At 60.4% G+C, this 57671-nt stretch carries 47 protein-coding genes and 5 pseudogenes (2 of these 52 running past the window's edge); 28 read left to right on the forward strand and 24 right to left on the reverse strand.

Annotated elements, in window-relative coordinates; translation table 11 throughout:
- From sctR to EOA78_RS00565, 8 genes are all read right to left on the reverse strand, one after another.
- Window positions 1-535 carry the 5' portion of a type III secretion system export apparatus subunit SctR gene (gene sctR, locus EOA78_RS00530; protein ID WP_095486053.1) on the reverse strand. Its footprint begins 131 nt before the window's first position, so only the first 535 of its 666 coding nucleotides appear in the window; it begins with the start codon at window positions 533-535; its stop codon lies beyond the left edge, outside the window.
- Window positions 528-1556, reverse strand: coding sequence for a type III secretion system cytoplasmic ring protein SctQ (sctQ, locus tag EOA78_RS00535; RefSeq protein WP_127313437.1), 1029 nt, complete (start codon window positions 1554-1556; stop codon window positions 528-530). Before sctQ ends, sctR begins: the two co-directional genes overlap by 8 nt.
- Window positions 1557-1645: 89 nt before the next feature.
- On the reverse strand, window positions 1646-2158 hold the full coding sequence (locus tag EOA78_RS00540) for a hypothetical protein (protein ID WP_091595843.1): 513 nt from the start codon (window positions 2156-2158) through the stop codon (window positions 1646-1648).
- On the reverse strand, window positions 2134-3492 hold the full coding sequence (gene sctN / locus EOA78_RS00545; RefSeq protein ID WP_127313438.1) for a type III secretion system ATPase SctN: 1359 nt from the start codon (window positions 3490-3492) through the stop codon (window positions 2134-2136). The genes EOA78_RS00540 and sctN overlap by 25 nt, the downstream gene beginning before the upstream one ends.
- The gene (sctL, locus tag EOA78_RS00550; protein ID WP_095521256.1) at window positions 3489-4112 is read right to left on the reverse strand and encodes a type III secretion system stator protein SctL; all 624 of its coding nucleotides are present in this window, start codon (window positions 4110-4112) and stop codon (window positions 3489-3491) included. The genes sctN and sctL overlap by 4 nt, the downstream gene beginning before the upstream one ends.
- Window positions 4109-4804 (reverse strand): nodulation protein NolU, encoded by a 696-nt coding sequence (locus EOA78_RS00555; RefSeq protein ID WP_281034022.1) that lies wholly within the window; start codon window positions 4802-4804, stop codon window positions 4109-4111. Before EOA78_RS00555 ends, sctL begins: the two co-directional genes overlap by 4 nt.
- Window positions 4749-5612: a type III secretion inner membrane ring lipoprotein SctJ gene (gene sctJ, locus EOA78_RS00560; RefSeq protein WP_127212342.1), complete on the reverse strand. Its 864-nt coding sequence runs from the start codon at window positions 5610-5612 to the stop codon at window positions 4749-4751. Before sctJ ends, EOA78_RS00555 begins: the two co-directional genes overlap by 56 nt.
- A gap of 9 nt (window positions 5613-5621) precedes the next feature.
- Window positions 5622-6131, reverse strand: a complete 510-nt coding sequence (locus tag EOA78_RS00565; RefSeq protein ID WP_095521281.1) for a nodulation protein NolB — start codon at window positions 6129-6131, stop codon at window positions 5622-5624.
- Window positions 6132-6317: 186 nt separating this feature from the next.
- Between EOA78_RS00565 and EOA78_RS00570 the strand changes: the two genes are divergently transcribed.
- From EOA78_RS00570 to EOA78_RS00630, 11 genes are all read left to right on the forward strand, one after another.
- Window positions 6318-7016 (forward strand): secretin N-terminal domain-containing protein, encoded by a 699-nt coding sequence (locus EOA78_RS00570; RefSeq protein WP_091595837.1) that lies wholly within the window; start codon window positions 6318-6320, stop codon window positions 7014-7016.
- A gap of 427 nt (window positions 7017-7443) precedes the next feature.
- Window positions 7444-9255 (forward strand): HrpF/NolX family T3SS translocon protein, encoded by a 1812-nt coding sequence (locus EOA78_RS00575; RefSeq protein ID WP_236370748.1) that lies wholly within the window; start codon window positions 7444-7446, stop codon window positions 9253-9255.
- 1056 nt (window positions 9256-10311) lie between these two features.
- Window positions 10312-10656, forward strand: a complete 345-nt coding sequence (locus EOA78_RS00585) for a helix-turn-helix domain-containing protein (RefSeq protein WP_091595831.1) — start codon at window positions 10312-10314, stop codon at window positions 10654-10656.
- 37 nt (window positions 10657-10693) lie between these two features.
- Window positions 10694-12031 carry a serine hydroxymethyltransferase gene (gene glyA / locus EOA78_RS00590; RefSeq protein ID WP_127313439.1) on the forward strand — a complete coding sequence of 446 codons (1338 nt, stop codon included), beginning with the start codon at window positions 10694-10696 and terminating at the stop codon, window positions 12029-12031.
- Between the two features lie 57 nt (window positions 12032-12088).
- On the forward strand, window positions 12089-13264 hold the full coding sequence (gene metK / locus EOA78_RS00595; RefSeq protein ID WP_063169265.1) for a methionine adenosyltransferase: 1176 nt from the start codon (window positions 12089-12091) through the stop codon (window positions 13262-13264).
- 19 nt (window positions 13265-13283) lie between these two features.
- Window positions 13284-14378 carry an adenosine kinase gene (locus EOA78_RS00600; RefSeq protein ID WP_245316490.1) on the forward strand — a complete coding sequence of 365 codons (1095 nt, stop codon included), beginning with the start codon at window positions 13284-13286 and terminating at the stop codon, window positions 14376-14378.
- Window positions 14379-14443: 65 nt separating this feature from the next.
- On the forward strand, window positions 14444-15478 hold the full coding sequence (gene tdh / locus EOA78_RS00605) for an L-threonine 3-dehydrogenase (protein WP_127313440.1): 1035 nt from the start codon (window positions 14444-14446) through the stop codon (window positions 15476-15478).
- 1627 nt (window positions 15479-17105) lie between these two features.
- Window positions 17106-17792, forward strand: coding sequence for a response regulator transcription factor (locus tag EOA78_RS00615; protein ID WP_029354874.1), 687 nt, complete (start codon window positions 17106-17108; stop codon window positions 17790-17792).
- A 71-nt stretch (window positions 17793-17863) separates the two neighbouring features.
- Window positions 17864-19285 (forward strand): type II and III secretion system protein family protein, encoded by a 1422-nt coding sequence (locus EOA78_RS00620; protein ID WP_051695798.1) that lies wholly within the window; start codon window positions 17864-17866, stop codon window positions 19283-19285.
- A 12-nt stretch (window positions 19286-19297) separates the two neighbouring features.
- Entirely contained in the window at window positions 19298-19858 is a 561-nt protein-coding gene (locus EOA78_RS00625; RefSeq protein WP_236473720.1) for a CpaD family pilus assembly lipoprotein, read from the forward strand.
- An 84-nt stretch (window positions 19859-19942) separates the two neighbouring features.
- Window positions 19943-21814 (forward strand): acyltransferase family protein, encoded by a 1872-nt coding sequence (locus EOA78_RS00630; protein ID WP_127313441.1) that lies wholly within the window; start codon window positions 19943-19945, stop codon window positions 21812-21814.
- A gap of 489 nt (window positions 21815-22303) precedes the next feature.
- Here the strand turns inward: EOA78_RS00630 and EOA78_RS00635 are convergent, their stop codons facing one another.
- Window positions 22304-23443, reverse strand: coding sequence for a porin (locus EOA78_RS00635; protein ID WP_091595823.1), 1140 nt, complete (start codon window positions 23441-23443; stop codon window positions 22304-22306).
- Window positions 23444-24125: 682 nt separating this feature from the next.
- Here EOA78_RS00635 and EOA78_RS00640 point away from each other — a divergent pair.
- On the forward strand, window positions 24126-24482 hold the full coding sequence (locus tag EOA78_RS00640) for a hypothetical protein (protein WP_091595902.1): 357 nt from the start codon (window positions 24126-24128) through the stop codon (window positions 24480-24482).
- A gap of 495 nt (window positions 24483-24977) precedes the next feature.
- A pseudogene (gene hemN, locus EOA78_RS00645) lies at window positions 24978-26305 on the forward strand (oxygen-independent coproporphyrinogen III oxidase).
- Between the two features lie 230 nt (window positions 26306-26535).
- On the opposite strand, the gene EOA78_RS00650 reads toward hemN, so the two are convergent.
- The 10 genes from EOA78_RS00650 to EOA78_RS00695 form a co-directional block, all read right to left on the reverse strand.
- Window positions 26536-28179 (reverse strand): MFS transporter, encoded by a 1644-nt coding sequence (locus EOA78_RS00650; protein WP_029354881.1) that lies wholly within the window; start codon window positions 28177-28179, stop codon window positions 26536-26538.
- A 173-nt stretch (window positions 28180-28352) separates the two neighbouring features.
- Window positions 28353-29336: a beta-ketoacyl-ACP synthase III gene (locus EOA78_RS00655; RefSeq protein WP_091595821.1), complete on the reverse strand. Its 984-nt coding sequence runs from the start codon at window positions 29334-29336 to the stop codon at window positions 28353-28355.
- A complete protein-coding gene (locus EOA78_RS00660) occupies window positions 29333-30598 on the reverse strand; it encodes an adenosylmethionine--8-amino-7-oxononanoate transaminase (protein ID WP_091595819.1) in 1266 nt (421 codons plus the stop codon). The genes EOA78_RS00655 and EOA78_RS00660 overlap by 4 nt, the downstream gene beginning before the upstream one ends.
- On the reverse strand, window positions 30598-31233 hold the full coding sequence (gene bioD, locus EOA78_RS00665) for a dethiobiotin synthase (RefSeq protein WP_029354884.1): 636 nt from the start codon (window positions 31231-31233) through the stop codon (window positions 30598-30600). Before bioD ends, EOA78_RS00660 begins: the two co-directional genes overlap by 1 nt.
- On the reverse strand, window positions 31230-32369 hold the full coding sequence (locus EOA78_RS00670; RefSeq protein ID WP_091595817.1) for an 8-amino-7-oxononanoate synthase: 1140 nt from the start codon (window positions 32367-32369) through the stop codon (window positions 31230-31232). The genes bioD and EOA78_RS00670 overlap by 4 nt, the downstream gene beginning before the upstream one ends.
- Window positions 32366-33334 carry a biotin synthase BioB gene (gene bioB / locus EOA78_RS00675; protein ID WP_236370746.1) on the reverse strand — a complete coding sequence of 323 codons (969 nt, stop codon included), beginning with the start codon at window positions 33332-33334 and terminating at the stop codon, window positions 32366-32368. The genes EOA78_RS00670 and bioB overlap by 4 nt, the downstream gene beginning before the upstream one ends.
- Before the next feature lie 207 nt (window positions 33335-33541).
- Window positions 33542-34420, reverse strand: coding sequence for a carboxylating nicotinate-nucleotide diphosphorylase (gene nadC, locus EOA78_RS00680; protein ID WP_091595900.1), 879 nt, complete (start codon window positions 34418-34420; stop codon window positions 33542-33544).
- Window positions 34421-34424: 4 nt separating this feature from the next.
- A complete protein-coding gene (locus EOA78_RS00685) occupies window positions 34425-35966 on the reverse strand; it encodes an L-aspartate oxidase (protein WP_029354892.1) in 1542 nt (513 codons plus the stop codon).
- Complete coding sequence (nadA, locus tag EOA78_RS00690) at window positions 35963-36937, reverse strand: quinolinate synthase NadA (RefSeq protein ID WP_029354894.1); 975 nt, start codon at window positions 36935-36937, stop codon at window positions 35963-35965. Before nadA ends, EOA78_RS00685 begins: the two co-directional genes overlap by 4 nt.
- A 62-nt stretch (window positions 36938-36999) precedes the next feature.
- Window positions 37000-37962, reverse strand: coding sequence for a hypothetical protein (locus EOA78_RS00695; protein WP_091595813.1), 963 nt, complete (start codon window positions 37960-37962; stop codon window positions 37000-37002).
- A gap of 172 nt (window positions 37963-38134) precedes the next feature.
- Here EOA78_RS00695 and panB point away from each other — a divergent pair.
- The 4 genes and pseudogenes from panB (at window position 38135) to EOA78_RS00715 (ending at window position 41414) form a co-directional block, all read left to right on the forward strand.
- Window positions 38135-38970 (forward strand): annotated as a pseudogene (panB, locus tag EOA78_RS00700) (3-methyl-2-oxobutanoate hydroxymethyltransferase).
- Window positions 38967-39870, forward strand: a pseudogene (gene panC / locus EOA78_RS00705) (pantoate--beta-alanine ligase). The pseudogenes panB and panC overlap by 4 nt, the downstream one beginning before the upstream one ends.
- Window positions 39871-39990: 120 nt before the next feature.
- On the forward strand, window positions 39991-40689 hold the full coding sequence (locus tag EOA78_RS00710; RefSeq protein WP_348628457.1) for a LuxR family transcriptional regulator: 699 nt from the start codon (window positions 39991-39993) through the stop codon (window positions 40687-40689).
- A gap of 92 nt (window positions 40690-40781) precedes the next feature.
- Window positions 40782-41414, forward strand: coding sequence for an acyl-homoserine-lactone synthase (locus EOA78_RS00715; RefSeq protein WP_095486082.1), 633 nt, complete (start codon window positions 40782-40784; stop codon window positions 41412-41414).
- A gap of 364 nt (window positions 41415-41778) precedes the next feature.
- On the opposite strand, the gene EOA78_RS36730 is transcribed toward EOA78_RS00715, so the two are convergent.
- Window positions 41779-42027 carry a DUF6074 family protein gene (locus EOA78_RS36730; protein WP_029354901.1) on the reverse strand — a complete coding sequence of 83 codons (249 nt, stop codon included), beginning with the start codon at window positions 42025-42027 and terminating at the stop codon, window positions 41779-41781.
- 534 nt (window positions 42028-42561) lie between these two features.
- Here EOA78_RS36730 and EOA78_RS00725 point away from each other — a divergent pair.
- Complete coding sequence (locus EOA78_RS00725; RefSeq protein ID WP_029354903.1) at window positions 42562-43266, forward strand: Crp/Fnr family transcriptional regulator; 705 nt, start codon at window positions 42562-42564, stop codon at window positions 43264-43266.
- A gap of 487 nt (window positions 43267-43753) precedes the next feature.
- On the opposite strand, the gene EOA78_RS00735 is transcribed toward EOA78_RS00725, so the two are convergent.
- Window positions 43754-44143, reverse strand: coding sequence for a hypothetical protein (locus EOA78_RS00735; RefSeq protein WP_029354905.1), 390 nt, complete (start codon window positions 44141-44143; stop codon window positions 43754-43756).
- A 710-nt stretch (window positions 44144-44853) separates the two neighbouring features.
- On the opposite strand from EOA78_RS00735, the pseudogene EOA78_RS36735 reads away from it, so the two are divergent.
- The 4 genes and pseudogenes from EOA78_RS36735 to EOA78_RS00750 all read left to right on the forward strand — a co-directional run.
- Window positions 44854-45825: pseudogene (locus EOA78_RS36735) on the forward strand (cation:dicarboxylase symporter family transporter); the annotation flags it as partial.
- A gap of 877 nt (window positions 45826-46702) precedes the next feature.
- Window positions 46703-46960, forward strand: coding sequence for a thioredoxin domain-containing protein (locus EOA78_RS36740; RefSeq protein ID WP_236370634.1), 258 nt, complete (start codon window positions 46703-46705; stop codon window positions 46958-46960).
- A gap of 82 nt (window positions 46961-47042) precedes the next feature.
- Complete coding sequence (locus EOA78_RS36745; RefSeq protein WP_051695369.1) at window positions 47043-47237, forward strand: hypothetical protein; 195 nt, start codon at window positions 47043-47045, stop codon at window positions 47235-47237.
- 476 nt (window positions 47238-47713) lie between these two features.
- The gene (locus EOA78_RS00750) at window positions 47714-48715 is read left to right on the forward strand and encodes a zincin-like metallopeptidase domain-containing protein (protein ID WP_051695374.1); all 1002 of its coding nucleotides are present in this window, start codon (window positions 47714-47716) and stop codon (window positions 48713-48715) included.
- A gap of 149 nt (window positions 48716-48864) precedes the next feature.
- On the opposite strand, the gene groL is transcribed toward EOA78_RS00750, so the two are convergent.
- From groL to EOA78_RS00765, 3 genes and pseudogenes are all read right to left on the reverse strand, one after another.
- Complete coding sequence (groL, locus tag EOA78_RS00755) at window positions 48865-50523, reverse strand: chaperonin GroEL (RefSeq protein ID WP_029354912.1); 1659 nt, start codon at window positions 50521-50523, stop codon at window positions 48865-48867.
- Window positions 50524-50588: 65 nt separating this feature from the next.
- Window positions 50589-50882: pseudogene (gene groES, locus EOA78_RS00760) on the reverse strand (co-chaperone GroES); the annotation flags it as partial.
- A gap of 288 nt (window positions 50883-51170) precedes the next feature.
- The gene (locus EOA78_RS00765) at window positions 51171-51518 is read right to left on the reverse strand and encodes a hypothetical protein (RefSeq protein WP_126038541.1); all 348 of its coding nucleotides are present in this window, start codon (window positions 51516-51518) and stop codon (window positions 51171-51173) included.
- A 784-nt stretch (window positions 51519-52302) separates the two neighbouring features.
- Between EOA78_RS00765 and EOA78_RS00770 the strand changes: the two genes are divergently transcribed.
- The 6 genes from EOA78_RS00770 to EOA78_RS00795 all read left to right on the forward strand — a co-directional run.
- The gene (locus EOA78_RS00770; protein ID WP_029354915.1) at window positions 52303-52626 is read left to right on the forward strand and encodes a DUF736 domain-containing protein; all 324 of its coding nucleotides are present in this window, start codon (window positions 52303-52305) and stop codon (window positions 52624-52626) included.
- Window positions 52627-52806: 180 nt separating this feature from the next.
- Complete coding sequence (locus EOA78_RS00775; RefSeq protein ID WP_029354917.1) at window positions 52807-53076, forward strand: helix-turn-helix domain-containing protein; 270 nt, start codon at window positions 52807-52809, stop codon at window positions 53074-53076.
- On the forward strand, window positions 53073-53621 hold the full coding sequence (locus tag EOA78_RS00780) for a S26 family signal peptidase (RefSeq protein ID WP_029354919.1): 549 nt from the start codon (window positions 53073-53075) through the stop codon (window positions 53619-53621). The genes EOA78_RS00775 and EOA78_RS00780 overlap by 4 nt, the downstream gene beginning before the upstream one ends.
- Entirely contained in the window at window positions 53609-54292 is a 684-nt protein-coding gene (locus EOA78_RS00785) for a lytic transglycosylase domain-containing protein (protein WP_024505647.1), read from the forward strand. The genes EOA78_RS00780 and EOA78_RS00785 overlap by 13 nt, the downstream gene beginning before the upstream one ends.
- 179 nt (window positions 54293-54471) lie before the next feature.
- On the forward strand, window positions 54472-56442 hold the full coding sequence (gene rlxS, locus EOA78_RS00790; protein ID WP_126038545.1) for a relaxase/mobilization nuclease RlxS: 1971 nt from the start codon (window positions 54472-54474) through the stop codon (window positions 56440-56442).
- Between the two features lie 356 nt (window positions 56443-56798).
- Window positions 56799-57671, forward strand: partial view of an ATP-binding protein gene (locus tag EOA78_RS00795; protein WP_127313442.1) — the 5' portion only. Its footprint extends 111 nt past the window's final position; 873 of the gene's 984 nt are visible here — the first part of the coding sequence; it begins with the start codon at window positions 56799-56801; the stop codon falls past the right edge of the window.

The following is a 57671-nucleotide window of genomic DNA, read 5'->3' on the forward strand; positions in this document are numbered from 1 at the left end:
CCATCAAGATAGTTGTCACTATCAGATCTATAACAATAAAAGGCAGATAAAGTAGAAATCCCATCTCAAATCCGCGCTTCAATTCTGATAGCAAGAAAGATGGCACAAGTATTGCAAAGTCATCAGGCGTGGCTGCAGCGTGCATTTCCTCTGGCCAGACCTTTTCTGTCGAAGATAGGAAAAATCGCCGCTGCTCTTCATTTGTGAATTTCTTGAGATGCTCGCGCAAGGGCTCACTTCCGGCTTTAGCGGCGCTTACCCAGTCGTCGAATGTCTGATAGTGGAGCTTGGGATCCGACATGCGGTCATAGGTCTGCTCAGCAACGGGCGCACTAACGAACATAGTGAGGATCATCGCCGCGGCGTACAGCACCACATTGGGTGGTATGGTCTGGGTCCCGAGCGCATTGCGGACGAGGAAAAGAACAATTGATACCTTTACAAAGGCCGTTGTCGTGGCAACTGCTAAAACCAGCAGACCGAGTCCGGCGGTAACCGCAAGAAGCGCCAGGATTGTCGGCTGAGCTTCACTCATTGCATGCAAACCCGCCACGGAGCCTGATGCCCAGCTCTTCTCCGATGCGGACAATGTCGCCACGCCCGATACGCTGACCATTGGCCACTATGTCGATCGGGCCGTCGATCGGCCATCCAAGTTCAAAAATATGCCCTTCGCCGGCACTTCTTAATTCCCCAAGAGAAATAGGCCAGCGGCCGCATTCAAAGACAAGCACGATCTCGACATCGTCGAGATCCTTAGTAAGCTCCAGTTGCGATCCGGGTTGTGTCATATGCGCATTCTCCAAAGGACACGGTCGCGGGCGGAAAGGCCCCCGCAAGATTAATTCATCGCCGTCAAGATCCGCCCCGGCGCACAACTGGCCGACAGCTAGGGTGATCTGGCCGCGGCCGAACGGCGCAATATCGGGCAACAATGCATCACCGACACATGCGCTTCGAAGAAGCGCCGCAGGAAGGCGAAGCGTGCCGACCTCTCCTGCAACAATGAGCGGGAGCTCTGGAGGCAGCCCGCCCAGCTGCCGCGGCAACTGGGCAAGCAGTTCGCCTAGCGCGCGAAACGCAGGCGGTACTAAGCCGTCAAGAGGCGTGAACAGGAATAGACGGCCCTTGCCCTTGACCGCGCCGAAAATGATGTCGAGTTCAAGATGAGGAGCCAGCATCGTGGCTTCGCATACGCGCACGAGTTGCACGTTCAGACGCGTCGTCTCCTCCAGTCGAGTGACAAGCGGCTCAAGAGCGAGTTCGAGAATAAGCGAAGCAGTTGGCTCGGAAGGGAAGGCCAAGCCGTTCTGCACTGTCGTGATGAACTCCTCTACGAGCGGGCGCGACAGCGACAAGATGACCGTTTCGGCTCCCACTCTCCAGACGCAGTCAAGCATCGGAATGGCAGCAGGTTCCTGCTGCCAGACAAGCCCTGCCGTTCGCACCGATAGCGGCACCTCGTTGATCCGGCTTTGAAACGGCGTACGGGGCGCTGCTGTATCATTGAGCCACGAGACAACCGTGCGGGACAGTTTCAGAACTGGTTCGAACATGGCGGGTGTGACCGCAGCGGCTATCAAAGACTGCACGGTCGTGTCATTCGGACGACCTCTTGCGACTGTCGGATCCGGTTGCGCGGCATTTAGGCAAGCGACCCCCTCGCATATTTCAGCAGTATCTCGTCGTCGGCCTCGATCTCGGCTGCGGCCTCCGAATGAGTCTCGACGGCGCGCCGCACGTCGTCCTCGATTTGTTGCCATTTGTCCCTTGCCGCCGAACATATGACCCATAGCTCCCTCGTCCTGGACGCCGCCATCTCAGCCTCCTCTTGAGCGATTTGGGCATCATCAAGCATCTGCCGTCTGGAAGTGATCTCAGCGGCAAGCTGTTCAGTGTGAAGGCGGTGACGGTCGAGCGCTGCGCTAGACAAGTTGTCGAGTGACATCAGATGCTGATAGAGCGCTGCTTCTGTTCTTGAACAATGTTGCTGTATCATTGCAAGCTCCCTAGCGGCATTTTGTACGGCTGAGGCGGCCACATCGCGCTGGGCTTCCTTCTTGGACAGCTCGCCAAGGGCACGACGCTCTTGCATTTCCTTCAGAAGCCGTAACCTCGAAGACTGAACCCAGTTCACGCGGTCAGACGCGACATCCATGCGACCGTCTCCTCGAAATCTGACGCGTCATCTTCGCTCTGGCGCAGAAACTCCCTCAGTTCGTCGATTGACGCGACGGCCCGGTCAGTCAGGGGATCTCCACCTGGCTTGTATTCGCCAACATTGATCAAGAACTCGGTCTCGGCATAGCGCGATAGGAGCTCGCGGAAAATGGATGCTGCCTTGCGATGTGTCCCCGAAACGACTGCATCCATGACGCGGCTGCGACTCTGCAGCACATCAATAGCGGGGAAATGCGATCGCGCCGCAATAGCGCGTGAGAGGATGACATGGCCATCGAGAATACCACGCGATTCCTCGGCGATTGGATCACCTGTGCCATCACCCTCTACAAGCACCGTATAGAAGGCCGTGATTGAGCCCCGCTCACCCATGCCGGCGCGCTCGAGCAGGCCTGGCAGCATGCCAAAAACGGAAGGAGGAAAGCCCCGTCGCGTCGGCGGCTCACCCGCAGCAAGGCCTATTTCGCGCATAGCGCGGCAGAAGCGCGTCAGCGAATCCAGCATGAGAGCAACGCGTAGGCCCTGATCGCGAAAATATTCCGCGAGCGCAGTCGCCATTGGAGCGCATTGCGCACGCTCCACCGCCGAGCGGTCGGAGGTTTCAACCACGACGACCGTACGGAGAAGGCCCTCTTCACCAAGATTCCTTTCGATGAATTCACGAACTTCCCGTCCACGTTCGCCTATGAGCGCCACTATGACGACGTCAGCGGCGGCACCCTTTACGATCTGTGACAACAGCGTCGACTTGCCACCACCTGGCTCGCCATAAATCCCGATCCGCTGGCCCTCGCCGCACGTCAGCAGACCATCGAGGACACGGACCCCAAGCGGGAATGGCCGCTCAATCATGCGCCTCGTCATCGGATTGGGAGCTCTGTCATGCAGTGGCCGAGTTTCGACGGTCTTGATTTCGCCTTTGCCGTCCAATGGGCGGCAACGACTGTCGATCACGCGACCGAGCAAATCGCCGCCGACGGGCACCTCACGCATTCGGCCAGTGGCCACGACCTCTGCGCGGCTGGATAGGCCCACCAAGTCCCCGATCGGTGTCAGCAATACACCATCACCCGACAGGCCGATCACCTCGGCCTCGAGCGACAGCCCGGTTCGCGGGTCCTCTAGGAGGCAAAGTTCCCCAATACGAGTGTCTGGCAAGACGGCATGAACCAGTGTGCCGATAGCCCGCGTGATCCGACCCCGCACCGCACGCGTGTCAATTCGCTTGGCCGCAGCCCTCAACGACGAGATTGCTGGAACGAGAGCTCGAGTGTCGGCGTCAGCGTTATGTTCTGGGACGGGCTTTCTCATAGCTCGCCTTTTTCACAGAGCGTCCCGAAACCAAGGCGCAGCGCGCGCATCTGGGCGTCAAGTCCCAGGTCGACATTGCCGTACTCGCTCCACAGCACGCACCGTTGCGGCGACAACGTCGGGTCGGGCTCGATCCGCACCCTTGGTCGACCATCCTGGCCGTCGCATCGAGCAAACTCTCGTGCAAGCATGTCGACTTGCATGGGAGAAACATGAAGGCAAACTTCGGCGCCGCTGTATTGACACTCTATGGCGTGACGAACAGCCCTCACCAATAGCTCGCCCGGATCGAAAGCGCCGATAAGATCGCTCAATATTTCCATCACGAGCTGCGGCAATTCCTGCTCCAGAGCCGCCTTTCGTCGCGCGATTTCGGAGATTGTCTCCGCAATCAGCCCTGCCATCTCCTCGGTGCCTGCATTCGAGCCCTCCATGTGGCCGCGCGCCCACGCCCGCTGGTAAACGGCGCGTGCCCAGTTTCGAACGCGCTGCCGATGCCGTTCTGCCGCGGCAAGCGCTTGCGCGGCGCTGTGCCAGGTCTCGAGCTCGCTCGCGGGTATCAGTGGTCCGACTGGACGCATCTGCGGCGCTATTGGCCCCTCGGAAAGTTCGGCTGTCATTTCACCGGGGTCTCTGTCTCAAAATGAGCTAGTACAAGTGAAAGCAATTGGCCGGCGGCGGTCCAATGCTCAGGTGCTGGAGTCTCCGCGGCAGTCCCCTCGGGCAACCGAAGAAGCACGCGGTTACGCTCGGTCGCTGAACTGTCCTGGAGCCAAGCCCCAAGACATGCATGTCCATCGTATTCGATTTGCTGAGCGAGTTTTTCTGGGTCCGCGATCAGTCTGTTCTCAACGGCATGCAGCAGGTGTCGGATTCCGAATGCGTGTGCATCCACGCCGATGCGTTTAACAAGGATGGCAAGCTCAGGCTGAGAGACAAACGCGACCAGCGAACGGGCATGCCAGATACTACCAGCAAGAAGGGCAGCTCGATATGGATCGTGCCCGCGTAGAAGGTCCGGCCTGCAGCCGATGTGGTTCAGATCCACGTCATAGTTGCCCAGCAATTCTGCCAGCCTTGGATGCAGTCTGGAACACTTCTGCAACTTCACTAACGTTTCTGCCGATAACGCTGGATCAAGACGCGCCGCTAGACGGGTCGGATGGGCCGAAGCCGCAAGCTCGCTCGCGCCCGGAAAACGCAATTGGTGCGGACCATCAGGTCGGGCGGTCTGTATAGGCATTTGCAATGAGATGTCACCCACGTCCAATTGCAGGCATTCTTTTGCGAATGGCCTCGACAGCAGAAGCATCCCGGCGCCCCTCGACCTTGGAAACGCCGGTTGATTGCTTGCGCCGACGCGTAACAACGCTGACCAAGAGATAACAGGCCACGGCGAATACGGCTGCGGCAAAACCTGTCACGGTCGCCAGAATTGGCGCAGGAAGAGGTATTGATGCTTGTGGCAAAACAGCAGTCGGATCGGGCCGTTGCTCGTGTGCGGACCGTTCTACCGGCACCAAAACCACTTCCACCTTATCGTAGGACAAGCCTTCGATGCTGTCGGCTACGAGCATCTTTATCTTTGGCAGCAGAGCCGCGACATTTGTTTTGGCGTCGTGCCTGATAAACACCGAGGCCGAGGATGGCGTGGCGCCGGCTCGCACAAGGTCGTTATGCGGCAGCACGACGTGAACACGTACAGAAAAAACGCCATCGATATCGCTGATCGTCCGCGACAACTCTTCGCTCAGGGCATACACGTAACGGGCACGCTCTTCGGTCGGCGAGGCAATCAGGCCTGATCCTTGGAATATCTCACCGAGGTTCTTGAAGGATTGGCGCGGCAACCCCTTGGCGTTCAGAAGGTTGATTGAGAAGGCGAGCAGCTTTTCGTCAACCTGGATCGTGCTGGTCCCATCCTTGGCGACCACCCGGATCGCGGCGACCCCGTTGTCTTCAAGAAGTGCGAGCATTTCATTTGCCTCACGCTCTTGCAATTGCGTGTAGAGGTCGGTTTTGCAAGCACTGAGGGCGACGAGAACTGGCAGCATGACAAGTCTAATCGACCGCCACCCTGACAGGCCACGCATGATTTCGCCCTTGGCCAAGCCAATCATGCGCCCGGTTCAGCCTTCCTTCAAAAGTTTATTCACGGATGATGTGATGCCGCTGACGCCTTTGGAGATAAGCGCCACCTGGGTGACGCCGTTGTAAACATCCCGAAGACCAGCCATCATCGTTTCGAAGTCTTGCCCTTGTTGAGGAATGCCCGAGATTCCGGTTCCCGCCTCACCTGCGACGGGAAGCTTCTGCGCCGGTCCCGGTAGAGCGCCCTTCGAAAGGGCTATGTCATGGTCGAGCGCGGGGAAGGAAACAGTGTTGTGTGGATATAGGGAGGAAATCGTCTGCAACACGCGATCGCCCATGCCGCTCGTCGGCGCAGCCGCGCGCTGAACATCCATCGCCGCAGCAACTGGCGCCGCACTCGCTGGCCCCGCGGCGGCATCGTTTTTCAGCGAGTCGGCTGCATGCCCTAAGGCGCGCTCAAACTGGGCCTGCTCGACAATCGACGGTGATCCGACCCTGGGGAGGCCAGCCGTTAGAGTGGCAGAGATCGACGTAACAGGCATCATCATGTAAGGACTCGGTTGCTCTCTCTGACCGGGCGAGCCCCGCCCATTCATCACCCGGTGTCGGCGCAACACTCCTAGGGGGGCAAGCTGACAACAAGCTGACTAACGGCGGCGTCATTTCGACATCTAAAATCTCTTCGGCAATTTAGTCACTTGTGATGATTTCAGCGTTTGGTTTATCAGTGCGACATGCCGAGAACGCTTATCCAACCCGTCACCCTGCATGTTTTGAGACTTCTCTGTGCCGGGTTTTTTCTGTCCACCGGGATTCACCCGGCGCACGCAGTCCCGCTGTCCCTTCCGGCGACACCCTATAGATACACGGTTCTGGATCAGGAACTCGCTGCAGCGTTGCAGGAATTCGGCAACAACCTGAATATCAGGGTCAACATCAGTCCTGCGGTGAAGGGGCGAATTCGCGGACGTATGCCTGATTTGCCACCGCGCGCGTTCCTCGACCGCTTGACGAACCTTTACGGTCTCCAATGGTACTATGACGGCCTTGTGCTCTATGTGTCTGCTGCACAAGAATCGCAAACTCGAATGCTTTTGATGACGTCGATTCGCTTCGATGCGTTCAAGGGGGCTCTCGACAAGCTTGATATCTCCGACGAGCGCTATGTAGTCAAACCCGTGCCAGGCAATGGCCTCGTCTTCGTTTCCGGTCCACCGCGCTTCGTCGCACTCGTGGAGCAGACCTTTAACGGCTTGGTGGCGGAGGCGCAGGCGCAGACTCACATAGCGGCCACGCCAAAGGAATCAGTGCTGATCTTGTTTCGCGGCTCCTCCACTACGGTCGTTCGCGACGGACGACCGGATGCTTCTTATTCTTCTGACATCCCACAACAGGATAGCGTTGGCGGGAAGCCTGAGCTGGGCAAGAAATGAACATTGAGGATTTGCCGCAGCTCTGAAGAACATGACTGCGGCTACCCCTTTGTGAACTCTTCGCAAACTCGTCAGTTTCTCGAAAGCTAATCCGCTCATGATGAGTCCCGGCAGCTCTCGCGGTGACTCCGGCCATTGTGTTGGACCGAACCTTGGAGCCGGCCCGGAACACAGCAATTGAAGGCAGGGCAGGCGCATTCGTGACCTGCCGACGCTTGGAATTGTCGAATTTTGTGAAACGCAAGGGATCTTCTGTCGGGGTCTCTTGTGGGGATTTCAACGTCACGTCTGAGGATGCACAATGTCGGCCAGCAATCTTTCAACTTTCTACCGCTCAAATTCGCTACAGTCCGCAAGGGGTTGGCCGGGCCTGAAAGTTTCCCATTTTGCGACCCAGCATCAGCAAAGTGCATCGTGCTTCGAAGCGATGCTGTCCACTTGTGTGCTGGCAAACAAGCCCGGCTCTTTCGCGCAAGGGGATCTGCCAACGTCGAATCTTGATTCGACAATGGATAAATTGCGGCAGGACCCTTTGGGCCATCTGGCACCGGATGTCGAATCGACATTGAAGGGCTTGGAGCAACACCCACTGGATCTGCTGCCGCCACATATGAGGGCGGCTCTCAAGGAGGACCAATCGCAACGCTCCAAGGCGACTGAAGCCCAACATCTGCTCCGCGTCACCCCGAAGATCGAGCCGGCTCCCAGGCCGAGCCCCGGAATCACGTGGAACGGTGGGTCGCTGACCACGGCTGAGTTGCAGATTGTTGCGGTACTCAACCGTCACAAGGACCAATGCCCGCTTAGTTGGAAGTCGTTGACCGAGAAAGCCAATGATCCCTCTACGCCACCGGATCTGAAAGCGGCGATCAAGGGACTGCAGCAGGATTCGGGACTTTTTTATGCGATTGGCTCGCAGGGCGACGGCCGCTGTGGAGGCAAGATCAACGCCAAGGACTTGGCCGGATTTTCAAACCACCACCCACAAGTTGCTGCATTTCAGGAAGCCCAAGCGCAAAGCTACGAGCAGAACTACATACCATCCGACGGCAGCGGAGGTTTGCAGCCTTCGGTCATGACCTTGAGCGATGCCTTGCGGGAGTTTTACCGGTACTCCGAAAATCTGTCCAAGGACCTGAGTCTGGATGAGTTCAAGAAAATGGTCGGCGGCGAATCGAAAAACGGCAAATTTCCGCCCCAGGTCATTGCGGCGGCGCAATATTTCCTCGATCACCCCGATGCTTGGAACCAGTTGTGCGGTGGCTCGAAAGGGAAGATGCACAAAGAGGATTTCCTGCAAGTCGCCTCATCGTCGATGAGCCTCACGCAAACTGAGCTGAATACGGTCGAGATGATCAAGGACCATCAGGACACGTTCTTTGGAAGCGGTGTTCTGACTCGCGACAAACTGGCGAAAATGAAAGACGACAAGAGCCTTGATCCGAAAGTGCGGGAAGCAGCCTCTCAGCTCCTTTCAGATCCTCTTTTGTTTGGCCTCCTGAACAATTCGATCACGGGCTATAAGACCCATCATAAATTCTTCGACTTTGGCGGCGGGCATACGGTTGATTCCGGCAATATCAGCAAAAAAGACTTTGCCCATTTTTGCACAAACATGTCGTCTGCGAACCGCAACGTTCAGCAGCCAATCACCCACGGCGCCCAAACCGCAGAAGAGCAGAATGCCGTCGCGGACATGAAGATGGGCCTGATGGACCAGCCTGACATTAAGTCAGCCAAAAAGAACGGCGGGGCCGTCATGCACGTCGTCGACTCCGTGCTCAAAATCGAGACGAAAGTGCTCGACTTGGCGGCAACGGCGGTGGGACTGCTCAGCTTCATTCCGGGCCTCGGACAAGTAGCCGATCTTGCCTCGATGGTTCTCGAGGCTGAGTCGCAAGCAGCCAATCTCCTGCGTACGGCCATTAACGGAGGCGATATGAAGCGAGCGCTGGAGGAAGCTGGCCTCAATATGGCCGCGCAGGCGATCGGCCTTATCGCAGGCCCCGAGGTCAAGCTGGCCATTCGAAATGGGCTCGTAAAGCACCTGATGGAAGAGGCCTTGGCGGCAGGCATTGATCTTTCGGTCTCGACGGCGCAGGACTACGCAGAAGGCTATGTGAATAACCTCCAAGCGCGCCTTGCAGGCGGCCCTGAGCAAAACCTAGGCCTTCCGAGCATGCCATCATTCCAGAGTGTGGCAAGCAATGTGCCCTTCGTCGGCATTGCCTTATCCTAGCCGTCGCCTTGCGCGGAAGCTTTGGCTCGCGCGCTGAGATAAGGGTCATTGTGGCACAAGCAGGGGTTCATCCGCATCAACGCAAGCGGTGTTCCTGACGCCATCTTGATCGGACTGTGAGGGAGATGTCCGAAGTCTGTGAAGGCTTCGGTATATGACGACTTCAGAGTTACGCTGAGCCCAGCCATCTCGAGCCGGTGCGCCGGGTCGAGGTTTTCACGGGCGCCGGCCGGCAGCGGGAATGGTCTCCGGAAGGCACGGCGCGGATGGTGGCGGAGCTGGCGCAGCCGAAGGAACGGCTGTCGCGCGCCCAGGGCGGCCTCCCGAACAGCCAGACGATGATCTCCTGCGGCCTATATCCTTGTGCCCACGCTCAAGGCAGTCGGCTGAAAACAGCGCTGATTTAAAACAGCATTATCCTGCACTGCACCCTCGATCCTTGCGCTCACCGATCGCTCGTCGACACGCACGCGGTCAAGTCGTTATCGGCGCTATGCCGATGGGCTTCGAGAGCAAGGTGGACGCTGAGCGGTGCGTCAGCCTCAGGGCGCGGCTGGCCAGCTTTGGGTCTCACGCTCTATGACGGCAACACCCGGCTGATCCACTTGGCCTGTTCGGGGGCTCCCGGCAGCGGCGCGGAAGCCACGGTCCGCCTTCCTCGGCTTCAGGCCAAAGACACCGCAGCATGCTCCAGAGCTATGTCTGCCGCCTTCGCCCCATCGTCGCTGGTCATGTGGAAAGGACAAGCAGGCTACGCACCCCATAATCCCGTCGGGCAGGATTCGACAGTCGACGGCGAGACATTCGCCAAACCTCACCCTTGATTCTCAGCAACGTTAAAAAAAATTCACATAATGTTCGTGAGCATAGTCTCCTGTCAGGTGGTACATTAGCCCCAATATCTGGCGTCTTAGTCGTAGAAAGGACTGTGATCCATCTTCCATTAGCATCCATACCAGCGGATTTACAGCAAATGACGAGAAGAGATCTCATGCGGATTGATGGGGATAGAAGGGCTAGCGGCTTGCTGCATCCCGTCCGGGTTGATGCCAACCAATGTTGACACTGGTAAATCGCGTAAGGACGGCAGCGCATCTTGATCGCCTTCGAATCCTGGGCCTTTGCGCGCATGCGGATCTAACCGTCGGCGAGCTGGCCGATATTACCAGTCTGCCTCGCGAGCAGGTTCGACGCCACGTCCGGCGGCTGGTCAGAGCCAACTTTCTTTGCTGCAACGAACAACGTCCGCAGTCTTCGTACCATATGCAAGCAGGAGGCAAGGATGGCGGGCTGGCTCAATTGGTGGTCGATCTCCTGCCCCACGATGATGGTCATCATAAAAGAGACCTACAACGCCTGGAAGCAATACAAGACGCGCGGTTGAAGGGACCGCCTGCTTGATCGTGAAATAGATCAGTCCAAATGGAGCGCGACTACCATGGATAACTCCGCCGGCGGCGCCATCGCGCAGCCCGACACTTACGGGCGGCCTCACTTAGCCGCCGTCGACTCCCGCGTTCGCGAACTGCTTCTAAGACAGGAGCGCCAGGAGCGGACAACTCTCAAACTGATCGCCTCCGAGAACTTTGCCTCCTCGGCGGTGTTGGAAGCGACCGGGTCGATTTTCACCAACAAGTATGCCGAGGGATACCCCGGTGCGCGCTACTACGCCGGAAACGAGATCGTCGATGAGCTTGAGACCCTCGCGATCGAGCGCCTGAAAGCGCTATTTGGCAGTGAACACGCCAACGTCCAGCCTTATTCAGGCTCGCCAGCCAACCAGGCTGTCTATCGCGCGCTTTTGAGCCCCCGTGACAAAGTGATGGGCTTGCCTTTACCCGAAGGCGGCCATCTGACTCACGGTTGGTCCGTCAATTTTTCCGGCAGCGATTATCAGCGCGTCCCGTACAGGCTGCACGAAAAGACACAGCAAATTGACTATGACCACTTGCGCGAGACCGCCAAGCGGGAACGCCCGAAGCTAATTTGGGTCGGCGGAACTGCTTATCCGCGTATTTTTGACTACGCGGCAATGGCCGAAATTGCTTCGGAGGTGAACTCGTATCTGGTGGCTGACATCGCCCACATCAGCGGCCTGGTTGTCGCAGGAGTGCATCCGAACCCCGTGCCCCATTGCGATGTGGTCACCAGCACCTCTCACAAGGCGATCCGCGGTCCCCGGGGTGGCTTCATTTTATCAAGGAATGAAGACCGTTATCAGCCCCTCCATCATCCGAAGAGCAAACACAATCTGGCCAAACGTATAGACCGCGCCGTGTTCCCTCTTCTGCAAGGCGGACCGCATATGAATACTATCGCCGCGCTTGCCGTCGCTTTGCAGGAAGCAGCGAACTCGTCCTTTCGTGTCTACGGTCAGCAGATCGTCCACAACGCCAAGGCTCTGGCCCAGGCGCTTCTGGAGCGAGGTTATGAACTCGTCACCGGGGGCACTGACAATCACATGCTGATCCTTGATCTTCGGGACCGGCCGCTGTCAGGCAAAGCCTATGCGGAGCGCTTATCGCGTGCAGGCATCATTGCGAATTTCAATATGGTCCCGGGCGACCGGCGGCATCCGGCGCTGACAAGCGGCATCCGCTTAGGGACACCAGCGGTGACGTCCATGGGCATGCGCGAAACGGAGATGGTGCAGATCGCCGCTTTCATCGACTCGGTCTGCCGCCAGCCCGATGACCAGGAAGTTCATGCGAGCGTACGAAGAGACGTTGCCGACTTCTGCACTGCGTTCGATGTTCCCGGCATCCCCGACCGCTAAGCCACCCCAATCCAGAAACTCCTCACTAACTCCAGCACTTGAAGCGAGGGCATTTTTATGACCAGGCAGTTCGTGTTCTCTTCCGAATCCGTCGGCGCGGGACACCCCGATAAGATGGCAGACAACATCTCCGATGCCATTCTCGATGCGGTCCTGCGCACCGATCCGAAGGCGCGCGTCGCCTGTGAAGTGTTGGTGAAGACGGGGATGGTCGTTGTGGCTGGCGAGATCACCAGCCATGCCCACATCGATTACAGCCAAGTCGCCCGCGATACGATACTCGATATTGGCTACGACGATGATGCGATTGGCTTTGATGGTCGACGTTGCGCCGTCGTTCTGGCCCTCACCGAGCAGTCGCCCGACATAAGCCAGGGCGTTGATGAAGGACGAGGGCAGGATCTCGGGCAGGGGGCAGGGGATCAGGGCATCATGTTTGGATTCGCATGCAACGAGACGGATACATTGATGCCCCTGCCGATCCAACTCGCTCACCATTTGACGAAAAGACAGGCCGAGGTCCGGAAAGCGGGACAGCTTGGCTGGCTGCGTCCGGACGTGAAATCTCAAGTGTCCGTACGCTACGAAGGGCTCCGCCCGGTGGCGCTGGATACCATAGTCCTGTCGACGCAGCATGACGAAGCGGTCTCACAAGCCACGGTCCGCGAAGGCGTCATTGAGGAGATCATAAAACCGGTCCTGCCGGCCCACCTGGATACTTCGGGGATCAGATTTCTGGTCAACCCAACAGGGCGGTTCGTGGTCGGTGGGCCTGCCGGCGACTGCGGCCTCACAGGACGGAAGATCATCGTCGATTCCTACGGTGGGACCGGGCGTCACGGCGGCGGTGCCTTTTCGGGCAAGGACCCATCCAAGGTTGACCGCTCGGCGGCCTATGCCGCCCGGTATGTCGCGAAGAACATCGTTGCCAGCGGCCTTGCGGAGGTCTGCGAGGTTCAGCTTGCCTACGCGATCGGCGTGGCCAGTCCGGTTTCTGTCATGGTCAATACTTTCGGAACCGCAAGGATCGAGGAAAAAAGGATCGAGCGCCTTGTTCTCGAGGTTTTCAATCTCCGACCGAAAGGCATCATCAAGATGCTTGATCTCTTACGCCCGATATACCGCAAGACGGCGACATACGGACACTTCGGGCGTGAAGAGCCTGAGTTCACCTGGGAGAAGACGGACAAAGCTGACGATTTGCTGCGTGAAGCAGGACCGGCAGCTGCGTGAGGGCGGCTGGATCAAGCGCATGCGGCAACCCATTTCAACTCGCGAGACCACGCCCGGCCGGCATGGCAAGAAGCCGGCTCGGGTTTTTGGCGGAGATTTTGATGCGGATTATGACGTGCTCTGCATCGGTAATGCCATTGTCGACATCATCGCCCAGTGCGACGAGGCATTCCTCGAGACCAACGGCATCATCAAGGGAGCGATGAACCTCATCGACACAAGGCGCGCCGAGCTGCTCTACAGCCGCATGGGTCCGGCGATCGAGGCCTCCGGCGGCAGCGCCGGCAACACGGCGGCCGGCGTCGCCAGCTTTGGCGGCCGCGCCGCCTTCTTCGGCAAGGTCTCCAACGATGCGCTGGGCGAAATCTACGCCCACGACATCCATGCGCAAGGCGTCGCCTTCGACACCACGCCGCTCAAGGGTGAACCGCCGACGGCGCGCTCGATGATCTTCGTCACGCCCGACGGCGAGCGCTCGATGAACACCTATCTCGGCGCCTGCGTCGAGCTCGGGCCTGAGGATGTCGAGGCGGACAAGGCCTCTGGCGCCAAGGTCACCTATTTCGAAGGCTATCTGTGGGATCCGCCGCGCGCCAAGGAAGCAATCCGCCAGACGGCGATGCTGGCGCACGCGGCAGGCCGCGAAGTGTCGATGACCCTGTCGGATTCGTTCTGCGTCGACCGCTACCGCGACGAGTTCCTCGAGCTGATGCGTTCGGGTACCGTCGACATCGTCTTTGCCAACAGCCACGAGATCAAATCGCTTTACCAGACGGCGTCGTTCGACGAAGCGCTGGCGCAGATTCGCAAGGATTGCCGCATCGCCGCCGTGACCCGATCGGAAAAAGGCTCGGTGATCGTGCGCGGCGACGAGACCGTGGTGATCAAGGCGACCGCCATCAAGGAGCTGATCGACACGACGGGCGCCGGCGATCTCTATGCCGCCGGCTTCCTGCATGGCTACACGCAAGGCCGTGACTTGCAGACCTGCGGCGACCTTGGCTCACTGGCAGCCGGATTGGTGATCCAGCAGATCGGCCCCAGGCCCCGTCAGAATTTGCGCCGCGAGGCCGAGCAGGCGGGGCTGACCATTCCGGACGTTCAAACGAGTTAGTGGCCTACCTTCCCGTTGTGCAGGCTATCTCGCCAGAAGCGCAATCACGGAATAGGGAAATCCTGATGTCGAACATGATGAAGGCGCTTGTGAAGGCCAAGGCCGAACCGGGCATCTGGATGGAAGAGGTGCCGGTGCCGGAAATCGGCCCCAACGACGTGCTGATCAGGATCAAGAAGACGGCGATCTGCGGCACCGACGTGCACATCTACAATTGGGACCAGTGGGCGCAGAAGACGGTGCCGGTGCCGATGGTGACGGGCCATGAATTCGTCGGCACCGTTGCCGATTTCGGCGCAGCGGTCACCGAATACAAGGTCGGCCAGCGTGTATCGGGCGAAGGCCACATCGTCTGCGGCCATTGCCGCAACTGTCGCGCCGGGCGAGGGCATCTGTGCCGCAACACACTCGGCGTCGGCGTCAACCGTCCGGGCGCGTTCGGCGAGTATCTGGCGATCCCGCAGCACAATGTCGTGCCGATCCCCGACGATGTGCCCGATGAGATTGCCGCGATCTTCGATCCCTTGGGCAATGCCGTCCACACCGCATTGTCCTTCGATCTGGTCGGCGAGGACGTGCTGGTGACTGGCGCCGGGCCGATCGGCATCATGGGCGCGCTCGTCGCCCAATGCGTCGGTGCGCGCAAAGTGGTCATCACTGACATCAACCCGGTGCGGCTGGCACTGGCGAAAAAGCTCGGCGTCCAGCATGTCGTCGACGCCTCGAAGGAAAAGCTGCGCGACGTCATGCCGGTGCTCGGCATGACCGAGGGTTTTGACGTCGGCCTCGAAATGTCGGGTGCCGCGCCCGCCTTCCGCGACATGATCGACACCATGAACAATGGCGGCAAGATCGCCATTTTGGGCATCGCCCCGACCGGCTTCGAGATCGACTGGAACAAGGTCATCTTCAAGATGCTGCATCTCAAGGGCATCTACGGCCGCGAGATGTTCGAGACCTGGTACAAGATGATCGCGCTGGTGCAGGGTCCTCTCGACGTGTCGGGCCTGATCACACACCGCATCGGGGTCGATGACTACCTCGACGGTTTCGAGGCGATGAAGAGCGGCAATTCGGGGAAGGTGGTGATGGATTGGTAGGGATTGCCTTGGCCGCTCTTCAGGAAAAGCTGACGGGACAGCACCCCTCTGGTCCGCCGGACATCTTCCAACGAGGGGAACATGGCTGGGTGGAGAGCTATGGCTCCGCTAGGTGCGCCCCCTAATCATGATACGGCGACGTATCGCGGCCCATCCGATAACGGTCGATGGTGGCAATTCGCCTCAGCCGATGACGGAAACCCGGTGAACGGATGCTCACAGGCCCCGACGCGATCGTCTATTTCCTAAGATCTGCGATTGAGGTCGAGGTGTTGCCGCCGTTTCAGCGGGTAAGATGCGTTAGACGACTTCCGGTACCTTTCCGGTCAGCGAATTAACGAAGGCAACGAGCCGCATTGGACAGGTCGTGCCATTCCGGTTCGGGGGAAGTATGGCGCGGCTCAGCATGGCGACACGGTCGGAACTGAAGCGGCGATCGTGGAGCGTTATCGCGGCGTTGACAAGCGGCGCATTCTGAATGAGTTCGGGGCGGTAATCGGCTATTATCGCAAGCGCGCGCGATCCGTCTTATGAACCGTCGTGAGCAGAGGCCGTCTGCGAGCAAGAGCCGCAGCCGCTGTTACGGCAGCGATGTCCGCGAGGCGCTCATCGTGTTGTGGGAGGCTTCGGAGCGGCTGAGGTCCGCATCGTCGCTCGCGGCGGCCAGCGCCGCCGGGCAGGAATGAGTTCGGCAGTTCGCCGCTCGGTGCAAGCCCGCACCTTCGGCGATTGGAAAGATCCGCCGCCCGGCTTTGTTGAGCGCATTCGGGCACGTCTTGGTCGGGGAGCTTCGTGCAGACGATGGTGCTGACCGAAATTGCCACCGGCTGGACCGAATGCATTCCGGTCCGCACGCGCAACAGCGGCAATGTGATTATGGCGATCAAGCAGGCCCGCTCGCGGTTTCCCTGACCCTGTGCTGCTGTTTGCCGGCATCCGCCGCACAGGAAGAGCTTGGTCGTCGATCTCCAGCCTGAACGCGGTCGTTTCCTGGTGCCGCAAATCGGCTGTTGCATACACATCCCTGTCAGACGTCAGTTTTCCTCGCCCATTTTGGTGTCGAGATGCGAAGTGCTCTTTTGGACCAGCAAGGCTTTTTGGAAATCTGAGAGCGGCTTTCCGCGGGGCGCTCCATTTTTGAGCATCAAGCTACCACAGCCAATGACGCGCAGGTTCCACCAGACTCGCCAGCCTTGAAGGACAGCGAAATAGCAGAGCACGACAGACACAACAATCCATCAGGAAGCCGCAGTCGTTGAAGATGCGGCGCTGCATCCATACCGTGGATGCATTCGATCCAAATAATCGATTTGTTCAATCAGTTTCTCGAAAGCTAACCCTACCCTCTGTGGGAATCGGGCTCTGGGCCGCGACGCTGCCTTGCGAGCGCAGGGGCTGCACGTAGGAGAGATGATGCAACGAGAAATCGCACGCGGGTTGCTGGCGTCGTGGGTTCGCCGACCGGCGTATTTGAGCCCGTCAGTTGGTCCTCACCCGCGCCTATTGCCACCGAGCGACTTGCATGTCCCTCCAACTCGGACCTGTTCCGAGAGATGCGACGAGTTGTGCGCCGTGTGCTCCGATCAGATGGCCGCCGGTGACGCGTCTCTCTTCGATAGGAGATGAAATGCGAACGCTGCTCGTGGATCATCATGCGGATCTTGCGCGCGCCATGCGACTTGCGCTCGGGGATGGCGGCTTCGTCGTTGATGTCGTTGGTACTCTGGAACTGGCCTCGAGTGCATTTTCTTGCGCCAGCTATGAAATTCTCCTGCTGGAATTGGCTCTGCCAGATGGCGATGGCTTGGGTTGGCTGAGGCAGTTGAGGACCCACGGGCATTCAGTTCCTGCCGTCATTATGAGCAGCCTTAACGATCTCGATAAGCGAATTGCGATCTTCAACGGTGGTGCGGACGACTTTCTGCTCAAACCCGTCTCTACCGATGAGCTTATCGCCAGAATGAGAGCCATTCTGCGCCGGGCGTCACAGATGACCGACCTGAGGCTCGTATTTGGCAATCTCAACTTCGATCCGGTCGCCCGGCAGGTTTTCGTTGCTGGGCACCCAATGATGATCGCACGTCGCGAACTCTGTATTCTAGAGCATCTGCTTAACCGGGCAGGCCGCATCGTGCCCCGTGCGCAGTTGGAAGATCACCTCTATTCGTTCAACGACGACGTGTCTGCCAACGCGCTTGAAGTCGGAATCTATCGTTTACGTGGACATCTGACCAGATCAGGTGCAACGCCACGGATCAAGACCATCCGTGGCATTGGCTACATTCTAGAATTGACTGACGCGTCATCCGCATAGTTTGTCGAATCGAAAGAAGATCTATTTTGCTGATCCTTCAACATCCTTGCCCTGCGCTCAATTGGCGGGCGATCGCCATCAAGGTTCCGAGACCTGCAGTGCCCCGTTACCTGGGCCATCTCCTCTGCGCGCTTATTGTGACTTTCCCACTTGGTGTCGCGGCGCAAAACAAGCAGGACAAAGGCGCGCCGCGTGCGGCTTCGAATAGCATCAATGCCACGCTGACCCTTTCCTCTTCGCTCGGGGAGACCGTTCATCTGCCCGCGCCAGCCACGACCATCTTTGTTGCTGACCCGACGATCGCGGATTTTCAGGCACCATCGAGCAAAACAATCTTCGTCTTTGGCAAGAAATCGGGGCGGACCAGCCTATTCGCCTTGGACGGCAACGGCGAGCCTCTCGCCGAATTGCGTATCGTTGTCACGCAACCGATCGGGGATTTACGCGCCATGTTGCGGGAGCAGGTCGGCGACTATCCCATCCGCGTCAACTATACGCCGCGCGGCGCAATCCTTAGCGGGACGGCGCCCGACGCAGAGGTCGCCGACACCGCAAAAAGAGTCACTGAGCAATATCTGGGCGACGGAGCGCAAGTCGTCAACAACATCAAGGTCGCTGGATCCCTGCAAGTTAACCTCAGCGTGCGCGTAGCCGAAGTCTCACGCAGCGCCATGAAGTCACTTGGCGTCAACCTGTCCGCCTTCGGTCAAATCGGCAATTTCAAAGTGGGCGTTCTAAGCGGAAGCGGTGCAAGCGCTGGATCTGGTTCAACCCAGGGTGGCGGTACAGCAGAAATCGGATTCGACAACGGTGTCGTCAACGTCAGCGCGGTTCTCGACGCGCTCGCCAAGGAGCATATAGCTTCCGTCCTGGCTGAGCCGAACCTCACCGCTATGTCGGGTGAAAAAGCCAGCTTTCTAGCTGGCGGCGAATTTCCCATTCCTGTCCTGCAGGAAAACAGGCAGGTATCGGTTGAATTCCGTCACTTCGGCGTCAGTCTGGAATTTGTGCCGACAGTTCTCAGCAACAATCAAATCAACATTCACGTAACGCCCGAAGTCAGTGAACTGTCGACGCAAGGTGCCGTGCAAATCAACGGAATTTCCGTGCCGGCAGTTTCCACGCGCCGAGCCGATACGGTCGTCGAACTCGCCAGTGGGCAGAGCTTCGCAATCGGCGGTCTAATCAGGCGGAACGTCAACAATGATGTCAGGGCCTTTCCCTGGCTCGGAGAAATGCCGATCCTGGGACCGCTTTTTCGCTCGTCCTCGTTTCAAAAAGAGGAGTCAGAACTGGTCATTCTAGTTACGCCTTACATTGTAAGACCAGGCTCCAACCCAAACCAGATGAGCGCACCTACGGAGCGGGCGGCACCGGCTTTGAACGGAGGGGGCGCTCCGACGAATTCCGTGGCAAGTCCCCCGCGAGACCGCGCTGCTATCCGTGCGGGCGCGCCAAGCGCCCAGGGCGGTCTCGGCTTCATCATCGAATAGTGTCGTCCAATGATGTTGCGTTTTATAGTCCTCTTTGTCGCTCTGGCACCAAGCGTAAGTGGCTGCACAAGCACTACGCCAGTTGATGTCGAACCATCGGCATCAATGCTTGTCCGAGAGGAGACCACCCTCCTGACGTTGCAAAGCCTGCGCGCTTCCGAACGGCAGCGTTTGCGTGATTTCCTAAACAAGGCCAGTCGCGGCCGATTCGATGCCCTCCACCTCCTCATCAGCGGTTCGCCCCAGCTCAGCGCAGGGGTAGCCCATCAGGCCAGGCAGTTGGCAATCGAAGCAGACAACATTCAATTGCTCGATCAACACGACGCCGGCTCAGTGCGAATTGAGGCGATTGTCTATCACGCCCGTCCGCCGGTCTGTCCCTCATATGGTGCCTTACCCAATGAAGAATCCTTCAAACAGCCGCTTGGTTGTTCGACAGGATTTAACCTGGCCGTGATGGTCAACGATCCGCGCGATCTGCTCGACAATCAGGCCGTCAAGTCCGGCGATGGCGATCGTGCTTCTGTACCAGTTGCCACTTACAGAACGTTCGGGACGGATAAAGGTGGCTGATACCGGCCCTTATCTTGGCAGCACTCCTACCGGAGATTGAAAGCTTCCAATCTCGTCCTGATCTAAAATCAAAGGAACCGCTGGATGCAATATAGGCGCGATATCGCGGGCCTTAGGGCTGTTGCTGTACTTCCGGTCGTACTCTTTCATTTCGGAATTTCGGCGATCCCGGGTGGCTTTAGCGGGGTTGATATCTTCTTCGTCATCTCCGGCTACCTTATCAGCGGAAGCCTCTTGGATGACCTTGAACGCGGCCAATTTTCGATCGTCAACTTCTACTGGCGCCGTGCCCGGCGCATTCTGCCGGCTCTCGTCTTTGTGATGCTTCTCACCTGCATTGCCGCATTGTTCATTCTTCTGCCATCGGATCTGCGCGAATTCGGTCTTAGCATCATAGCTGCCTCGACCTTCTGGTCGAACGTTTTTTTCTGGAAAACGTCAAGTTACTTCTCGATCGATGCCGCGCTTCGACCACTGTTGCACACCTGGTCGCTTTCCGTAGAGGAGCAGTACTACATCTTCGCCCCAATCCTGATGTTCCTAATCTATCGCTACATCGGGAAGCGCTGGCTGACGACACTTCTTCCGATAATTCTCTGCAGCTTCGTAATGGCGGTGATGGCGACATCGCTGGCGCCCACCGCCGGATTCTATCTGCTGCCGACCCGAATCTGGGAACTCATGTTGGGCGCCCTGCTCATGCTCAAACGCCCCCCGCCGTTGGGCAACAGATTCCTGATGGAGTCGGTGGGGTTGGCCGGATTTGGCCTTCTCGCCATCGGGTTCTTCGCGCTTTCGGAGAGCGACCCGTTCCCAGGCTACAACGCCTTGTATCCATGCATCGGAACGGCCCTTCTGATCTATGTTGGCCAAAATTCCCCCTCGACGGTCGCCAGCCGCATGCTCGAAGTCCGGCCGCTGGTCTGGATTGGGCTCATCTCGTATTCTTTGTATCTTGTTCACTGGCCGCTCAATGCGTTCGCGCATTATCTTTCGTTCCAAAAACTCGATCCTTTGATGACCGGTGCGATGTTGGTAGCAAGCCTCGCATTGGCTGCATTCTCCTGGAAGTTTGTAGAGCAGCCGTTTCGACAGAAGAGGGCCTTCACCGCCCCGGGGCCTATCTTTGCCTTTTCAGCGCTCGCGATCGTTGTTCTTTGTGCCGGCGGAGCGGCGGGGGCGCTCGGCAACGGCTTTCCGCAACGGTTTCCGGACTATGTCCAGCGGCGCATTTCCGTCGGGGACTGGAGGAATGGCATCTGTTTCAACGAGGGCACCAGCCGGATCGAAAGCTGGAATATGGAGGATTGCACGCGCACTCGCGGTTTTCCAACAACGGTTTTTTTGTGGGGCGACTCCTTCGCCGCGCACTATGTTTCCGGCCTGGGTGCTAACATAAATCGGTTGCAGGCGAACATCGTGGAATATACGTACGCCGGCTGCCCGCCGATACTCTCTTACTACTCTTACGCTCGTCTTGATTGTGTCCGGTTCAATCGCAAGGCCTTGGCCATCATCTTGGAAGCGGACATCAAGACGGTTATCCTCAGCGGTAAATGGAGTGACTATGAGGTCAGAGGCTTCGACGGTCTTCAGCAAACAATCGATACGCTTCGTGCCCTGGGCGTGCGCGTGTTTGTCATCGGCCAGTCTCCGCAGTTCCCAACTGACGTCCGGAAAATTGCGTTCTTCGCCAAGCGCCAAAATCTGGACGATACGTCCTGGCCGATGGCGATGGACCCCGGCATCAACGAACGTGTGCGCTCATTTACCAAAGGCGCCACATTCATCGATCCGCTGAAATTCCTGTGCAGCGCAGGACGCTGCCCCTATTCCGACAGAGGAGAGTTTATGTATTTCGACTATGGTCATTTCTCTTCAGCCGGCGCCACACTGGCAATCTCGAAATACTGGCCGGCTTTTGGCAAAGACAATGCTCTTCCTAAGACGAAGTAGCGGGTCAGACGGCTGACAAGCACCAGTGCGGGTCCCTGTGATTGCTCCTGCTTCGGCAGCAGCCGCGACGATGGAGCTGTTCAGGTTTAAGGCCACCCGATAGCGACCTAGGATGGGTGCTGCCACGCGGATCGGACTAAGCGTGCATTATCACGTAAATGTTGAGAGAATGAATGGCGCCGCGAAGGGCAATTCCAGCCATCCACAGCGACAGGCGTGTCGCGGTCCCGACATAGCAGTGGCACTTACCTGACACGGCCTCACACTGCCCTCTAAACGGCCCCGAATTTGAACTGACCACCCCTGGCCGGTTCATTGGGCAGGTCAAGGGCTAGGCTGTATTACACAGGGCTCACCCCTTTCAGTCTCAAGTTGGTACGATGGGCCGTGGACGGTCGATGCAGACTTCAAGGATGGCGAAAGAAGCTCTCTATGCGTGCGTTGTCGAGGCAAGTGCCTTTGCCAGAGATGCTCGCGGCTGGAGAGATTTCAAAATGAGCGTTGGAAGCGGAGAATGCCGCCGACGCTGTTCGGCTTGCTCGTGCCCTTGACGGTGGTAGGGTCGGCAGGGCCGACGCCAAAGTTGCCGTAGCGGTCGTAATCGACCTCGGCTGTGACCGTGAAGCCAGGAACGACCATATAGACGACGTTTGCAGCCAAACCAGAATTCTTGAGCTGATCACTCGAGACCTGAAAGTTGAACGAAGTTTTCTCGTCAAACTCGTAGGTGGCGCCCGCCCAGAAAGCCCACTGGCCGTTCCAGATTTTGTACGAGCCGCGCACATGATTGGCGATTGCGCCGTTTGAGTCCTCGTTGAGACTGCCATTGGAACCGTAGCCGAACAGTCCAAACAGCGACAGCTGGTTTGTGACAGCGACGTCGACACGGATCTTGCCGGCCAAAGCTTCGTAGTTGCTGTCATAAGCCGCGACGCCGGTGATCGAGCCCCAGCCTTGCGTGTATTTCAAGCCGGCGACAACGTGCGGAATATAGCTGTCGATAGTACCGGCTGAGCCCGATCCTTGTTCGAGCGAAATCACGGTCGAAATGCCGTTGCCGGCGTCGAAGTAGTACTGAGCCACGTTGGTGTCGAAGCCGGCCGACCGAACGAGCATACTATCGAGAACGTTGCCAGCGTAGCTTACAAACGTATCGAAGGCCGACCCGTCCTTGCCAACTCGCAGGCCCCCCAGCTCGACCCAGGCAGAAGCCAGTGCGAGGCCGCTGTTGAAACCATAGTTCTGAGGACTGTCACGCGAGTTAGCGCTATTGCCAAAATTCACGTGGGTTTCGGTATAGGTCGTCAACGCGCCGAGCTCGGTCTGCTGGCCGCTCCAAGTTTTGAACGTGAAGCGTGTGTTGTTTCGCCAAGTGCCTTGGTCCTCGCCAGTTCTCACATCCGAGGTTCTTGCGCTGTCATACGATCGGACATCACCCAGGCCGATATCATAACGGACATAGCCGCCGATGCGCAGGCAGGTCTCGGTGTTGGGAATATAGAAATACCCCGAGCCGAGGACGTCGCAGATCTTGATGTACTCGGCCGGTTCCCGCTCGGCGCCAGCTGCTCGAACGACGGAGGCGGCGATCAGAGCAGTTAAGCCGAGAAGACGAATCTTGATGTACATGTCTAGATCTCCATGAAGGAATAAAAAGGATAGAGGCGTAAGAGCAAGCTTTACTCTAAATTTTGTGCGTGTTGTCTCCAATTTGTGGACGTAAAAGCGCTTGACATGGGAGGTTATCCAGCGTAAAAGCCACATGTACTTAGAATAGTGTTTTCTGCTAGGAGATTCATTATCGTTTATATGTGAAACACTCCGGTCAGACCGCTGCAGCCTCGGAATAGAGCAGCAAGCGACATGCCAACCTGAAGCGTAGATGCGGCCGACACCAAAATTGGGCCGACGCGCCTTCGTCTCGCTGGAATCACTTTTTTTGAGGGTCACTGCGAAAAGCAATGTGCGACACGGTTCGCCATGTTCGATATGTGACAGTCTCGTTTAACAGCGACGGCTTCCCGTCTGACCGCAACGGAGGCCGCTTCATGCGCTACCGAGAAGGATTACTGCGCGCGTGCGGTCCGCAAGGGCTGCGCCAGGAACAGAGGGCGTCCACGTCCGATGTGTCGCATGGTGGCCGAAGCACCTTTTCGCCGCTGTAAGTTCGCCGTGCAGGTACATTGCGCGGCCGATAGCGAGAAGGGATCGCACCCTGAAACGGTTGCCTAGGGCTCGCCTCGAGTAATTGGCGATGAACAGCATTCTCGAGAACTTAGTCTCGACGGAAAGAGCAACGAAAGGAAGCCGCTTGGACGAGCACGATCCGAAGGAAGAACTGATCGAGACCATTTTCCGCAACGGCACAATCACTGCCGTGGGTATCCTGCTTGCCTTTTCGCTCGGCTTCCTCACTCATTGGGCGGCGAACCCCTTGCCATGGCAACTCTACGATCTGTTCGCCGTAGTGCCGATCCTGCTCGGCATCGCACTGCAGATGAGAGCGCTGTCCATGCTGCTCGACATGAGTTCCTTGCGCCGCCCCATCTACGAACGCGCCAATCGCATTTTCATGGTCGGCCTCATCCAGACCGCGTGTGGCGTCGGGATGGCGATCTTGGTCGATCTTTTCGGGATATCGGTAGGGGGCACGCTGCCCGGCGCTTGACGACAAGCCACACCGCCGCTCATCGCTCGAAGCGACGTCAAGCTGGGGAGCCTTGTGCACCCCCTAGCGGCGCCTTCCTTTCATCAAATGAGCGGACGTCAGCTTTAGAGCGTCTCGGTGGCTAAAGCCGGTATGGTTTTTCGGCCGGCAGGGAAGGCCGCTGGCTGGACCTGGATGGCGTCTGACCGAGGCTTGACAGGTGCGTTGCGACGTTTGGCGTCGGACATGAATTTCGCATTGCAAAGTTCTTCCGCAGACGCCTCAAGCACACTGCATCGGCGTCACGTACTCAAACGTTGAATGCGGCACCGCACCATCACCTCAGGCGGACCATGGCACGCGCGCTCGGTTGATACCGTCCTGTCCAAGCGAGACTGCGACATCGCCGCCTCCGCCTTGAAAACGCGGAGAAAGCGGGACGCACTGACTTAGGTCAGAGACAGGACGAGCGCGCAACGAAAGAATGATGGATCAGCGACGTGGGACGACAGCTCCTTGCACACCTCAATCCTGACAAAGTACCGGGACCCCCGGCCGCCTTGGTATACCATCTATCCGACTGTGCCAGACTTCTCTGCGGCGGTTGGTGCTGACGATTATGAGGAATGGCTGGGGGGCCTCCCGGCCGACGAATCGGTGTCGCTCTATTTCCACATTCCGTTTTGCCGATCCATGTGCTGGTATTGCGGCTTCCCTACCGCCGTCACCCGTCGCAACGGCCCGATCCTTAATTATTTGGCGTGCTGCGTCAGGAGATCAGTTTGGTGTCGGAGCAAGTTCGGCAAGGGCTGCCGGTGAGCGATGTGCATTTCGGCGGCGGAACGCCTCACCTTATCGGGCCAGCCGAGCACTTGGCGCTGATGGAATTTCTACGCCGCCACTTCGCTTTCAGCAAAACTGCTGCGATCGCCGTGGAGATCGATCCCCGAACGTTCACACCGGAAATGGCCGAACCCTTGGCAGCTACCGGTGTCAACCGCGCGAGCATCGGCGTGCAGAGCTTTGATCCCGATGTGCAAAAGGCGATCAATCGGATCCAGAGTAAGGTGCAGACGGCCGCTGCCGTCGAAAATCTCCGCCGGCATGGCGTTGGCCATATCAACTTCGATCTCATCTTCGGTCTCCCGAAACAGACTGTGCAGTCCTGCATCCAGACCGCGATGGCTGCGGTCGCCATGCGCCCCAACCGGTTTGCGGTGTTCGGCTACGCGCATATTCCTTCCGTGATAAAGAATCAGCGCCTAATCGAGCAGGCAGGTCTACCGGACGGCGATGTTCGCGCCGAACAGGCTGCAGCTGTCGCCGAGACACTGGTTGGCGCCGGCTACCGGGAGATCGGGCTCGATCATTTCGCTCTGCCGGACGACGAACTCGCGCTAGCGCAGAAGACCGGGCGCCTGCGGCGTAATTCGCTGGGATACTCGGCCGATACTTGCAAAACCGTGATCGGCTTCGGCGCGTCGGCTATTGGCCGAGTCGGCGAGGGGTACGTTCAGAACGAAGTAACACGGGATTCTTACGCCCGGCACATCGCAAGTGGACGTCTGGCGACATCAAAGGGCCACCGGCTGACCGACGATGACCGGGTGCGCGCAGCAATCATCGAGCGACTGATGTGCGATTTGGAGGCCGACGTGCCGACCATCTGTGCCGCCCACGAAATCGAACCAGCTCGTTTTCTCGATTCAGTTGAGCGTTTGGTGACGCTGGCTGAGGAGGGGATCGTGGACGTCGAAAACGGCTTCATCCGCGTGCGGCCGGAGCACCGCTTTGTTGTTCGCGCCGTTGCTGCTGCATTCGATGCTTTTCTCGCGAATCGATGAGTTGAGGCCACGACTCCGAAGGCATCAGACCTTGTTTGGCGCTCGTCGGCATGGGCTCTCGCAGAAGACTCCGCAAGCGCATGCAGGGGACTCCACTTGACGCCGCGTTCATCATCATCTCGCCTGGGTGCGCTCGATCGCACAACTCGGAGCACGCTGCTCTCGGCGTGAGGCTGTGCTCTGCAAAGCACCGGTGATCCACCCTGTCCCTGGATAGCAGCTTGATGGCGTCATCTTGGAGGACGAGAAAAGATTGTCGAGGTACGGGTACGAATTGCCTCGGTCGTTCGTTCAATCGAAAGCACTGTCTGCGGAGGCACCTCTCCTTCATGCAGTGACAGGAGATGCTGGCCGACTTCCTTATCTGCTGCGGTGAGTCGATGATTTAGGCGGAGAAAGTCCATCCAGGTGGGGGTGCGGAATGTCTCCGTCCAAAGTGACGGTGTTTGCAGATTTCGCTGGAGCGTCCAGTTTCGTGCACCGGCACGGCTCTGGACGTGTCGCCGCGTGCGCATGTAGCCCAGAAAGGCCTCGATATTTTCCTCCGATATCAAATACTCGACCTTGGCCACGATAGGGCCACTTCTGGGTTTCAGATCGAGAGCCACGTCCGGCGGATGAAAAACTGAACTTTCTTGATCCGTTTCTTCCCAGGGACGGACCGGCAACACGATCCCCGCTGCTGCAACCAGCAACAGAGCGCCCGCGGCGCCCTCCAATGCTGAGGTCAAGGAATAGTTTTGCGCGACAGAACCCCAGATCCAGCTGCCAGCAGCCATACCGCCTGCGCTCAAGGCGTAGTAAATGGAGAGCGTGCGGCCTACAACCCACCTTGGGCTTGCCAACTGCACCGACACGTCAATGCCCGTCCAGGTGATAAGCCAACCCGCTCCGCCGAGCGCCAGCGAAATGGCCGCCACAGGAACCGACGATGTCAGGGCAAGGGAGAGGCAACAGACTGCACAAGCCACAGAGGCGAAGGCCACCAGCCTGTTTTGAGACGTGACCTTCCTCAAGAAGCCGTTGCCCATGCCCGCGATGAAAGCACCCATGCCGAAGCCGGCCAATAAGATACCGTAGACAATTGGCCCACTCTTCAACTGATCCCGGACGACGAGAGGGAGCAACGCCAGAATGGAGATGCTTGCCAATCCGAAAAGAGCTGCTCGGGCGGTCGCTGCCCTGATCTCCAAAGACATCGCCGTAAAGCGCACTCCGTCATGAATTGCCGTCGTCATTCTCTCACGAGGGAGAGGCGAAGAGCGGACCTCCCATTTGGTGCGCCATATCGCGCTTATAGGCGCCAGATCACTCACCGCAGCCAAGGCGAAAGCGGCCAGCGGCCCAAAGACGGCCAGGATCACGCCCCCTAAGGCCGGACCAACGCTGCGCACAATGTTGTATCCGACGGACATAAGCGTCACTGCGGCCGGAATGTCGCGTTTGTGAAGGATATCGCCGACCGAAGCGTGCCAGGCCGGATCATTCAAGGCAAAGCCGCAGCCGGCCAGGAAACCTAACCCGAGAATCAGCCAAGGACTGACAAATCCCAGACCCACAGAAATCATCAGCGTCATCGACGCCGATGCTATCAGGCAGTGTCCCGCAAACATCACCCACCGGCGGCTGAAGTTGTCGGCAATGGCTCCGGCGAAAACTGAGAGGAAGAACACCGGCAGTGTGGATGCGGCCTGGACGAGAGCCACCATAAGGTCGGACGCTGAAATCGTTGCCATAAGCCAACTGATGGCGACCGTTTGCACTAGCCAACCGAGGCTGGAAATCTGGGTGGCCGTCCAAATTGAGCGAAACACCTTGTTTCGAAATGGGGCGAGCGTCTTTGAAACGGGCGGTTGAGGATTTTCGCTCTGCATGAGGTTTTGCTGGCCTTCGATGAGCGCTGCGATTTGAGCAAGTGGGTCGATACTTAGACATCGCGGAGCACCGCACGGAACCCAGCTCTATGGAGCTTGCCGGCGACTATTTGCGTATTGAGCCATTCTCATAGTCTCATTCATGAGCAGTCCTATGCGCAAGCGTTGCTTTGCTAAATTCCCACGACAAGCGCGCCGCCGCTGAGACCCGCACCCGCTGCCGCCAAGAGGACTTTCTCGCCAGGCCGAAACGGCTGCGCCCGATGGGCGAGCGACAACGAGAGCGGGATCGTCGCGGCGGAAGAGTTGCCATATTCGGCGATCGTCTTGACCATCGAGTGATCTGTGATGCCGAGGTTCCTGCCGACCGCGTCGAAAATGCGAGCATTGGCCTGATGCGGCACGAAACGATCGAGGTCTTGCGGCCTCAGTCGGGCAGCAGTGAGCGCATCTCTCGAGCAGGCGGTCATCATCTCCACGGCCTTGGCGAACACTTCGCGGCCATCGGTGATCGTCATCCGGGTCTGCTCGAGGTCGAGGCCGCCATGGAACGGATTGTTGCTTCCACCGGCAGGAATCTGGATCAGCCCGTAACGCGAGCCGTCCGAATCCACCGAAGCACCGAGAATGCCTCGATCCGGGTCATCGCACGGACCGATCACCACCGCGCCGGCGGCATCGGCAAACAGCACGGCGCTGGCGCGCTCGGCCGGATTGATGCGGCGGCTGAGGATGTTGGCGGCAATGACAAGGCTCGCTTTGCCATGCAGGCGAGTGAACCCGTCGGCGAACATCAGCGCATAGATGAAGCCGGCGCAAGCGCCGGTCAGGTCGATCGCGCCGGCGCGACCTAGTCCCAGCCGATGTGCGACCAGGGGCGCGCTTGGCGGCAGAAGATGATCGGGTGTGGAGGTAGCGAGCAACAGCAGGCCGATGTCGCCGCGGTCGATACCGGCATTGGTCAGCGCCATGTCGCCGGCGTGCGCGGCAAGGGCCGACAGCGTGTCTTCGTCCGCTGCCCAGAAGCGCGACCGTATCCCGGTGCGCCGCTCGATCCAGCCGGGTTCAAGCCCGAGACGATCTTCGATTTCCGGATTCTCCACCTTGCGCGCGGGCGCATGATGGCCAAGCCCGAGAATGCGCGATGATCGGCTCATGGCTTTGAGCCGAAGCGTTCGCCGGCCTCCTCGATGGCGTCATAGAGCCCATCCAACTCGTTGCCGGTAATGCAATAGGGCGGCAGAAGGTACAGGACATTGCCGAGCGGGCGCACGAGCAGGCCGCGCTCAAGAAAAAAAGCGCGCAGTTTTGGCCCGATCTCGGCCAGATAACCGGCTGAGCCGGTGCGTAGGTCGAGTGCCGCGATGGTGCCGGTTGTCCGGCAATCGGTGAAGCGAGGGTTGTCGCGAAAGCGTCGAAGCCCGGCGGCCTGTCGCTCGCTCAAGGCCGCGATCCGATCGGCCACCGGCTCGTCGTGCCAGATCTCGACATTGGCAAGTGCCGCCGCGCATGCAATCGGATTGGCGGTGTAGGAGCTCGAATGGAAAAACGTCTTCTTGCGATCCTCGGAATAGTGAGCCTGGAAGATGGCATCGGTGGCGATCGTGGCGGCCAGCGGGATGGTACCACCGGTCAGACCTTTCGAGGTGCACAGGATGTCCGGCGAGACGGACGCCTGTTCGCAGGCGAACATGGTTCCGGTGCGCCCCCAGCCGGTCATCACTTCATCGGCGATCAGCAGCGTGCCGGCGGCCTCAGTGATCCTCTTCAATTCGGTCAGAACCCAGGCCGGATACATGAGCATGCCGCCGGCGCCGAGCACGAGCGGCTCGACGATCAGCGCGGCGGCGCGCCGGTCGCGGGAGAGTGCCTCGAACCGATCCAGCGTTTCCTGCTCGCGCCCGGCGGCCGGGAAGGGGATGGTGTCGACCTCGAACAGCAAGGGCTCGTAGGCGGCGTTGAACACGCCACGGGCGCCGACGCTCATCGCCCCGATCGTGTCACCATGATAGCTGTGCTCCATGACGACGATGCGCGAACGCGGCGCGCCGATGTTGCGGAAATAGCCGAGCGCCATCTTCAGCGCGACTTCGATTGAGGTCGAGCCACTGTCGGAATAGAACACCCGGTCAAGGCCGGCGGGTGCGAGGCCGACAAGCGCCTCGGCCAGGCGCTCGGCCGGCTCGTGGGTAAAGCCCGCGAAGATGATCTGGTCGAGGTTCGACGCGGTCGTCTCGATGGCCTTCATGATGCGGGGGTGGCGGTGGCCATGAGTGACGACCCACCAGGAAGAAATCGCATCCAGGATGCGGGAGCCGTCGGCCTTGTGGAGATAGGCGCCTTCAGTCAGCACGATTTCAGGGATCGAGGGCTCTAGCGCGTGCTGCGTGAACGGATGCCAGACTCGAGACTGCGCCATCAGTCGCCTCCGGCAATCATGGCCAGGTCGAAGCCGGAAATCATTGCATCTCTCAACGTTTCACCCGTCAGCGGACCGAGGTGCGGCAGCCTGCCGAGCTGCGGCACGCCGCCGAATTCCACGATTGTCCTTTGCGTATCGGCCACCTCTTCGCCCATGAAGGCAATGCCGATGAGCGGGATGGAGCGGGCTCTCAGGGCCTCGATCGACAACAGCGTATGATTGATGGTGCCGAGCGCGGTGCGGGCGCACAGTATTACCGGCAGCCGCCATTGTTCGAATATGTCAATGAACCTTGTCTGTCGATTGAGCGGCACCATCAGCCCGCCGGCGCCTTCGATGACGAGCGGTGTCGGCAGGACCGGAAATGAAAGATCGTCGGCCTCGATCGCGACGCCGTCGATTTCGGCTGATCGATGCGGCGACAGCGGCATCGTCAGTCGATAGACTTCGGGCAGCACGCGTCCGTCGGGCAAGCCGGAAAGCCGGGCGACGACCTCGCTGTCAGTCTCCTCGTCGAGGCCCGATTGCACCGGCTTCCAGTAGAAGCCGTCGAGCAGCCCGGCAAGTCCGGCCGAAAATACTGTCTTGCCAATTCCGGTGTCTGTTCCGGTGACGACGATGCGTTTGGTCATGCTGTGGCCAACACCTCAACGAGAGCCTCGACCATGGCGGAAATGTCGGTCTCGTCGACGTTGAGCGTCAGCGAAATGCGCAGGCGCGATGTGCCCTCGGGCACCGTCGGCGGACGTATGCCGCGTATGTCGAAGCCGCGTGCCTGCAGGGCCGCCGCCACCGCCATGGTGCGCCCAACGTCGCCGATGACAAATGGCTGGATCTGCGAGCCGCTGGGTACGACGCCGCAGCGCTCGGCCAATTGGCGGCCGGCGCAGGCAACGCGTTCCTGCAGCTGAGCGCGGCGCATGGGCTCGTCGGACAGAATAGTCAGCGCTTCGCGCGCCGCGACCGCCATCAGCGGCGAGGGCGCGGTGGCGTAGATGAACGGCCGGCACCGGTTGACGAGATAATCGCACAGTGTCCTCGGCCCGGTGACGAGTGCACCGGATGCGCCGAGCGCCTTGCCGCATGAGTGGAGCGTGACGATGTTGTCGCGGCCTTGGCACGCGGCGGCCAGTCCCCGGCCGTCCGGTCCCCAGATGCCGGTGGCATGCGCTTCATCGACGACGATGAATGCCTGGTGCCGATCGGCCATCGCGACCAGGCTCTCCATCGGCGCGCGGTCGCCATCCATGCTGTAAAGGCTTTCGACGGCGATCCACACGCGCCCCGTGCCGCCTTCGGCGCGCCAGCGGGTGATTGCGTCCTCGACAGCGTCGACGTCGTTGTGCGCGGCCAGCTTGAACTCGGCGCGCCCGGCCTGCGCGCCCTCATGCATGCTGGCATGGGCGAGTTCGTCGAGGACCAGCAGGTCGCCTTTCTGCGGCAGCGCGGTCAACAGGGCGAAGTTGGCGATGTAGCCGCTGCCAAAGAACAGCGCACGGTCGGCGCCGAAGAATGCCGCGGCGTCCGCCTCCAGTTGCTCATGTTCCGGTGCGTTGCCGCGCAACAGCCGCGACCCGGTGGCGCCAACCGGCGTGCCCCGCGCAATCGCCGCCGCAACCGCTTCGCCAAGTCTTTTGGAGGCGGCAAGTCCGAGATAGTCGTTCGACGAGAAGTCGAGACCGGCGCGCGGTGCGAGCGTCCGCAACCGGTCCTTGCGCGCCAGTCCGCGCAAGGATGCGTCATAGCGGGCAAGAATTGCCTCGTTCATTGCGTGGCGAGTTCCATCGGCTCGATGCCGAGACGCTGGAACAGAAGGCTATCCTTGTCCTCGCCGGGATTGTCCGCCGTCAGCAGCGTGTCGCCGACAAAGATCGAGTTAGCGCCGGCAAAGAAGCACAACGCCTGCGTTTCGTCGCTCATCGCCGTCCTGCCGGCGGACAGCCTTACACAGGATTTCGGCATCATCACCCGCGCGAGCGCAACGATGCGGACGAAATCGATCGGATCGATGGCGTCGGCCGCGGCAAGCGGCGTGCCTTCGATGGGAATAAGCATGTTGATCGGCACGCTTTCCGGCGGCTCGGGCAGGTTCGCGAGCGTGACCAGCATGTCGATGCGATCGGTCTTTTCTTCCCCCATCCCGACGATGCCGCCGCAGCAGACTTTCATCCCAACCGCGCGCACGTGCCCAAGCGTTTCCAGCCGGTCGGCAAAAGTCCTGGTTGAAATAACCTCGCCATAGTAGCGCTCAGAGGTATCGATGTTGTGGTTATAGTAGTCGAGACCGGCCTGCTTCAGGCGAGCAGCTTGCTCAAGATCGAGCATGCCGAGCGTCATGCAGGTCTCCATGCCGAGCGCCTTGACGCCCTCGATCATGGCGACCACAACGTCCATGTCGCGCTCCTTGGGACTTCGCCACGCTGCGCCCATGCAATAGCGCGTTGCGCCGCCATCACGCGCCTTGGCCGCTTCGTCGATGACATGCTTGACGTTCATCAGCTTCGACGCCTTCACCCCGGTTTCGTAATGCGCAGACTGGCTGCAATAGCCGCAATCTTCGGGGCAGCCGCCGGTCTTGATGCTAAGGAGCCGCGACAGCTGCACTCGGTTTCGATCGAAGTTCTGGCGGTGGATCGTCTGAGCTAGGAACAGCAGATCGTTGAATGGCATGCCGTAGATGGCCTCAGCCTCTTTGCGGTTCCATCGCGGAGGCGTTCCATCGACCGATTGCATGGTCTGGTTCACGTCGAACTCCGAGTTCATTCCAACCGTCATCGTCAAACCTTTGTTGCTAGTCCGGTACGCCTTCAGGAGTCTGTCGACCGGCAAGCTCGGTCCGACTTGGCTTTGGAGCGCACTCGCTAAAAGGCGAGCTGCGGCACGTCTTTCCACCGCCTTCCTACGCCTGCCGAGCTGATGTTGCTCCTCATGCCGTAATCCTCAGTTCAAATGCTTGCAGATGTTCTGGTGGTCCGGCATGTCCAGGCCGATGTCGAGGATCGGGGCGCTGTGCGTCAGCCATCCCATGGAGATGAGATCGACACCGGTCGCCGCAATCGCCGCCGCCGTTTTCGGCGTCACCCGACCGGAAGCCTCGGTGATCGTACGGCCACCCACTATAGAAACCGCGCGGGCAAGATCCTCGACCGACATATTGTCGAGCAGCACCGCGTCAACACCAATCGCGAGCGCTGCATCGAGCTGCTTCAGCGTGTCGACCTCAACCTCGACCTTCACCATATGCCCTGCGGCGGCGCGCGCCCGCTCTATTGCTGTGCGGATATCGCCGGCGATCGCGATGTGATTGTCCTTTATGAGCACGCCGTCATCGAGGCCGAAGCGGTGATTGGCACCGCCGCCGACGCGCACGGCGTATTTTTCCAATACCCGCAGGCCGGGCGTCGTCTTTCGCGTCGATACGATCCTCGCCTTGTGACCGCGCACGGCCTCAACCATCGCCGCTGTGGCAGTGGCAATGCCGCTCAGCCGGCATAAGAAATTGAGGGCAGTGCGTTCGGCCGTGAGCAGGCCTCGCGCGGGTCCGGACAATCTTGCAATGGTTTCCCCGGCCCCGACATCGCTGCCATCAGGGCGCCAGATCTGGATGTTGATCGCCGGTTCCACGAGCAGGAAGGCGTACGAGACCAGATCGAGCCCGGCAACGACGCCCGCCTGCCTCGATCTGAGCACCAACGTGGCAGTGCAATCATGCGGGATAACCGCATCGCTGGTCAGGTCGCCGCATCTGCCCAGGTCTTCGAGGAGCGCACCGCGCACAATCGGTTCGATCAGGGTCGCGGGGAGGGGGGAGAATGAAATCACATCAGGTGCTCCGTATGGTAGCCCGGCAATCGAGTGCGGCCGCGGCCCGCATTGCGCTGTGCAGTGTCAGCCGTGATGGGCGCGCGTCGGCATCGTGGAGCGGGAAATCGGACCGACAGTGCGCGCCTCGACTCTCTTCCCGCCCCAGGGCCGCCACGGCGATCATCAGTGAGACCAAAGCCGGACCAGAGGCAGCGACATTGTCAGCTGCGATCGGCAGCAGGGTCGCCACCGCTTCGCGCATTGCCTCGCCGTCGCGGATGATACCCAGGGCGGCGGAGACAATTGGGCGGACCGCGGAAGCGTCTGGTCGTGGAGGGACGAATGTGGAGCATCTGCGCGGTCGCCGGGTATACGACGTGCCGGCAACGCTTTCGGCAACCCAGCTCGCGGTGACCGCCGCTTCGGTGAGCGAGTTGCTGGCCAGGCGGTTGGCGCCGTGCAGGCCGGTACAGGCGACCTCACCGCAGGCCCACAATCCCTCGATGGAGCTGCGGCCGGCGCTGTCTACGGCGACGCCGCCCATGTGATAATGTGCCGCCGGGCGCACCGGGATCGGGTCGGTCGCGGGGTCGACCCCTGCGCTCCGGCACAATTCGGCGATGCCTGGAAAACGCTTGCCAAATCTCGGGCCGAGACTTTGCCGTGCATCCAGGAATACGCGGCGTCCAACGGCAAGCTGGTGCCAAATGGCGCGCGCTACGACGTCGCGAGGCGCAAGTTCACCGCCAGGTGTGTCAGCGAGGAAGCGCTCTCCTCGCTCATCGATGAGCACCGCGCCTTCGCCACGCACGGCTTCGCTCACCAGCGGCATCGGCCGGCGCGGACCGTCGAGCGCAGTTGGATGGAACTGTATGAATTCCAAGTCGGCGAGTTCCGCCCCCGCCCATGCGGCGAGCGCCAGCCCGTGACCCCATGAGCCAGCGGGGTTTGTCGTGTCGCAAAACAGCCCGCCGACGCCGCCGGTCGCCAGCACCGCGCGACGCGTGGGCAGAGCGAGCGCGCCGGCTCGTCCTGCGGCGACCACGGCGATGACCGACCCGTCCTGCACGACCAGCCGGCGGACCTCCACATTTTCGATAGTGGTGATCGAGGCTGTACGCCGAACCGCGGCGATGAGCACGCGCACCAACTCGCGACCGGTGGCGTCGCCGGCTGCATGCACAATCCGCCGTCGCGAGTGTGCCGCCTCGAGCCCAAGTCGCAACGCGCGGTCAGGGTGCTGGTCGAAGGCGACGCCGAACCTTTGGATCGTCCTAATCGCTTCGGGTGCAGCTCGGACCACTCGCCGCACCGTGGCCTCGTCGCAGAGTCCGTCGCCGGCAGCTATCGTGTCGCAAAGGTGAAAATCCGGGCCGTCGTCGCCGCCGAGACTTGCCGCAAGACCGCCCTGGGCAAGCTCACTGCAGGCTCCGGTTCCAAGCGGCGCGTTGGTCAAAAGCACGACCGGTTCCGGCGCCAGATGAAGCGCCGTCATCAGGCCGGCAATGCCGCCACCGATGACGACCGGCGCCCCGGCGATGTCGCGAACCTCCAGGCTCATAGGGAAAGCATGCGCTCGACCGCGCGGCGGGCGGGGCCGGCAATTTCGGGATCAATCCGGACCTCATGCCGGTTCTGCTCGAGCGCGGCGCGAATGTTGGCCAGGTTGATGCGCTTCATGTGCGGGCACAGGTTGCATGGGCGAACGAACTCGACGTCGGGATGCGCGACCGCGACGTTGTCGCTCATCGAACATTCGGTCAGAAGGACGACACGCGTCGGTTTCTCCCGCTCGACATAATCCGACATCGCTGCGGTCGAGCCGGAGAACTCCGCCTCCGCGACAACGTCTGGTGGGCATTCTGGATGGGCCAGCACGATGACGCCTGGATGGGCATCGCGCAGTTCCCGAATGTCTGCTGCGGTGAAGCGCTCATGCACCTCGCAATGGCCTTTCCAGGCGATGATCTCGACGTCTGTATCGGCTGCCACGTTCCTCGCCAGATATTCGTCCGGCAGCATCAGCACACGCGCCACGCCAAGCGATTCCACCACCGCCTTCGCGTTGCCGGACGTGCAGCAGATGTCGGACTCCGCTTTTACGGCGGCCGAAGTGTTGACGTAAGTAACAACGGGGACCCCCGGATACCGCAGCCGCATTAGCCGCACGTCGTCTGCCGTGATCGATTCGGCCAGCGAGCAGCCGGCGCTGAGATCCGGGATGAGCACGGTCTTGTTCGGATTGAGCAGTTTTGCCGTCTCGGCCATGAAATGAACGCCGGCAACCACGATGATGTCGGCGTCGACCGTCACCGCCTTGTGGGCCAACGCCAGGCTGTCGCCGACGATGTCTGCCACGCAATGAAAAATTTCGGGCGTCTGGTAATTGTGCGCCAGCACCACCGCATTGCGCTCACGCTTCAGCGCTAAGATGGCTTCAATATCGCCGGCGAACGCGAGCCATTCAACGGGAGGGATCACCCGCCGGACACGCTCATACAGGGACGCAGCCATAGGTAACGCCCCAGCCATTGGCGCCTCGATTATATTCGGTTTGACAATAAGGGAATATGTCTACCTTGACTATAAGTATGTCAAGCCCGCGCCAGCGGTAATTTTGTCCCGGCGATAGCCCTGTCGTCGAGAACGGCATGGCGGAAGCGATAAAGCTTCGCCGGTCGGCCGCCCGTGTCGAGGGAGGTCTCCCCAGTCTCCTCAACAAGATCCTGCTGCTCGACCAGTCTCCGGAAGTTGGGCTTGTTGATGAGCCTGCCAGCCAGAGCTTCCACGGTTCGCTGCAGTTGCAGCAGCGTGAAGGAAGGCCGCATAAGCTCGAACACGACCGGCCGGTATTTGATCTTCGAACGCAGCCGCGCAATCCCGGTTGCCAGAATACGACGGTGGTCAGCGACCATTGGTTTGCCAGCCGCGGCCGCAATCGCGTCCCTGCCGCCACCGGCCTCTTCAATCAGAGCAGCTTCATAGAGCAACTCGTAGCGTTGGAGCGTGAGTTCCTCGTTCCAATGGCGGTCGTCGAAGCCGAAGGCTATCGCAGCGCGCTGCCGGCGCTCGCGTTGAGTGGTCGGCTCGCTGGCGCCGCCGGCCCACTCAATCAGGCGGGGCCGCAATCTATCGAGCAGCACAGGCGGCGTGCCGAAGCGGTGGTCCTCCCAGGGAAAATATTCGTACCAACTTTGCCAGCCGCACGCGGCCGAGTTCGTTGCCTGTTCCTTCCTGGTCAATGCGAGATAGCTGATTGAGATGACGCGCTGGTGGCGCTCAGTGCCGATGCGATCGCGATCGGCGAAGGTGTAGAGTTGCTCGATGTATCCCAGTGCATGGCCGGTCTGCTGCTCCACCCACCCCCTCAAACCCGACTGCAGCGATCGATGCTCAAGCGCAAAAGGTCCAGAAGGGAGGGTGTCCGCATGACCGACGGTGAGGACACAGGGCTCACTGTCGTTTACGGCGACCACGACGGCAGTCAGGTCCACTTTGGCTTCGTCAGCTTTGACGGCGGCTTTGCCTTTCTTGGTTCTTCTTGTCTGAGGATCCATGTTTGCGAAAGTGGGTTGGCCCAACGGAGCGCCTTAATCGATTGAATGTAACCTTGGCAGCCAGCACGTCAACACCGTACTACTCAAGCACTGTTTTTAGCTCTTCGCAGTCGCACAAAAATATGCCAAACGCGACACCCGCTGTTGGTAACGTAAGGGAAGGGGGCGTCGGTTGAGCGCGGCTGGTGAGATAAAAGGGATTAACCCTCCAGATATTCGATTGCGAAAAGGCCAAACGCCACTTGTATGCTTGACGGCCTACACCACGCCGGTCGCGAGGCTACTCGATCGCCACTGCGACATCGTTCTTGTCGGCGACAGCGTCGGCATGGTGGGCACGGCCTGTCGTCGACGCTGGGCGTCACGCTCGACATGATGATCATGCACGGACAGGCCGTTCGCCGCGGCCTTGAACACGCGCTGATGGTCGTCGACCTGCCCTTCGGTTCCTACGAGGAAAGCCCAGAGCACGCTTTCGGCAACGCTGCGCGCGTGATGGGTGAGACCGGTTGTTCAGCGGTGAAGCTCGAGGGCGGCGAGACCATCGCGGAAACCATCCGCTTCCTTACCGCGCGCGGCGTACCTGTCATGGCCCATGTGGGGCTGACGCCGCAGGCGGTAAACACGTTCGGAGGCTATCGTGTGCAGGGCCGGGGAGCCGATGCAGAGCGGATCAGGCGCGACGCCAGGGCGGTAACCGAGGCGGGCGCCTTCTCCTTGGTGCTCGAAAAGATACCGGAGCAGCTTGCACGGCAGATAACCGCCGATATCGACATACCCACCATCGGCATCGGTGCCTCGCCAGCTTGCGACGGCCAGATTCTGGTGAGCGACGATATGCTCGGGCTCTTCACCTCATTTCGGCCGAAGTTCGTCAAACGCTATGCCGAGCTCGGTGAGCAGGCTGAGGCGGCAATCGCCGCTTACGCCACCGATGTGCGGAACCGGCACTTTCCGGCGGTCGAACATCTCTATGTCAACGCCTTGAAGGCCGGAGACTTCACATGAGCGTGCCGATCGCTCGAACTGTGAGCGAGCTGCGCGCCGTCGTTGCGCAATGGCGTCGCTCGGGTGCCACGATCGGTATTGTGCCGACCATGGGAGCCTTGCACGACGGGCATCTGAGCCTTGTGCGGAAGGCGCTTGAAAGGGCCGAGCGGGTGATCGTGACGCTGTTCGTAAACCCCAAGCAGTTCAACAGCCCCGCCGACCTGATTGCCTATCCTCGGACGGAAAGCGAAGATGCTGCCAAGCTCGCGCCGCTGGGCACGCATCTGCTCTATGTGCCGGACGCAGAGGAAATGTACCCGGCGGGCTTCGCCACGGTCGTTTCAGTGTCCGGCATCAGCGAATGCCTGTGCGGCGCATTCCGGCCCGGCCATTTCAATGGCGTGGCGACGGTCGTGGCCAAGCTCTTCCTGCAGGCCGGCGCTGACTTCGCCTTTTTTGGCGAAAAGGATTTTCAGCAACTTCAGCTTGTCAGGCGCTTGGTCCGGGACCTCGACATTCCGATCACTATTGTGCCCTGTCCGACAGTCCGCGAAGCCGATGGTCTTGCGCTATCGTCGCGTAACGTGCGGCTCTCCCCAGCCCAACGCGCCATTGCCCCAAAACTAGCATCGGTCCTGCTCGATACGGCCGAGCGGCTTGCACGCGGCTCTCCCATCCTGCCTACGCTTGATGAAGCGCGTGCAACAATTCTGGCTGCCGGCTATCGCGAGCTCGAATACCTGGAGCTTCGCGGAGAAACAGACCTGCAATCGTTAGCAAGCCTTGACCGACCGGCACGCTTGCTTGCTGCGGCTTGGCGACACGCGGCTCATCGATAACGTCGCAATATCACCCATCGGTAGTTGGTCAGGTGCGCGGAGCTCTCTCCAATCGGAAGCAGCACAGCAATTGCGGTGATGACGGCGGCGCGTCGTACGCCCTGCAGGGACAGGCCATCATTTAGAACCACGTCTCCGCCCGGCTTCCAGCAACCTCCGCGAGGTAGGCAAAGCGCAGATGCATCGCGTATTTGAAACCTTGGTCGAGCAACTCTCTGCAAGCGTCGATGCCGTCGATCTCCATGAGGCAATGGCGTCCGCCGCAGCCGGGTTCGACTTTCCGTTCTTCGCTTATTTCACCTACCCATCCGCTTCCGGCGACACGCCGCGATTGATCTCGAATTATCCATCATCATGGACATCACATTACCTGCAACTGCGCTACCACAGCGTGGATCCCGTGATCCTGCGGGGACTGCGAGGCTGGGATACCTTCGACTGGGGTGTGGACCGCGATCACCGTTATTTGCCGACCTCGCAGCAGGAAGTCCTGGAAAAAGCAGCTGAGTTCGGCATTCGCGGCGGACTGACCATGTCGATGCATGATCATCGCGGCCGGTTCGCCGCACTGACCTTCGCCTCCAACGAGGCGCATCCGCCACTTTTGAGGTCGCTGACGCGCTACGAAAAAGCAATGCAGTTGGTTGCGATCAACGTTCATATCCATGCCCGGCGCAGGCTCGCCGAAGATTGCGTGGTAGATGGCATAACGCTCACCCCGCGGGAGTTCGAGTGCCTGAAATGGGCGGCGTGCGGCAAGTCGGCCTGGGATATCAGCCAGATTCTCGGTGTCTCGAAACGCACCGTGACCTTCCATCAGGAAAACGCCAAGGCGAAGCTTGGCGTGCGAACCATCAACCAGGCCATAGTGCGGATGGCTGCTCGGGCGAGATCCTGATCCTCTCCAAGGCTAGCTGTAAAGGTCTACAGGCTGCATTCATGACGGCTTTGCCCTTCGATTGCGTGGACACATCCCGCACGGAGACGACAATGATGCAGCTGATAACACCCGACTGCTACGCCGAGTTCGCGAGCGAACTCAGGGAAATGCACGGGCTTAGGTATCGGGTTTTCAAGAAGCGGCTCGATTGGGAAGTGCAGACCGAAGGCGAAATGGAAACGGACCCGTTTGACAGCCTGAACCCCGTCTACCTACTTCTCAAGGGGTCCGATTGGCGAACTTGCGGCTGCGTCCGCCTTTTGCCGACCACCGGACCGACTATGTTGCGCGATACGTTTCCGGCGCTGCTGGATGAGATGGTGGTCCCTGCGAGTGCCGATATCTGGGAGAGTAGTCGTTTCGCGCTCGATCTCCCTGCGACAGCGCCGAAGGCTGCTGGCGGCCTGGCACAAGCAACCTACGAGCTCTTCGCGGGCATCATCGAATTCGGCTTGGCCAACAATCTCTCCGGGATCGTAACGGTGACAGATACGCGCATCGAAAGGATCCTTCGTCTCGCGACCTGGCCGTTGTCACGTATCGGACAGCCCCAGCAGGTCGGCAACACCGAGGCAGTCGCCGGCTTCCTCGAGATTTCCTACGCCAGTCTCTTGCGCATCCGCTGGAGGGGACGCCTGAACGGGCCGGTGTTGTGGCAACCAGTTCTCATCCAATCGGCATAGCGCCTGCGGATGCTCAGCCGTGACCTGGGTTAAGTCTGCTCACGGCCGCCACCGCCCGCCGTCAAGCTGAGCGGACCCGGCCCCACGAGCATTCGACTGTTCCGGTCGATCGACTCGCGCGGCCGGACTTCGGATTTCCGTAGGCGCAACCCGCAGTCCAGCGTGAGCACGCCAAAGTGGCGCCCGTCCGCTTGGAAAGAAGCCAATGTGGCTTCTGAGATCGCCTTGGAATATTGGACCGGCCGCCGTGAGCGATCCCAACCTCAAACCTTTGCCGGTATGCCGGTTTGGCCGGACCGTCGGCCAGTCGGAGCAGTCCCCCGATAAGGACCCGAGCTGACGCGCGATCCAACAGCGCCCAAGCCTATGCTATGTGCATTACCGTTCGGTTGGCCATATCGTCCAAGACCGCATGAAGAAGCCTTCCAACCTCCTGCGCAGCGAACTCTGGCGCAATTCCTACATCGGACAATTGAATGAGCATTTTCTTGGCAGCACAGCGCCAGAACGCACTCGCCGCCTCGCCGTTCTTGGTCTCGAGGGCCTGGGCGATACTTTCGACCAATGTGCGTCGCCGATGCAGCGGAAATACGCAAATGTTTGAGTCATGCATCAATCACCTCACAGTTTCAGTTCCACAAAGAAAACACCGGCGTCTTCAAAAGCGCCGCTTAGCGCGGTGACGGTTCGCGGCGACATGACGAGTTCCACTTCCCCTCGACAAGCCATTGGGCGATGAGCCGCCGGACCGCACATCCGGACCGCACATAAGGTGAACCACCATTGCTGATCCGGCTGCGTTTCCTGTGCCGTTCCGCGACGAGGCGTTCCAGCCCGAATTGACGTCCAATGACTTGATTTCTGAAAGGGCAGGGCGGCACGAATCACCCGACTGTTCCGCCGCTTACATTCCTGCGAGCTTGTGTATGAATGATTAAAGCGTGCCCGAGCCGTTCTTGGTGGCCGCAGAAGGGAATCATGTCATCCGCGCCTATCGTAAGGCCGCGCGACTTCTAGCATGGCTGCACTGCCCCGACAGGGCTTTGCAATCGCGCGTTTCGAAGCCTATGCTTGGCATCGGCCGTCAGTTACTTCGGATGCAGCCGACAGTAAGAGGTACGCGCTCTTGCCCGCATGAGAGAGAGCCTTGCCCGAATCCCTTTTTCGCAACCGGGTGCTGAAATCCCTTTCGCCGGAGGACTTCGCGCTGTTGCGACCATCGCTGCATCGCGTCGAACTGGACATCAAGGCTCAGTTGGAGATCGCGCATCAGCCGATCAGGAATGGATATTTTCCCGAGAGGGGCATCGCCTCGGTGGTCGCCACCATGACCGGCGGACGGCAATGTGAAGTCGGCATTATCGGATATGACGGGATGACAGGAATTGCCCTCATTCTCGGACAGGACAGCTCTTCCAACGAGACCTATATCCAGGTCGCAGGCAATGGCTGGCGCCTGCCGGTTGAAATCATTCGTCCTGCGGTTGCGGAAAGCCCGTCGCTGCGCACGTCAGTGCTGGACTATGCCCACGCGTTCCTTGTCCAGTCGTCCCGGACGGCACTGGTCAATGGCCACTCCAAAATCGAGGAACGGCTGGCCCGCTGGTTGCTGATGATCCATGACCGCTCTGACGGAGACAAGATCTACCTGACGCATGAATTTCTGGCGACCATGCTCGGCGCCCGCCGTCCCGGGGTCACCACGGCCCTGCAAATGCTTGAATATCGAGGACTTGTCCGTGCCAAGCGCGGCGAGGTCACGATTATCGACCGCGTCGGATTGATGGAACTCACGCATGGCGCTTACGGCGAGGAGGAGCAACGTTATTTCGGCCTGGCCACCGCTGCCTGATTGTCCGGTATCGGACATAGGCTTGAAGGCTGCCGAACTCCCGTCCTAGATCGTGTCAGTCAGAGTTTCAGGGAGGCGGGTGAAAAGCCGCCGAAGCCTATGTTCTGTCCAGAGGCAAGGCCCGGTTCCTCTCCACCGCCCAGGCGATCCGCGCCATTCGAACGCTTATGCCGGCGTGCAAAGCGACCGATCGCGAGTTGAGGAATTGGTGGCGGCGACGTCCATCGTTCACGGTGTGCCCGTCGCCTTCGACGCAAAAACAGCCGAGGGAGTAGAACCACGGCTGCATTCCTAGGAGGGCATGCCGCGCCGTCCAGACTGTCAGATCGGGCATTCGTCAGATGGTTGTCCGCTAACTTAACTGGCAGAGTCTACAGGACGTGTCCAGCATTGCGAACTCACCGATCGCTTGGCGGCCAAAGCTGCCGGCAAGCGATCGCCTCATCCAGCCGTCTGCACCATCTCATCACAGACATCATCGGTGATGCTACCTGCCCAGCATATGTCCAGCATTTCGCAGGGCGGCCAGAAGGAGCCTCGCATAGCCTGTGACATCGATCTGGGCCTGCATGGACAGGGGCATGCTGGTCCAGTTCTCCAATGGTGCAATGAAAGGTGAGAAGGTGCCATTGACAAGGCAACAGCAGCTAACAAGGCCCTCTCGGTCCAATGCCACCACACCGATCTTGTCGCCTGGATATCCAATGGCTGCGACTCGCTGGACCTCCAGGTCACCGTCAACCCGCACGTCGAAAAGAAGGCTACCACGGCTCCTCGTGGCTATCTCAGCCGCCTTCTCATCAAAGCTTGAAGAGAGCAAGCGGACGCTTTCCACCGCCATCTGGAAAATCACCAAATCCAGTTCATTCACGGCCATATGGGCAATTGCGCGCAATGGGTGGTGATTGCAATGACACACACTGCTTGTTCACAGATGTCGGTCACGAACGATCATTCGTCGGGTTCCGGTTCCGACCAACGGTGTGGCCACCTGATCGTGCTGCGGTTCGAACATTCCTAACGCGAGCCGAGCGCTGTTGATGAGGATGGAGTCTAGGTCTCGGGCCCTGCCTCGCGGCTTGCTCATCCTTGGCAGACCCCTTGCAACGCCGCCGCGATGGCGCAAACGCCAGATGACGCTGATCCATCGCTTGATCGTGAACTGAGCTTCTGAACACCCTTGGTGGGACAGCAGGGTGGAAGGGCTTGACCAACGCTGCCGCCGTTTTCGAAGAGGGCCCGTCCTCGATTGAATCTTTGGAGCCCCGTGCGGCGCGCAGGAAAATGTTGACCATCTGGACGCAGGTCCCAGACCCCAAGGCAAACAGGGAACCTTCCAGCCAGCCAAGCTGCGCCGAAGCAAAGAGCGACCTTTGGAATTCCCAAGAACGGACCCTTCCATAGTTGACTGGCAACCGCAGCGCGAGTGCGGGAGAGCGAACAAGCACTGCGTGAGAGGTCCTGCGCGTTTTCCCCTCTTTGCTATTTGGCACATCGCTTGCGCCGAAGTGGGCGCAGCGTTCGACCGGAGCACTGCATGGGAGAAGGAGGAGCCCCACCCCGATCCGGTCAAGGAGAGAAACGGTGTTGGTTCCACAAGTCCCCATAGCGAACGCAGCGGCCCGCAAGCGCCATTTTGCCCGGGCCTACGTGCAGATGCTTGCCGCCATAATCCTGGGTGCTGCAATCGGCTATTTCCATTTGGAGACCGGCCAGAGCCTGAAGCCGCTCGGCGATGCCTTCGTCGATGTCGTCAAGATAATCACCGTACCTGTCATCTTCCTGACAATAGCGACCGGCATTGCCGGCATGAGCGATCTGCAGAAGGTCGGCCGAGTTGCCGCCAAGGCGATGGTTTATTTCCTCACCTTCTCGACACTTGCACTCGTTGTCGGACTGATTGTCGCGAATATCGTTCAGCCTGGCGCCGGCCTCAACATCGATCCGGCCTCGCTCGATGTCCAAGCCGTTAAGGGCTATGTGGCCACGGCTCACGAGCAGTCCGTGACCAGCTTCCTGATGAACATCATCCCATCAACCATTGCCAGTGCCTTCGCGGAAGGCGACATCCTGCAAGTCTTGTTCTTCTCGGTCCTGTTCGGCGCGGTCTGCCGCTACAACGGCCGCTCGATCTTCTCTCTCGTCCGATACATCAAGGACGAGCTGCTGCTCGCAACGTCCTCCTCGGAGGCCGCGCTGCCCTCGCTCATGGAGAAGATGGAAAAGGCCGGCGCCACGCATTCGGTCGTGGGTCTCATTCCATTCAATCTGGACGGCACGAATATGATGCTCGCCGCCCTCTTCATCGCCCAGACGACGAAAACTGATCTGCCGATCGGCTGCCGGATCCTCATGCTGTTCGTCGCATTGTTCCCTTCGAACGGAACAACCCGCATTACCGGTGCAGGCCTCGTCACAATGGCTGCAACGCTCTTTCTTGTTCCGGCCGCACCGGTCACCTCCGTGGGTCTTATTCTTGGCGTCGATCAGCTTATGTCCGAATGCCACGCGCTGACGATATTTCTCCGCAGCGTAGCGGCAACGCTGGCTGTCGCCCGGTCTGGGGCGAGCGGGATAAACGACGATTCGGGGAGCGCCTCACTAGCGGACCGTTCAGCGCTCTGGCGGTGGACGGTCAAGTCGCCCGGCGTGGTGAACGCAGTTCCCCGCGCGAACGACGCTCAGCTATTGGGGTGGGCCCGATGGCGCAAAGCCGTATTTGAGAAACCGCCAGATCGCACCCGCACCTGTGCGCCTGTAGCAACTGCGGGGCACGATCAAAAGCGACCCATTTTACACCGAAAAGGCGGGCCGTTGCTGCCACGCCGTCCATGGATTGGAGCCTCATGTCTAAGACAACGGCCACCACTCTCGCGGTTCTCCTTTTTCTCCTCGCCGTGCTGCTTTCCGTGCTGGCGAGCCATAATAGCGCGCACCCGCCGCGGGAAAGGCCGCCCCCGCCCATGCAGTCGTGCCAATGGACAGTCAAAAGTGGAGCGGCGCACTCGTCAACGACCCCGCTTCGCCAAATCGCCGGCAACCCGGAAGGTCCGGGGACCCTTCAGCGCTCTGCCGGGCGGACGGTCAGTCGCCCGGCGTGGTGAATGGCGGTCGCGGTTGCCCGGCCCGCGCGAACGACGCTCAGCTGGGTGGGGTGGGCCCGATGGCGCAAGGCCATCTTTCCAGAAACCGCCAGAGCGCACCGGCATCTATAGCTGTGCGCCCTCGCGACTGCGCCCTGTGGCAAGTGCGGGGCTCGATCAAAAGCATTTTACACCAAAAGGCGGGCCGTTGCTGCCACGCCGTCCATGGATTGGAGACTCATGTCTAAGCCGACTGCCATCACTGTCGCAGCTCTTCTTTTACTCCTCGCCGTGCTGGCGAGCCAATATAGCGCGAACCTGCACCGGCAGGCGTGGTCGATCGACAGGCAAAAGTGGAGCGGCGCATTCGACAACGACCCCCTTCGCCAATCGCCGGCAACCCGCAAGGCGATGCCGTTCTGGTCATATTCAATGACTACCACAACTGTCCGCATTGCAGACTGGCAGATCTCAACTACCAAAAAGCCTTCAAGAATGATCCCAATCTGAAGCTTGTGATCAGACGGTTCCCGGTCCTGGGACCGGATTCCCAATCGCACTCGCCTCGAGAAAACAGGGAAAGTTCGACGAATTCCACCGCGCCCTTATGACTTCCCCCAGTTGGATCATTGAAAGGATCACTCTCAAGATCGCAGCGCGTGTGGGCCTTGACGTGGAGCAGCTCAAGCGGGAATGCAAGATCCGGCCATCGCAGATGAACTTGCGCGCGTCCGCGCACTCGCGAAAGGTCTGCACATCGACCGTACGCCCGCGTTGGTGGTCGGCGATATAGTGATCGCCCACCTGGTCGACATGGCCAGCTTGCAACGCTTGCTCGCCGATGCGCGCTCAAAGCGTGCAGGCTCTCGTGCGGGGCAGCATCTGTAGATCGGCCACGCTGTTGTTGCCGGAGCGTGCCGTTTGTGGCAGCTGGCTTTGCTGTTGCTCCTCGGCATCTTGTTGCGGTCATCCAGCTGCCGTGGGCGCCAACAACAATCCTGAGCGCCCGCGCCTGAAGGCGCTGGCCGGGTGCTCGTGAACCGAGCCCGCTTATCTTCGCCATGCTCAGGCGGTCTTGGCCCTGCGGCTTCGCCCCCTGGCGCGGGGCAGCCTTCGGCTGCTGACGGTCGCCGGCCTGTCGGCCGGCGTCGTTTTTATCGTGGCCTTCCCCGGTGGCGCAGGGCGGGCAGCACTCCCTTCTAGGCCCGCCGCGGCGTCCCGCAACCCTTCGCTTTCGCTTCGGGTCCTCCACTCCGTTCCGGTCCTGCGGATGCAGTCCGCCTCCGACGTCGGGCCTTTCCGGTCGCTTTCGCCGCCCACCCCGCTTCCGGGGAGGGCGCGATTGAAGAGCGGAGGACATCACGATGCGTGCAAACAACAAACGTTGCGGCAGCCGACAGGCTGGCGCAGAGAGTGGCGGGCGCACCGGCGCCAGCCTTTATCAGGAAATCACCGACCGCATCATTGCCGAACTGGAGCGCGGCACCGTGCCATGGGTCAAGCCGTGGGGCAGGGCAAGGACAGGCCTCGGCCTGCCGCGGAATGCGGCCACCCAGCGCCGATATTCCGGCATCAATATCCTGATCCTGTGGGGCGGGGTCATCGATCGCGGTTTCCCCAGCCAGAACTGGCTCACCTTCCGGCAGGCGCTTTCCCTAGGTGGCAATGTCAGGAAGGGTGAGCACGGCACCACCATCGTTCACGCTGACCGCTTTGTTCCCAAGAACGAAAAGCAACGCGCCGACACCGATGGCGACGAACCGCAGGCGGTGCCCTTCCTGAAGCGCTTTACCGTCTTCAATGTCGCGCAGTGCGATAATCTGCCCGAACATCTTTATGCCGCCGGCGAGCCTCTGCCTGAGCGCGAGATGGTCCCGCAGGCCGAGGCGCTCATTCATGCAACCGGCGCTGATTTTCGCATCGGCGGCGAGCGCGCCTTCTACATGCCCGGCAGCGACACCATACAGGTGCCGCCGCAGCCGGCTTTCTTCCACCAGATCGACTATTACCGGACCTGCTTTCACGAGCTTGGCCACTGGACCGGCCACCCGACGCGACTCGCGCGCGACCTGTCCGGCTCCTTCGGGTCCAACACCTATGCGCGCGAGGAACTGGTCGCCGAAATCGCATCAGCCTTCATCTGCAGCAGTCTCGGCATCGAGCCGACCGTGCGCCATGCCGACTACATCGGCTCATGGCTGACGGTTTTGCGCGAGGACAACCGCGCCATCTTCCGCGCCGCAAGCCATGCCTCGAAAGCCGCCGATTTCCTGCTTGGCCGCAATGCCGATGTCGAAGGCGAGGCACATGCCGAAACCGCCTATGGAAGCGCGCAATCATCACACGCGGCCGCCTTGCGCCTCTGATGACGCAAAAGCCGCGCAACCAACTCGACAGTTCTTTTGAGGTTGCGCTAACATGGCCGGCGTTGGCGCCGATCGTTTATCGGATCGAGGTTCGCAAAAAAAGGGCGGCATTGCTGCCGCCCCTCGTTGCGAAAGCTGCCAGAGCTGGATTAGAAATCCATACCGCCCATGCCGCCCATGCCGCCGCCACCCATGCCGCCAGGCATGCCGCCGCCGCCAGCCGACTCCTTCTTCGGAGCCTCCGCGATCATGGCTTCGGTGGTGACCAGCAGGCCGGCCACCGAGGCCGCGTCCTGGAGAGCGGTGCGGACAACCTTGACCGGATCGACGATGCCCATGGCGATCATGTCGCCATATTCGCCGGTCTGGGCGTTGTAGCCGAAGGTCGCGCCCTTGTTCTCAAGGATCTTGCCGGCAACGATCGATGCTTCCGCACCGGCGTTGGCCGCGATCTGGCGGGCCGGAGCCTGCAGCGCACGACGAACGATGTTGATGCCGGCGGCCTGGTCGGCATTGACGCCGGTGGCCTTGATGTTGGCCGAAGCGCGCAGCAGCGCGACGCCACCACCAGCAACGATGCCTTCTTCGACGGCCGCGCGGGTCGCGTTGAGGGCGTCATCGACGCGGTCCTTCTTTTCCTTGACTTCGACTTCCGTCGCACCGCCGACGCGGATCACCGCAACGCCGCCGGCGAGCTTGGCCAGACGTTCCTGCAGCTTCTCCTTGTCGTAGTCCGAAGTGGTCTCTTCGATCTGCTGCTTGATCTGGGCAACGCGGCCCTGGATCTCGGCCTTCTTGCCGGCGCCGTCGACGATGGTGGTGTTCTCCTTGGAGATCGACACCTTCTTGGCGCGGCCGAGCATGTTGAGGCCGACATTCTCGAGCTTGATGCCGAGGTCTTCCGAGATGACCTGGCCACCGGTGAGGATGGCGATGTCTTCCAGCATGGCCTTGCGGCGATCACCGAAGCCCGGCGCCTTGACGGCGGCGATCTTCAGGCCGCCACGCAGCTTGTTGACGACCAGCGTGGCCAGAGCCTCGCCTTCGACGTCTTCCGAGATGATGAGCAGCGGCTTCGAGGTCTGCACGACGGCTTCGAGAACCGGCAGCATGGCCTGGAGGTTGGACAGCTTCTTCTCGTGCAGGAGGATGTAGACGTCCTCGAGCTCGGCAACCATCTTGTCGGCGTTGGTGACGAAGTAGGGCGAGAGGTAGCCGCGGTCGAACTGCATGCCTTCGACGACTTCGAGTTCGGTCTCGGCGGTCTTGGCTTCCTCAACCGTGATGACGCCTTCGTTGCCGACCTTCTGCATTGCTTCGGCGATCATCTTGCCGACCGAAGCATCGCCGTTGCCGGCGATGGTGCCGACCTGGGCAACCTCTTCGGAGGTCTTGATCTTCTTGGCGTTCTTGATCAGCGTCGCAACGACGTCGGTTACCGCGAGGTCGATGCCGCGCTTCAGGTCCATCGGGTTCATGCCGGCGGCAACCGCCTTGTGGCCTTCCTGGACGATCGACTGCGCCAGAACGGTCGCGGTCGTGGTGCCGTCGCCGGCGATGTCGTTGGTCTTCGAAGCAACTTCGCGGACCATCTGCGCGCCCATGTTCTCGAACTTGTCCTCAAGCTCGATTTCCTTGGCGACGGTGACGCCGTCCTTGGTGATGCGCGGGGCGCCGAACGACTTGTCGATGACGACGTTGCGGCCCTTGGGGCCGAGCGTGACCTTCACCGCGTCGGCGAGGATGTTGACGCCGCGCAGCATGCGCTCGCGGGCATCACGGGAGAATTTTACGTCTTTGGCAGCCATTTTTAGCTCCTGGCAGGGGCTTCAATCGAGCCCGGGAATTCAGTTGACGAAAGGGCCTGATATGAGCCGATGATGCCCATGATGTCGGATTCCTTCATGATCAGAAGGTCTTCGCCATTGAGCTTGACTTCGGTGCCCGACCACTTGCCGAACAGGATGCGATCGCCGGCCTTGACGTCCAGTGGGACGAGCTTGCCGGCTTCGTCACGGGCGCCGGAACCAACGGCGATGATCTCGCCTTCCTGCGGCTTTTCCTTTGCCGTATCCGGGATGATGATCCCGCCAGCGGTCTTGGATTCGGATTCGACCCGGCGAACGACCACGCGGTCATGCAGCGGGCGGAACTTCGACTTTGCCATTTTCGGATTTTTCCCTGGTGCGGATGTTGAGGGGTTTTTGTTAGCACTCGCGATGGACGAGTGCTAACGCGATAGTGAGGTAGGCTGTAAGCGGGCACTCGTCAAGACGGACGAGGGCAGGCGAGGAGCTCTGGCCCCCTCCCCGGTGGAACCCAACGCATACGCGCATCCGCGTTGATGGCTGCGAGCCCCACATTTCCATTGAATTCGGCGTCATGACGCCAACTTGCGCGCGCCGCTTCCAAGTCGTCAGTCGTGCTGCCGTCAGCACGAACATAGGGCTGCGCTTCACTTCCCGTCGAAGCCGCGGCAAGCAGCGTCGCCGTCAGCACGCTCCTTTGCAGATGCTTGCCAAAGGTGGACAGTGAGCGCACCTGCGCCGGGCTGTTGGTGCGAACGTAAGACGTCATTGACAACTCCTTTTTGCAAGTCGAGCCCTTCTCCACCTTCGGCCGCCGTCGACGCGAAGAAGTCCGCATCGCGTTGATGACGAGCTGCGAAAAAGAGAAAGATGTGTTTGATGGCTGCGGCCCCAACGGTGCCTTCAGATTTGAGATCACTTCCGCCGCGAGCGGCTGAAGCTCCTCGCAACGTCACAATCGAATCTGCTGCCAAGCCTCCAGGAAAGGAGAGCATTGCTCATCTCGCGCTTGTGCATGCAGTCAACCTTCGATCCGTGTTGCCACATCTCAAGTGCAAATGCCGTGCCAAAGCTCACTGGGTAGTGAACGCATGGCTCTCCCTGAAAACCTCACAAATCCAGCATGGTCAATTGTGCGGAACCCGACATGCGTCTTCTGCCACTGTCAGCTTTCGGACAGGCATGACGCGTTTCGCGCCGACCACCGGTCGATCGGTTTTGGGGCCGGTCTGTTCGCCTCATAAGAGCGCGTCACGTTGCGTAGCGGTTTCCCGAGCGCCGCCACATGACACTGGACCTGCAGGTAGCACCGGCTTCTCATCCAGCCTTGCTTTGGCCCCTTCGCGTATCAAATTCCCGCTGGCGAGCCCTGCTTTCATAGATCGCACCATGCCGGATGTCTGCTCTGGCGCCCGACCCGCTGGCACGATCTCGATCCGGCATAAGGGCGCAGCATCTTTGCAGGCCGTTTCATCCCGGCGTCCTGCTTGGCTGAAAGACCGCACTTGGCGAGCGGTCTCCATGCTCTCTCCAAGGACCATCCCTGCGGCTGGCTTGTCGACCTATGGGCGGGTCCGGCCGCCCGAAACCCTCGCCATCAGCTTTTTTCCCCGCCGCCTGCGGCGGCTTCCTCGCGCCGCTTCGCTCACAAAAAAGCTGCCCGCTCGGATCCTTCGCTGTCGCTGCGGCCCTGTCGGATTCAGGCGGTCCTGACGCGCCCATTACGGTGCGCCATCGCAGGGGATGGTCCCCGGCGAAACCACAAAAGGAGACTTCGAAATGACCGCGATCGGTTACGTCAACAAGCAGGAAAACGGCGCCTACAAGGGCCAGCTCAAGACGCTCAGCGTCCGCGCCGACATCGATATCGTCCCCAACCAGGCCAAGAGCGCCGACAACCATCCCGACTTCCGGGTGCTTACGCAAGGAGTCGAAGTTGGCGCCGGCTGGATCCGCACCGGCGAGACTTCCGGCAAGGATTATGTGAGCCTGTCGATTGCAGCGCCGGAGTTCGGACCGCGCAAGCTCTACGCCAATCTCGGCCGCGCCGCCGGCCAGGACGATCACGACACCTACGCCATCATCTGGAACCCGGCCGACTGACCGGCCGAGATAGAGCCTCGCGCCGCAGCCCCGGCGCGGGGCTCATTCCCAGGAGTTCCACCCAAACCCCGTCCGCCCTAAAGGGCGGCGAAAACTCTCCCCCGACTCTTCGCCCGTCCCCGAGACGATCTCCCTCGCCCATCCTCGCCCTCGCTTGTCCGAAGCGAAACGAGGATCATCATGGACGACGAAAACGAACGCGCGGCCCGCGCGAAAAAGGGCAGCCCGTTTCTCAGCACAGCCCAAGCCGCCTTCTATATCGGGCTCTCCCAGCGCACGCTCGAAAAGATGCGGCTCAAGGGCGGCGGCCCGAAATTCCGCAAGCACGGCCGCTATGTCCGCTATCACATCGACGAACTCGACCATTGGTCGAAAGGACACCCGCAGCACTCCACCGCCGGCGATGGCAAGGCCGGTTCCGGCCAGGGCGGCACGGGAGGCCGTTCATGAGGCGGCGCCCTTCCATCCATCTGATCGGCAGCCGCCTGAGGCGTGTTCGAGCCCGTAAGACGGTCGCCTTGGCCGCGGCCGGTCTCGGTCTTTTGGGCTTCACGGCGCTGGGAAAGCCCACCCCTTGGCTGGTCTGGAACGCCTCGGCCAGCGCGCCGATCGGCCTTTACCGCATCGCTGCGGGAGCGCTGGCGCGTGGCGATCTCGTGCTCGTGCGCCCGCCTGAATACGCGGCGTATCTCGCCGCCGAGCGCAGCTATCTGCCTCGCAATGTGCCGCTGGCAAAACGTCTTGCAGCGCTGCCGGACGATAATGTCTGCGCCTTCAATGACGCCATCATCATCGGCGGCGACATCGTCGCGCGCCGGCTCAAAATCGACGCCGAAGGCCGACCTTTGCCATGGTGGAACGGCTGCCGAGCGCTCGGGGATAACGAGGTTTTCCTGCTCGGCAGCGACAAAAACCGCTCCTTCGACAGCCGCTATTTCGGGCCTGTTCCCACTCAAAATGTCATCGGGAGGCTCGTACCGCTATGGACCGAGTGACCCTCCTCTTGTTGGGCATGATCGCCATTGCGCCATGCGCCTGTTCCGCCTCGACCGGCGCTGAGCCGGTCGCCATCTCCCAAAGTCCGCAGCTGCGAAAGTGGCAGACGTTGGTATCGGAAGCAAGCCGGCGCTTCCATATTCCCCAAGCCTGGATCTATGCCGTCATGGCTGCCGAAAGCGGCGGCAAGACAATGCGCGGCGGCCGCCCCATCACCTCCCCCGCTGGCGCCATGGGCCTCATGCAGGTGATGCCCGGCACCTATGAGGAGATGCGGGTCGAACACGGCCTTGGGCCTAACCCCCACGATCCGCGCGACAATATCCTGGCCGGCACGGCCTATCTCAGCGCCATGTATGACCGCTTCGGATTTCCTGGCCTGTTTGGCGCCTACAATGCCGGTCCCGAGCGCTACGACGAGCATTTGAAGCGTGGCAAACCGCTGCCAGAAGAGACCGTCGAGTACCTCGACCAACTCAAGGCGGCCGGAGTTTCGGCGGCCGACATCGAGGCGTTCGAAAGCCAATCTGTCGCTCCAAAGGCGCAAATCGCTCCTCTCGGACGGTCGCTGTTCTTCATTCATGACGGTGTTCACTCAGGCGTGCGAAACGGCGATCTCTTCGTGCCGCTCGGCAAGGACGGCGCGCAGCCGAAGGAGCCGGTGCGTTAGCCATGGGCGGACGGGGGCGCGTCTGGCGGGGCTGGGCGCGTAAGGCAAGATAAAGGTACCGCCTCCAGGAGGCGGTTAAATCTTTGTCTGCACATCGTTTTTCCAGGAGGCTGCCGCCGGTGCCAAGAGGGTTGGACGTGTAAGTGTCTGATTTTGCTTGATATGTCTGGGAGGCTCGCATGAAGGATGACGAGTTCAGGCCGAAGCTCGGCAAAATCGGGTCGCGCGGCTCGAAGGCAGGCAAACGCTATGCCGGTCAAGTCCGGGCAGCCGTCAACCGAGCCGGCGGCCAGCCCCAGCCCGGCGGTCGCTTCACGGGCAGCCGGACAGGGCGCGGCGGGGCGGCTGCGGCGCTGCTGAAATCGCGCGACCGGTATGCCGCCTTCCGCCAGCGCCGGGTGATCGTCAAGGCGCGGATCGTCAAGCTCGCCGGCAAGGGCGCGGACGGGGCGCGTGCCCATCTACGCTATCTTCAGCGCGACGGCGTCACCCGAGAAGGTGCGCCTGGCGAGCTCTACGGCGCCGACAGCGACCGCGTCGACGGCAAGGCGTTCATCGATCGCGCGGACGGCGACCGCCACCAATTCCGCTTCATCGTCGCTGCCGAAGACGGCATCGAGTATGAAGACCTGAAGGCGCTGACGCGGCGGCTCATGGCGCAGATGCAGGAAGACCTCGGCACGAAGCTCGACTGGGTCGCGGTTGATCATTTCAACACCGGCCACCCGCACAGCCACATCATCGTCCGAGGCAGGGACGACCGTGGCGAGAACCTGGTCATCGCGCGCGAATATATCTCATCTGGCATCCGCGAGCGGGCGGCCGAGCTGGTCAGCCTCGATCTCGGTCCGCGAACCGACCGCGAGATTGAGCTTCGCCTGCGCCGGGAAATGGAGCAGGAACGCTTCACCAGCATCGACCGTCGGCTGCTCAGCATGCGTGATGATGACGGGCTGGTCTCGCCGGGCGGTCCCGACGCCATTCGCCAGACGCTGCACCAGGGACGGCTGCGCAAGCTCGAGCGGATGGGTCTGGCCGCGGAGGTCGGCGCTGGCTCCTGGCGCCTCGACGATGAGCTCGAAGCCACGCTGCGCCGCACCGGCGAACGCGGCGACATCATCAAGACCATCCACCGCGAACTGGCCGGCAAGGGGCTTGCACGCAGTGCCGCCGACTGGGTGATCCACGATCGAGCCGGCGAGCCCGTCCAGTCTCTCGTCGGTCGCGTTGTCGCGCGTGGACTGGCCGACGAGATCAATGACCGCCACTACATGATCGTCGACGCCGTCGACGGTAAGAGCCATTGGATCGACATCGGTAGAGGCGAGGCGATGGAAACGATGCCTAATGGCTGCATCGTGCGTGTCGCGCCAAGGAACACCGAGCCGAGGCGGGTCGATCGTACCATCGCCGAAATCGCCGCCGCGAATGGCGGCCGTTACGACGTCGATATCCACCTGAAGCATGACCCATCCGCCACCGAGAGCTTTGCGCGAACGCATGTGCGGCGGCTGGAGGCGATCCGCCGCGCGACCGGCGGCGTTGAGCGAGAGCCGAACGGCACCTGGCTCATCGCGCCGGACCATCTCGATCGCGTCGCGAATTATGAGGGCCAGCGGGCCAGGGCCGAGCCTTTCGTTGTCGACAAGCTCTCCTCAATGGCGCTGGAGCGACAGGTCAGCTTCAACGGCGCCACCTGGCTCGACCGGGAGCTGGTTGCCGATAGACCCGAGCCTTTGCACGGATCCGGCTTCGGCTGCGACGTGAGAGAGGCGCAAGCTCGCCGGCGGGAGTGGCTGATCGCGCAAGGCCACGCGCATGAAGAACAGGATCGGATCGTCTATCGAGCCAACATGCTTTCGATCCTGCGCCAGCGAGAACTGAACCGTGTTGCTGGCCAACTGTCGGAGGAACTTGGCCTGCCCTATGCCGAAGCGCGATCCGGAGGACGAGTAGAGGGTACGCTCCGCCGCTCCGTCGAGCTTGCCAGCGGAAAATATGCCGTCGTTGAGAAGTCGCGCGAGTTCACGCTGGTGCCATGGCGGCCGGTGCTTGAGCGCCATGTGGGCAAGGAGGTCTCCGGTGTCGTGAGTGGGGAGGGGATTTCATGGACCGTCGGCCGGCAAAGGAGCGGACCTGGTGTTTCGTGAGATGGTGTACAGCTTTTTTAGCCAGCGGCGCGGGCAGCCATGCGAGCCCGCGTAGACCTTATGGCCGCACGCCCGCAATCGGTCGCATGGACCTGCCAGGCGGGGCGGCTTTGGAGCGTTCGGACCCGACACGCTGCGTGAGTGGCCAGACTTCGAGCGCTCGAAGATGCGGACTGTTGTCTGCTGGCCGGCGTTATTCCGGCTGGCCTATGACCGCGGCGCAACAGTTCACCGCTGAAGTTGCCACGGGCGAACATCGACAAGAGAAAAAACACCATTGCGCGATACAAATCGCCGTTGAAAGCGTTTAGGTTGCATGCGCTTCGCCAAGTAAACGGATACCCCAGAAGAGAGCCATGACCACGGCCCGCCATATCGTGACGCTGCTTAAAAGCCACTTTGCCGGCGACGAGGATCGTTTCCTCTCTATCGCGATGCAGCTTGCTGCGCATGAGGCACGTCAAGGCCATGGCAAGCTTGCTCAGGAGCTCAAGGATCTGGTCGACGCAGCCAAGAGCAGGGACGCCCGGATTGCCAAGAGCAGTCGGCCGGTTCCCCTTTTTCAGCCAAAGGGCGAGCTCGCAGGGCTCCTGCATGTGCGCTATCCGGACCTGCGACTGACCGACATGATTTTGCCGGACAGTCTGCGCTCGCGCCTGCACCGCGTGCTGGGAGAGCAGCGCCAACAAGCAAGCTTGCGCGAGCACGGGCTTGTTCCCCGTCGCAAACTGCTTCTGGTCGGCCCGCCAGGATCAGGCAAGACGATGACCGCATCGGCATTGGCCGGGGAGCTTCATCTGCCCCTTTTCACGATCGTCCTCGATGGTTTGATCACCAAGTTCATGGGAGAGACTGCCGGAAAGCTGCGGCTTGTTTTTGATGCAATGCAGGCGACGCGGGGCGTCTACTTCTTTGACGAATTCGATGCCATCGGCGCGCGTCGAGGCGAACGCCAGGATGTTGGCGAGATTCGGCGCGTGCTGAATTCGTTTCTGCAGTTTCTCGAGCAAGACGACAGCCACAGCCTGATTATTGCGGCAACAAATCATCCCGAGCTGCTCGACAGAGCTTTGTTCCGCCGTTTCGACGATGTCATCGAATACGCCGTGCCCGATCGGCCGATTATCGAGGCGCTGCTTCGGGCTCGACTCGACCGCTTCGACACCAGAGGGCTTGCCTGGAACGAGGCGATCTCTCAGGCAGAGAGACTGTCGCAGGCCGAGATCACC

The organism is Mesorhizobium sp. M5C.F.Cr.IN.023.01.1.1 (assembly GCF_003997585.1).
Lineage (GTDB): Bacteria > Pseudomonadota > Alphaproteobacteria > Rhizobiales > Rhizobiaceae > Mesorhizobium > Mesorhizobium wenxiniae.

Excerpts from the sequence above, each read along its gene's own strand:
- sctQ (WP_127313437.1), bottom strand. The coding sequence starts at position 1,556 with ATGTTCGAACCAGTTCTGAAACTGTCCCGCACGGTTGTCTCGTGGCTC.
- EOA78_RS00540 (WP_091595843.1), bottom strand. The coding sequence starts at position 2,158 with ATGGATGTCGCGTCTGACCGCGTGAACTGGGTTCAGTCTTCGAGGTTA.
- sctN (WP_127313438.1), bottom strand. The coding sequence starts at position 3,492 with ATGAGAAAGCCCGTCCCAGAACATAACGCTGACGCCGACACTCGAGCT.
- sctL (WP_095521256.1), bottom strand. The coding sequence starts at position 4,112 with ATGACAGCCGAACTTTCCGAGGGGCCAATAGCGCCGCAGATGCGTCCA.
- EOA78_RS00555 (WP_281034022.1), bottom strand. The coding sequence starts at position 4,804 with ATGCTTCTGCTGTCGAGGCCATTCGCAAAAGAATGCCTGCAATTGGAC.
- sctJ (WP_127212342.1), bottom strand. The coding sequence starts at position 5,612 with ATGATTGGCTTGGCCAAGGGCGAAATCATGCGTGGCCTGTCAGGGTGG.
- EOA78_RS00565 (WP_095521281.1), bottom strand. The coding sequence starts at position 6,131 with ATGATGATGCCTGTTACGTCGATCTCTGCCACTCTAACGGCTGGCCTC.
- EOA78_RS00570 (WP_091595837.1), top strand. The coding sequence starts at position 6,318 with ATGCCGAGAACGCTTATCCAACCCGTCACCCTGCATGTTTTGAGACTT.
- EOA78_RS00575 (WP_236370748.1), top strand. The coding sequence starts at position 7,444 with ATGCTGTCCACTTGTGTGCTGGCAAACAAGCCCGGCTCTTTCGCGCAA.
- EOA78_RS00585 (WP_091595831.1), top strand. The coding sequence starts at position 10,312 with ATGTTGACACTGGTAAATCGCGTAAGGACGGCAGCGCATCTTGATCGC.
- glyA (WP_127313439.1), top strand. The coding sequence starts at position 10,694 with ATGGATAACTCCGCCGGCGGCGCCATCGCGCAGCCCGACACTTACGGG.
- metK (WP_063169265.1), top strand. The coding sequence starts at position 12,089 with ATGACCAGGCAGTTCGTGTTCTCTTCCGAATCCGTCGGCGCGGGACAC.
- EOA78_RS00600 (WP_245316490.1), top strand. The coding sequence starts at position 13,284 with ATGCGGCAACCCATTTCAACTCGCGAGACCACGCCCGGCCGGCATGGC.
- tdh (WP_127313440.1), top strand. The coding sequence starts at position 14,444 with ATGTCGAACATGATGAAGGCGCTTGTGAAGGCCAAGGCCGAACCGGGC.
- EOA78_RS00615 (WP_029354874.1), top strand. The coding sequence starts at position 17,106 with ATGCGAACGCTGCTCGTGGATCATCATGCGGATCTTGCGCGCGCCATG.
- EOA78_RS00625 (WP_236473720.1), top strand. The coding sequence starts at position 19,298 with ATGTTGCGTTTTATAGTCCTCTTTGTCGCTCTGGCACCAAGCGTAAGT.
- EOA78_RS00630 (WP_127313441.1), top strand. The coding sequence starts at position 19,943 with ATGCAATATAGGCGCGATATCGCGGGCCTTAGGGCTGTTGCTGTACTT.
- EOA78_RS00635 (WP_091595823.1), bottom strand. The coding sequence starts at position 23,443 with ATGTACATCAAGATTCGTCTTCTCGGCTTAACTGCTCTGATCGCCGCC.
- EOA78_RS00650 (WP_029354881.1), bottom strand. The coding sequence starts at position 28,179 with ATGCAGAGCGAAAATCCTCAACCGCCCGTTTCAAAGACGCTCGCCCCA.
- EOA78_RS00655 (WP_091595821.1), bottom strand. The coding sequence starts at position 29,336 with ATGAGCCGATCATCGCGCATTCTCGGGCTTGGCCATCATGCGCCCGCG.
- EOA78_RS00660 (WP_091595819.1), bottom strand. The coding sequence starts at position 30,598 with ATGGCGCAGTCTCGAGTCTGGCATCCGTTCACGCAGCACGCGCTAGAG.
- bioD (WP_029354884.1), bottom strand. The coding sequence starts at position 31,233 with ATGACCAAACGCATCGTCGTCACCGGAACAGACACCGGAATTGGCAAG.
- EOA78_RS00670 (WP_091595817.1), bottom strand. The coding sequence starts at position 32,369 with ATGAACGAGGCAATTCTTGCCCGCTATGACGCATCCTTGCGCGGACTG.
- bioB (WP_236370746.1), bottom strand. The coding sequence starts at position 33,334 with ATGCAATCGGTCGATGGAACGCCTCCGCGATGGAACCGCAAAGAGGCT.
- EOA78_RS00685 (WP_029354892.1), bottom strand. The coding sequence starts at position 35,966 with ATGAGCCTGGAGGTTCGCGACATCGCCGGGGCGCCGGTCGTCATCGGT.
- nadA (WP_029354894.1), bottom strand. The coding sequence starts at position 36,937 with ATGGCTGGGGCGTTACCTATGGCTGCGTCCCTGTATGAGCGTGTCCGG.
- EOA78_RS00695 (WP_091595813.1), bottom strand. The coding sequence starts at position 37,962 with ATGGATCCTCAGACAAGAAGAACCAAGAAAGGCAAAGCCGCCGTCAAA.
- EOA78_RS00715 (WP_095486082.1), top strand. The coding sequence starts at position 40,782 with ATGATGCAGCTGATAACACCCGACTGCTACGCCGAGTTCGCGAGCGAA.
- EOA78_RS36730 (WP_029354901.1), bottom strand. The coding sequence starts at position 42,027 with ATGCATGACTCAAACATTTGCGTATTTCCGCTGCATCGGCGACGCACA.
- EOA78_RS00735 (WP_029354905.1), bottom strand. The coding sequence starts at position 44,143 with ATGGCCGTGAATGAACTGGATTTGGTGATTTTCCAGATGGCGGTGGAA.
- EOA78_RS36745 (WP_051695369.1), top strand. The coding sequence starts at position 47,043 with ATGCAAGATCCGGCCATCGCAGATGAACTTGCGCGCGTCCGCGCACTC.
- EOA78_RS00750 (WP_051695374.1), top strand. The coding sequence starts at position 47,714 with ATGCGTGCAAACAACAAACGTTGCGGCAGCCGACAGGCTGGCGCAGAG.
- groL (WP_029354912.1), bottom strand. The coding sequence starts at position 50,523 with ATGGCTGCCAAAGACGTAAAATTCTCCCGTGATGCCCGCGAGCGCATG.
- EOA78_RS00765 (WP_126038541.1), bottom strand. The coding sequence starts at position 51,518 with ATGCTCTCCTTTCCTGGAGGCTTGGCAGCAGATTCGATTGTGACGTTG.
- EOA78_RS00770 (WP_029354915.1), top strand. The coding sequence starts at position 52,303 with ATGACCGCGATCGGTTACGTCAACAAGCAGGAAAACGGCGCCTACAAG.
- EOA78_RS00775 (WP_029354917.1), top strand. The coding sequence starts at position 52,807 with ATGGACGACGAAAACGAACGCGCGGCCCGCGCGAAAAAGGGCAGCCCG.
- EOA78_RS00780 (WP_029354919.1), top strand. The coding sequence starts at position 53,073 with ATGAGGCGGCGCCCTTCCATCCATCTGATCGGCAGCCGCCTGAGGCGT.
- EOA78_RS00785 (WP_024505647.1), top strand. The coding sequence starts at position 53,609 with ATGGACCGAGTGACCCTCCTCTTGTTGGGCATGATCGCCATTGCGCCA.
- rlxS (WP_126038545.1), top strand. The coding sequence starts at position 54,472 with ATGAAGGATGACGAGTTCAGGCCGAAGCTCGGCAAAATCGGGTCGCGC.